Origin of the sequence: Lactobacillus juensis, from assembly GCF_036246285.1 — a bacterium.
GTDB lineage: Bacteria > Bacillota > Bacilli > Lactobacillales > Lactobacillaceae > Lactobacillus > Lactobacillus juensis.
In genome coordinates this window covers 173015-230685 of sequence record NZ_BTTS01000003.1, presented here as the reverse complement: position 1 = coordinate 230685, position 57671 = coordinate 173015, and the positions used below count along the sequence as shown (strand labels likewise).

Here is a 57671-nt window from a genome sequence, read left to right as displayed (position 1 = left end):
AATTAAAGGAAAACGGACATTTTTTTCATCCTTTTTAATAACTGTCAGCTGACCATTCTTTTCAAAGATGCAGTTCTTCACTTTATCAACTGAATAAATGCCTTGACTGCGCAGTTTAAACATTAATTCATTTGCTGAAAGCCCAGCAGACAAGCAATTGCGGGATAAAACCTGACCATCTTTAATTATCTGAATTGGTTTACCATCAATTAAGCTGCGGATAAAGTTGCTGTGTTCTCTGGCAAATTTTAGGATAAAGACCACTAAAGTCCAGACAATCAAAACCAGCAGAAACTGTAATACGGAAATATTGGCATTATAAATAACGCCTCCAATAATACCACCCAAAACATAGTTTTGCAGTTGATCCAGAGCCGTTGTGGGAGCAATATTGCTCTTGCCAAACACATTTATTTGAAAAATTAAAGTTAACACACCTAATACGAATTTAATAAAAAGCTGCGTATAATTCATTATTATTTTCCTCCTAATTCTTTACGTCGACCGTGTGGTTAATCACGTGGGCCTGCTTTAAAGAATATGAATTGTTATCGTCATTTAGTTCCAGTTGATAGTCAATGTCTTTGGAATCAACTCTGACAATTAGACCGTTTTGCAAAGTTGTAGAACTGACCATGACGTCCGAAACCGGAACCTTATGATCTTTAGCAACTGATTTAATAAAAGGCGCAATCTGCTCGGATTGGGATTTTACCACATTGGTTTGCACGTATTTTTCGTATTGAGTTCCCATAAATAAAAGCAAAAACAAAAGTGCAATAATGCCCAGGTCTCGGTAGCGTGTATCGAATCTATGCCTGAGATAAAGAACTGTAAAAGCAATCATCGTTAAAGCCGCAACCGCAATCAGTACATAGAGAATGGTTTTACTTGTATTTTGATTTTGCTCAATATATTTAAGTGTGTAAAAAGTCATGACATAATTACCTCTATAAAAAACAATTTATTCTATTTTACTGTAGTCAATACTTTTTAAGAAATTTAATATTAACTAACTTAATTATTACCAAATATAGCTAAAACATTTAATTCCTCCCATAAGCTTACTTCAACTGTGTTTATAAGCCCACCTATTATCAGTATAACAAAAAAGTAGTTAGAACCTGTCTAACTACTGCTTATTAATATTCAATTTATTTCTAGTTTTGAGAAGCACCTGTTGCTGCATCAGACTCAGTTTCTGCTTCAGCCTCTTCTTTTGCCGCTTCAGCTTTAGTTGACGCACCTGTCTTAGCATCAGGTTCTGAATTGCGTCTATATGTCGCACCGGTTGTCGCATCCGGGTCAACGACCAATTTTTGTCCTGTAGTTTCACAGAAATATTTTACTAATGGATAGAGATCTTGTACCCATTCATAAATACCGGCATAATTGCCCTCATCATCTTCAACGCGTTTATAATAATGCAAAACCAGTTCTTTAAGATTTCCAGTAGGTACTGGCATATATACAGTATCATGCCCACCCTCTTTAGTGCGCAGTGCATGAACAACTTTTTTAGCTTCCGGAATTACATCACGCACATCTGGATGAACTTCACCCATTGTGTTCCCTACTTGCGCAGGAACTCTTTTGGCCTTCATCTTCACATTAGGATCAACCGGACGATTGTACCATAAGAACTGGTTATTATCATCCACAAAGGTTAGTTCTCCAATCGTGTTGCGGAGCATCCAATTTATTTGGTTAACTGTTAATAACCCACTATCAAGCTTGACATAATCATCTCCTGTAGCAGCGTGAGTTTTTTCTGCAGCTTTGTCAAGCCAATCCGGGTCATTTTTATCAAGTCCTTCTACTGTATAACGGCTTTCGCCTTTTGCATCAAAATCTTCTTTTAAATACTCACTAGCATCCATATCTTTTAGCCATTTGGGTTCAGCCATTTTGGTTCTCCTTAATGTTCATCTAATATAATAAATTAATTGTAACATGGAAGCTTTTAATTTAAGGCATTAATTTAAATTTATTTTCATTTTTGGGATTTGTTTTTCTTTCCATTATAATGAGCTAAAATAGAGACTAGTTGATAACGATTAAAGGAGAAAAATATGAAAACAGGCACCAAAATTATTACGCTGGATAATGGCTATCATTTATGGACAAACACTCAGGGTCAAGGCAAAATTCATTTACTGGCTCTACATGGAGGTCCCGGAGGAAATCATGAATACTGGGAAGATACTGCCGATCAATTAAAAAAGCAGGGCTTGGACGTGCAAGTAACGATGTATGATCAGCTTGGTTCCCTTTATTCTGATCAGCCCGATTATTCTGATCCGGAAATTGCTAAAAAATATCTAACATACGAATACTTCCTGGATGAAGTTGACGAAGTACGTGAAAAACTGGGTTTAGACAATTTTTATTTGATTGGTCAAAGCTGGGGCGGACTTCTGGTACAAGAATATGCCGTAAAATATGGTCAGCACCTGAAAGGAGCAATTATTTCCTCAATGGTGGATGACATTGACGATTATGTTAAAGCAGTGAACCGTCGCCGCCAAGAAGTTTTGCCCCAAACTGAAATTGACTTCATGCATGAATGCGAAAACAATAACGATTATGGCAATGACCGCTACCAAGAAGATGTCAACATTCTTAACATTAACTTTGTTGACCGCAAACAGCCGTCTAAGTTATATCACCTAAAGGATATTGGGGGTTCTGCTGTATACGAAGCCTTCCAGGGTGACAATGAATTCGTAATCACTGGCAAACTAAAAGACTGGCACTTTAGAGATCAACTCAAAAATATTAAAGTACCAACTTTGTTAACCTTTGGCGAAAACGAAACAATGCCAATCGCTACGGCTAAAATTATGCAAAAAGAGATCCCTAATTCCCGTTTAGTTACAACTCCTGATGGTGGCCATCATCATATGGTTGATAACCCTGATGTTTATTACAAGCACTTAGCAGACTTTATCCGTCAAGTTGAAGCAGGGAATTTTAAAGGAGAATAACAAGTCCGAATATTTTTATGTAAGTAAAAGTACCCGAAAAACAAGCACGCAACTGCTTGTTTTTTTGTTCACTTAAAAAAAGCTTACGTACTAATTATTTTTTGTAAGCATAGTGACTTTTTCACTATATTTTAATCCTATATAAAATAACAGTTAACAGGAATAAACCTTTTTTAAAAAATAACAATAAAATATTTTGCTTCACTTATGAATTGACAACAATAAAAAAACTATATGAAAAATGAAATAGTATACTTTTTACATATTTAATTTTTAAGTTTTCCGTGATTAAAGCAATGCCTATAAAGGTATATATTTTTTTATTAAAGTTTAAATTTACAAATTTAAAAGGAATATATTTTTCGTCTAGACCAATTCATGTTATTATAAACTTGATGTATATTTAGAATATGGAATAAATAACTTGGAGAAAATAAAATGAACTTATTAATAGTCATCATTTTAATTTTGGGTGGCTGTTCGTACATTTTTGATTTAATTTGGACTCTTTATCTGACATTTAGCAATAATGTAAAGCAAGATAATTACGGTGACCGCTGTCGAGATTTCGATACTATGTTCTTGTTAATCCCAGCAATGAATGAATTTCAATCCTTACGAAAAAACATTCCTTATTTAATGGAATTACAAAAACAATGTGAGAGTTTTATCAAACTAAAGCTGGTCTTTATCGATGATGATTCTAGTGATGGTACCACTACTTTATTACAAAAATATGCTTATCATCCTAATGTCATAGTTGTACACCGCGTAAAACCTAATGCTCAACAAGGTAAGGGGCCAGCCTTACAGGATACAGCCAAACGCATTGCCAAAATGAATTTTCCTGAAGAAAAAACCATAATTGGCGTCATAGATGCTGATAGCCACTTAGATGCAAATTACTTACGGCAAGTCGTATATGCTTTTAACCATTCTAATTGTGATTTGCTCCAAACAAGAGTAAATATTTATAATCTGGAGCATAATATCGCAGCAATGCAAAATTTTGAATTCACTATTTATAATTCTCTTTTACAAATGGCAAGAACTGATTGGGGTTCATCTTTAGCTTCCGGCAATGGTCAATTCATGACCTTAAAAATGACCAATAACGTTGGCTGGTCATCATCATTATTGGAAGATTGCGAATTCTCCTTAAAAGGCTTATTAAAGGGTTACCGAGGTACTTTCTTAAATACCGTTAGCATTGGACAAGAGGGCGTTACAAAATATAAGAAGCTGATCAAGCAACGTACTCGCTGGTGCCAAGGCGGTTTTCAATGTTTAGGCAAATATAGCAAAAAGATTATTGAATCTAAATCTATTCCTTCAATGGTTAAAACTTTTGTATTACTCTTCCTGCTTATTCCAGTATTTTCAATGATCACAACACCAGCTTCCGCAATTTCACTCATAGTTTTACTGCTGTATGTCAAAACGAATGCCTTAATTAGTTTTTCAATTATTGCAAGTTTGCTAATAATAGAATATTTGACAAATACATTGTTAATACTAAAGCAATGGCGCGAAGCTAAGCTTGATGAGCCTTTGAAAATTTCTTATTTGCTAAAAATATTGTTTTTGATTGATTTTTACAGATGGTCGTTAGCCATAGTTCCATATAAAGCTTTGGGACGAATTTTAGTTGGCAATCAGTCTTGGTCAAAAACTTCTCATGATTAACATGGCAAAAAAACGGAATTAGTTTATATTTTTAAATTCTTACATTCAAAAAGACTAATAAATTTGAGTTTTGACAACCCAATCTATTAGTCTTTTGCTTTCTGCAAATTTTATGTAATTAGCCTCAGTTAATTGTCTTACTGTTCTCTATTTTCAATGACTCTTCTAAATTGCAGCCAGCTCTCACTAAGATTGGAAGTCAGTGAGCCAGCTGCCTTATCTGGAGGGCAATCAGCATGCTTTTCAAGTAAATCGGTCACCTTTTCTTTTAATGCAGGAAATTTTTCCCAGTCACTGCTTTTAGCTGACCATGCTATATGTTCAAACGGACTCATATGCTTTTCAGCAAGCAATCTTTTACCCAGATTTGAGCCATTTCTGTTTTTCATTTTAGAGCGGTCATGATAAGAAATCCTGGCACATTCTGAAGCCGATTGCAGAAGCACTGGCTCAAGCCTTTCCCATGATAACAGATCATTTTCTTCAACCTCGATAAAGGGAACATGCAATACTCTATTTTTCAGCGTTCCATACTTGGGACTTGCTTCAAGAACCGCTTTTATCAAAATTGCTGTAGCTTCCATTTCCGGCTGGACGCCAGCAGCGATTCGCAAATCCAGAAAATTTTGCCAGTAAGTTGACGTTACCAGAGTTTCATGCCACATCCATGGTTCAATCAATCTGTTGCAGTCTTGTTTATGAGCATCATTCCATGAAGCTGGAACTGCATCATTTTTATATGCTTCATCATACTTGTCAGCAAATTTTTCCCAGTCACTAGCTTCTGCATCGTAAGGGACTTCTTCTTCATTCATTAGCTGTCTAAACATACCCAGAACGGCTTCATCTCGGCAGTGCAGCCAATTTGCAGTAGATCTTTTTGCCCTTTTCGAATCAGCAAATGGACCTGTCATACCCTTGTGATTAATAGTCCAGAGTGGAATCACTGGTTGCTTCATTACTGGCTTGACGGTAGTCTTTATGCTTCTGGCTCTGGAAGAGGCACTGTTTCTGCTGAAAACCCTGTGAGTATTCCATTCGGGAAGAATAAATCTGGGAAACCTGACAATCATAGTTGTGACTCTGTCTGGTGTAATTAAGTTTTCATTCTCAGAAAACTCTCTGTTGATTGAATCTTTTACAATTACAGCAGAATAGCCTCTAAGAACTGGATCCTTATACCTTGCGCAGATGGTCTTGGCACCATTTTGGGACCAAGGCATTTTGCTCTTCTTCCACAATCACTGAAGACCAATCTGGTTTAACTTCACGACTATTATCATGCACTGTAGTCATTTATATATCTCCTCATTAATTTATTAAGTCACAGACTATAATCATTATTAATCTATCTACGACTTTAAACAAATGACCTGCATATATAACCAAAAAAGAATTTTTAGTTTCCCAACCTGCCTATAAATTCTTACTTTTTACTATTTTTTCCCAAATTTTTGATGCTAAGGCTTGCCATCATGCTTGATTTCAGGTGCCAGTAAAAAAATGCTAATTACTGTAACTAACAAAAGTTCAATGGCTGAAACTCCAATGCCTGATCTTGAACCTATTTTTTTAGCAACTAGGCCGCCTAAAAGATAGCCTAAAGAGTTTACTCCAATCAGCACTGTTTTATAGATACTCGTTACTCGTCCAAGGTATTTTTGTTCAACTTGCTGTTGCCTATTCGTGATGATACTAATATTAATAATTGATTCAATTATAGAAACAAATGCAATGGCCAGAACCATTGTTGGTACATTTTGATCCAGCGCAAAAAGGGCACGAAAAAGAGCACCTGCAAAAATTAGCAATACAAACAATAGATTAAACTTAATGTGCCTATTCAACCAATTGACCACCAAAGTACCAATTAAGGCACTGACAGCTGCAATCGCTGAAATTATTCCAATATTTTGAGAGGAAAGTTTTAATTGCGTACGTAATATTATGAGGCTGTCATTATCAAAATTAGCTGACACAATATTAACTAGTGCAGCTAATATTAACGGATACAAAACAGAACTAAGATTAAGGGTATATTGCAGACCTTCCTTTATATCTGTCTTTACCGTTTTAAGTGCAGATTTAAGAGCTGTAAAGCCGGTAAAAGCAGTAGATTTAGTTTTCAGGCTGATCCTTTTTTCCAGTAAAAGGCTAATAAGGTAGAAAACTGCACAAATAACAATTAAAAGACTATGCGAAATATATTGATATAATATTCCGCCTACAATAGGCAATGCAAAATTAGCTGCATATTGTATGCCATAAATCAGACTGTTTAATTCTGAAAAATCCTTCTTTTCTACTAAAAAAGAAACAAAAGTAATTTCTGACACCGTATTAATTGTGTTTGTCACGCTGACGACAAGTGATACCGCATAAATAATTAAAATCATGCAATTCACTGTTAACTGGAATGCAAATGATGCAGAAAGAACCAAGTAGCTGATTAATCTAATCAAATCACTAAAAATGAGAATCTTTTTAACATCCAATTTATCCGTTAAAGCACCTGCCGGAAGACCTAAAACCAAAATTGGCAATGTTTCAATAATAGAAATTATTGATAAGTGAATACCATTTTTAGTAATATCAAGAACCATCAACGGCAATGCAAATGACATTAAAGAGCTGCCCAAGTTATCGGTGATCACTGACAAAAGGTATAGTTTGTTGTTGTTACTTTTTAGTATGTTTTGCATTTGAACAAATAGTAACCCTTCTTTATTAGTGTCAATTTCTTAAAGTATTAAAAGTAGTATGTACTGAGTAACCAAAAGTCAATGTCATTTCTTTAAGGCATGAGCTAGATATTCTCTCGGACTCAGTCATTCAGTTTTTCCTTAATTCTTTCTTTGTTATAGTAACGTAATATATTGCGCAATTACTTTATTAAAGAAATTATATTTGGCTTTCAATTTTTTAGCGTAATAGACTGCTTATCTTTATCGAAGTCTATTGCAAACTCTGTAAATAGCTCATCTGGGTTTATTTCTTTCAGCACTTTTCTAGGAATAATAGCCGCCCTAGAATTGCCTTATTTCTTTAATTTGACTGACTTTTTCATTTTAAATTGCTCTTTCCTTAACCCAATTAATTATGCTCTAATCACTATTAATCTAACAATCATCTAAAACAAGGTAAACCAATTTTTCAAAGTCATGTTTGTTCTAATCATCATTGATCTAACAATCATCTAAAACTAGTGCATTGGACCAATCGCCACCAAGACTGTTCTAATCATCATTGATCTAACAATCATCTAAAACAGCATCATTACGTTCTCTCAAAGCTTCAATGTTCTAATCATCATTGATCTAACAATCATCTAAAACCGGCTGACATTAATGAAGCTTTAAAATGTGGTTCTAATCATCATTGATCTAACAATCATCTAAAACGGAGTTAGATACGTCATGGGTGCTGCATCAGTTCTAATCATCATTGATCTAACAATCATCTAAAACGTCCATGAAGTCGTTTCTGGTTTCTGATTTGTTCTAATCATCATTGATCTAACAATCATCTAAAACGGAGATAAACTCGGTTAATAAAGTTTCATCGTTCTAATCATCATTGATCTAACAATCATCTAAAACGTGTAACACCTTAAATCTTTCTATAATTAAGTTCTAATCATCATTGATCTAACAATCATCTAAAACCATTTTTATAATTATCTAACATTTTTATTTGTTCTAATCATCATTGATCTAACAATCATCTAAAACAAGCCTTTGACGATAAGGACAAAGTAGAAAGTTCTAATCATCATTGATCTAACAATCATCTAAAACATACACCGCCCCAATTTCTGTAAAGCCGTTGTTCTAATCATCATTGATCTAACAATCATCTAAAACTAACAACAATTGGCCATATGTCATGGTCATGTTCTAATCATCATTGATCTAACAATCATCTAAAACACATGCCAGTTAATACAAAATCAAATACCGGTTCTAATCATCATTGATCTAACAATCATCTAAAACGAGTTGTAACTTTGAAAAAGTACGTTGTCGGTTCTAATCATCATTGATCTAACAATCATCTAAAACCAAGCGGTCGATTAAGTGGCTATAACGGAGGTTCTAATCATCATTGATCTAACAATCATCTAAAACTAATACATCTTTTAATTCATCTTTACTGTAGTTCTAATCATCATTGATCTAACAATCATCTAAAACTATACATTGTTCGACCGTCACTCTCCAGTTGTTCTAATCATCATTGATCTAACAATCATCTAAAACAACTATTGTGATAAGAAACTTTGGGATAACGTTCTAATCATCATTGATCTAACAATCATCTAAAACGGCCAAGCAGTTGCAGTGGCACTTATATACGTTCTAATCATCATTGATCTAACAATCATCTAAAACTGTTTGCATTGTCCTAAAAAATAGCGTAATGTTCTAATCATCATTGATCTAACAATCATCTAAAACTTTAAGTTTGCCACGATTATTGACTGATAAGTTCTAATCATCATTGATCTAACAATCATCTAAAACTTAACGTTGTAACAAGTGAACAAGTCGGCAGTTCTAATCATCATTGATCTAACAATCATCTAAAACTGCCACCTTGTGCGTTGGCTTGTCAACCACGTTCTAATCATCATTGATCTAACAATCATCTAAAACAACTCTTATAGTTAACGTTACTTAATACATGTTCTAATCATCATTGATCTAACAATCATCTAAAACTGATAACCTTGTCAACCTTAACACCGTTGCGTTCTAATCATCATTGATCTAACAATCATCTAAAACGTTTAATCTGACCAGCAGTAGAGTTTACTTGTTCTAATCATCATTGATCTAACAATCATCTAAAACATTCGTCTGATGTCAAAGAATGGTGGCATGGTTCTAATCATCATTGATCTAACAATCATCTAAAACTCGTAAATTACTCGAGCTCTTAATGTTTCAGTTCTAATCATCATTGATCTAACAATCATCTAAAACAGGATATCGCAGCATTTCCTAATACTTCCAGTTCTAATCATCATTGATCTAACAATCATCTAAAACTTAGGTCATAATTTTCTTCTTCATTATAGTGTTCTAATCATCATTGATCTAACAATCATCTAAAACAATGTCACTAAAACATTCAATATTATTATTGTTCTAATCATCATTGATCTAACAATCATCTAAAACTAGCACAAATGCACATGAACATTACATAAGGTTCTAATCATCATTGATCTAACAATCATCTAAAACTTTTGGGTAAAAGCTTTCTTAAAAGCTGGCCGTTCTAATCATCATTGATCTAACAATCATCTAAAACTACTCATAGGTTAGTTCACCTCGCTGGTTAGTTCTAATCATCATTGATCTAACAATCATCTAAAACGTTTTGTTGACACGGTTTTCTTGTTTTCTAGTTCTAATCATCATTGATCTAACAATCATCTAAAACTTCTTGGTGGCGATAACTTCAGTTAAAAATGTTCTAATCATCATTGATCTAACAATCATCTAAAACTATGGATCGATCGCAATTATTTTTTCTGGCGTTCTAATCATCATTGATCTAACAATCATCTAAAACTTCTACAAGCTTAATTAAAGAGCTAGAAAAGTTCTAATCATCATTGATCTAACAATCATCTAAAACCTTTGACGGACATGAAATAACTGACAAAGAGTTCTAATCATCATTGATCTAACAATCATCTAAAACTTCTTGGTGGCGATAACTTCAGTTAAAAATGTTCTAATCATCATTGATCTAACAATCATCTAAAACTATGGATCGATCGCAATTATTTTTTCTGGCGTTCTAATCATCATTGATCTAACAATCATCTAAAACGTTCACTAGCACAAAATGCTAGGAATAGCAGTTCTAATCATCATTGATCTAACAATCATCTAAAACTGTGGAACCCTGTTATTGCTACAATATCTCGTTCTAATCATCATTGATCTAACAATCATCTAAAACCACCTATTCAGGATAGGTTTTTTAATGCTGGTTCTAATCATCATTGATCTAACAATCATCTAAAACTATGTGTTGCTTGTTGCGTAACGATATATTGTTCTAATCATCATTGATCTAACAATCATCTAAAACTAAGTTATAGTTATTTTTGGAAAACAGAAAGTTCTAATCATCATTGATCTAACAATCATCTAAAACTAACTTGCTGTTCAGCAATTAATCTGCCCTGTTCTAATCATCATTGATCTAACAATCATCTAAAACAGCTAAGTACGGCTTTAAAGTCTTCTTTGGGTTCTAATCATCATTGATCTAACAATCATCTAAAACTTAATGGTTACTATAATAACCATAAAAATAGGTTCTAATCATCATTGATCTAACAATCATCTAAAACCTTTTTTGAGAGCGTCAACTTTTTTATTAAGTTCTAATCATCATTGATCTAACAATCATCTAAAACAGGACTATCCTTCTGGTCAACGTGTTGATGGTTCTAATCATCATTGATCTAACAATCATCTAAAACCCAAATTAGTAAAAGTTCTGCGAATTGTTAGTTCTAATCATCATTGATCTAACAATCATCTAAAACCATTGGTATCATCTGTTTCCTCAGAAGTTTGTTCTAATCATCATTGATCTAACAATCATCTAAAACGCATCATCAATCACTTCAGTCATATAATTTGTTCTAATCATCATTGATCTAACAATCATCTAAAACGAATACAAATCCAGGAAAATAAGGAAATTGGTTCTAATCATCATTGATCTAACAATCATCTAAAACCAGTTTTTAAAATGCTATCTATTAGCATTTGTTCTAATCATCATTGATCTAACAATCATCTAAAACCACCAACTAGCAGGCTTTTAAGTCTTTCCTGTTCTAATCATCATTGATCTAACAATCATCTAAAACTGCCGATTTACCTTATGGGATAACAAATAAGTTCTAATCATCATTGATCTAACAATCATCTAAAACTAGCAATGGATGATACACAGGACGAAAGAAGTTCTAATCATCATTGATCTAACAATCATCTAAAACATAACAATAATAATGTGTATTAAATTTAGCGTTCTAATCATCATTGATCTAACAATCATCTAAAACAGAATTGTAATCGTTCTGGATACTGTCCAGGTTCTAATCATCATTGATCTAACAATCATCTAAAACTGATCGCTTTGACGTTAAGTTAATTGATGAGTTCTAATCATCATTGATCTAACAATCATCTAAAACTCATAATCAATACATTTCTTAAATCTAGAAGTTCTAATCATCATTGATCTAACAATCATCTAAAACTGCTTATAGCAGCTTCCGCAACTCTTATTTGTTCTAATCATCATTGATCTAACAATCATCTAAAACAAGACTATCCTTCAGGTCAGCGTGTTGATGGTTCTAATCATCATTGATCTAACAATCATCTAAAACTGTTTTCACGCTTTCATTAATTAGCTAATAGTTCTAATCATCATTGATCTAACAATCATCTAAAACTGTTAAACCGTTGTAAAGACGCAATACAGAGTTCTAATCATCATTGATCTAACAATCATCTAAAACCATTAATAAATAAGCCATACAGCTTAATTAGTTCTAATCATCATTGATCTAACAATCATCTAAAACTACTAGTGCATGAAGCTATTAGATCATTGCGTTCTAATCATCATTGATCTAACAATCATCTAAAACACATCAAAGGTGAGATTGATACAGAGCAGTGTTCTAATCATCATTGATCTAACAATCATCTAAAACTTGGACTAACTGGCTATTCACCACTTAAAGGTTCTAATCATCATTGATCTAACAATCATCTAAAACTTTTGATTGTATGGAATTTTGTCATTGTCAGTTCTAATCATCATTGATCTAACAATCATCTAAAACGCTTACCTTGAATGTATTCTAATTTTGAACGTTCTAATCATCATTGATCTAACAATCATCTAAAACTTTGGCAAAGTATGTATGCTCAGTTGCTATGTTCTAATCATCATTGATCTAACAATCATCTAAAACCAATGGCTTGTTATCCCAAAGCTTCTTGTCGTTCTAATCATCATTGATCTAACAATCATCTAAAACCGATGTTTTATAATCTGATTTTAATATTGCTAGTACCAATCGATTAGATCTTTATCAATATAATAAAAAGGTATGTCTTTAGATATTGCCAAATTTTCTCTTGTTGTGAATTCAATTACAACCAAAATTAAATTCATTTCTGTAACAAGACTAGCTAACTCTTGCCACTCCTGTTCTTCCAAGTAATGAGCTACATTACAAATAACAGGAACTGATTTTAAATTACACGCTTGGTGAATTTTTAAAACTGTTTCTATTATACCATATGGACTAAGCAACATTGATTTATCTATATGAATTTCTGTAAATTTAAGTAATTTTTTTAAGTCTTCATCAAAATTAATTGCTAAAGGTAAATCTTCAAGTAAAAGTGAATCCTGCAAGGTTGATTCTAAATCATAAAAAGACTTAATCATTTTATTACGATTTTCTTCATCTAAATTTTTTAGATAACTACTTACAATATGAGGCATATATTTTTTAGTGATATCTCCACTAAGTAGTGGGTCGCCAATAAAATCAAAAGTTTTACTTACTTCAAGGGGACTATAATCATCTTCTGAACAAATTAACATCTTGTTTTTTCCTTGAAAGCCTTGAATTATATCACGGTATACAATTGGGCTTTGTAAACCAATGACTTTTATTCCAGGATCATTAAATTCCCATTTTTTATGAGTTGAATAAGTTAAAATCATAAAATTACCGTCCTATCTGATGTATTACGCACATCATCAATTGGTTTGCCAAGTAAAAAATGCATGTCATTATATTGCTTTTCCGTAACCATTAATGACTGGACTAGACCTCCTCGAGGTAAAAACTTCCTAATACGGTTTTCCAAAAACTTAGCGGTTTGTCTAGTAACACAGACTCGAACATATACTGAAAATTGCACCATTAAAAAACCTTCATTAATCAGCTTTTTATGAAATTGGCGATATTCTTTTCGTTCTTCTGCCGTTTCTGTTGGTAAATCAAACATTATCATTAAGCGCATTATTCGGTACCTCATTGGTCAAACTCATCTCCATTTCTGGCAATTCCTTACTATCCCCACTTAGAAATTTTAGACATTCTCGCACATAAACTGTAATAGCATTTGTCAAAAGCGTCTTTTTACCATTAAACTTTATTTCTAAACTTAAAAGTTCAACTAAACCATACTTAATATCTGGCGTTAGTTCCTTAATCTTTTCGTGGGCTTTAACCCAATAATCAACAAATGGTCGAAAGGGTTCCATTAAATCCGAGGCTAAATTAAATTGGTTTTCCTGTGAACAGTGATGAATGCCAAAATATGTCAGATAGCCATTCATTACAATTTCACGGTTAAAACTAGAAAGCAAAATAGCATAACCATAATCTAGTGCTGCATTGACTGCACTGGTATCACGTCTGACAAAATTTTTATCAAATAAAAGCATAAAGTATTTACGCGCTGCAATTGCCTCCCGATTACTTTCATCATTAATTTCCAGCTGATCTAGTTCATTTTGAACATCATCTTTATCCAAATGATAATTTTCTAAAACTGCAATCTGATTTTTTGATCTTTTGACTAACAATCTTTGTCCACAGTAATTCTTTTAAATGATCATCCCAATTAAATTGTTGCGTTAATTTAGCCATATTCCTTGTTCCCGGATAATAAACAGCAGTTTCGACTACTGGATTTCCTTTTTCATCAACAAATATAACTTTGGTTTGGTTCTGAGCCAACTTACTAATGAGGGCACTTGTAATCACTGCCTGTGTGGTTGAAACGAGCAATAAATTAACATCTTCAATTGGTATTTGGTTTATGCCATCACGAGTTTGTACAATCATCATTTGCATCGAATATGTCAATTTGGCGTGCTGTGTGATGATTACTGATCTCCATCCCATATTTCCTCCTTGTATTTTTAAAAATAAATGTTATACTATAGTTGTTGGTTAGCTACCAACGATCTAATCATTATTGATCTAACAACCAGATTTAAAATCAAACGATGTACTTTTGTACAAGTTTCAACGCGGTATTATTACCGTCCTGCCTCAGCTCTATAGCGGAGGTTTTTTTTATGCACAAAAATAGGGAATCGGATTATTGCGCTTCCCTATTTTTGTTTACAAATCAGCTATCTTAACCCGTTTTTCAAAAAGTCCAGTTGGTGACTGGAAAATTAATACTGCATTAGATGACAAAGTTATACCAGATGATGACTGCATTTTACCAAATGGGGTTTTAATTCCAATATTTTTTAGATCCGGCGTTACTAAATTATCGTGTAAGCCATTCAGAATATTGGTTAAAGTGATTTTTTTATCATTAACTGCCAAATCAAGGAACTTTGCTCTACCCAGATGCAAACTATTTCTAAACTTGTTCACATCAAATAATGGTAAATACTGATTAACTTTTTGCAAAATCTCATCATATGCTTTTACTAGTAATTGGTCTTGATCTTCGCCTTTTTTCAAGTTATCGGTCACTATTCGCATAGTTTCCTGAGAAAGAGTTAGTTGCTTAGCATTTGTTTCATATTTTGCAGAATATAACATAAATTTTTTGTCACCGTCTAAGACAACTTGTTTAAAAGGCACATGATCCTTTACTACTCTAAAGCCTTTAACACCACGCTTAGGCTTACCTTTGTTATCAAACATGATCTGAGGCTCAAGTACTTTGTGGAGCTCTTCTTGATAGTTTCCTTGTTCTTTAGCCTGTTTTAGGCTTGCAAGAGCGCGCATTGGAATCCCAATAACTTTATAGATAGATTCTTTTGCTTTCTCAATTTTGACAATTACCATATATGCATCAGTGTTACCGCTATAGCCACCGTAAATTTTAGGATCAAGTCCATTACCTTTAGGAATCAGCTTTCTAGTCTTCTTGCGATCGCGATTTCCCCGAGGATAAATAGTCATGTTGAACATACTACTATTTTCAGTCGTAGTTTCTCTTGAAACCAGCATGTACTTATAATTGTATGCTTTACGTAATTTATCAAAAATATCTGGATGCTTATAAAAGACTATTCGATCACTATTATTTTCTTTAATTTCTTCTGGAGCTTTACGCTCAGAATTATCCTTTCGCAATAATGGCCACATAAATGTGAAGCCCTTGAAGTGTTTAATCAAATCCTTCTGCAAGTCCGGATCTTGACTGAACTTTTTATACTTGCCATAAACAAAATATGGACGATACTTAGGATAAACCTGGTACAAAAAGTTGCCACAAATAATTGAAAGGTAGGCATCAATGGCATGGTGATAATCATTGACGTCACGACTCTTATACAAGTTTAGCCGTTGACGCAGAGCGGAGTTATCTCCAGCTTTAACAGTAATAATTTCTGCGTCTGGATATTTATTTTGCAAAATAACTGAGACTAATTTAACTATTTGACTAGTTTCTACCAATTGTCTGTTAATAAAACCAGACTTTTGAAATTTATTTAACCTATCTGGGTCGAGTAATAAGTTACCCAACTTATGTTTATTTATGATGCCAGACTTTTGCCAGTGTTTCCACATTTCACCAACCGTCATTTTCAAGTCTGAAACATAATTATTGGCAAAGCGCTTATAAGGCACATCATCTGATTTTTCTGCATTTAAGGGAGTAGCAGTTAAAACTCTATTATCAAAAGAATCATCTTTAATAAATGATTGTGGCAAAATATGATCAATCTGATAATTTGTCGTCACTTCATCAATATTTATTTTCTTACCAGTGTATGCGTCACGACCTGTCTGCATAAAATACAAGAAGTACTTATCTTTAAGCAATTTACGGCTGGTCATTGCTTCCTTTAAGCTATCAGTTAGTTTCTGATCTACTAATTGGTCAGCGGTTTCTTGATATGCCTTGAGTAGTTTAGTACCACGAATATGCGACAATTGGGGATTTTTATCTGGATCACGTGTAAATTCAATTGCGAATTGTGCGGGTTTCTTACCACCTGCTGCTTTTACAACATCAGCTACTACTTTGACGACCTGCCTTATAGCTTTTTTGTTAGCTGGAGAAGTATAGGCGTCAGCCAAAATCTCTTCAATACCATTTTCCTGAGTAACATCCTGGTTTTCTTTAGCAATTGCATCTTTAAAATCTGGTTCTGTCACAATTTGCATAAAATTCTTTTGACTAGTCCATAGTTTATCCATAATGTTATGGCCTTTTGTGTCATGCAATTCTATTAGCAATTTGCGCGATAATCTTCCCCAGCCTTGCAAGCGCCAAGTTGAAATAGCTTTAAACTGTTCAGGTGTTAACCATTTAAATTCAGCATGCAACTTATCTTGAAAGATCTTTTTATCTTCAAAAATAGATGAATACTCAATTATTTTTTCAAAGTCTTTTTGATATTGTGGATCTGCTAATTCCTTATCAAACACATGTAAGCTTTTGAGGTGATAATAACTCGCAAGACTTGAATTAAATTTAGTTGGATCCGCCAGCCCCTTAATTTCTACAGTTGGCAAATGCCAATTATTTTTTAAATAATTGATTAATTGATCACTTTTAACGTTTTTATTCTCTTTGAAAAGATCGTTAAAAATTCGTTGCTTGAGGCCTATACTGATTTTCCTATCATTAACCTTAATATTATTAAGCTCATTTAAAACTTCAAATCTTTGATAAAGCAAACTATTAGCAGGCAAAACATCTTCACCTAAAAGATAAGTATCTTTAATAGTCATGCGCTTAATAAACTTGTTGGCAGATTCTTGCCGGTCTACTTTTTGTTCAAAATTCCAGGGTGTGATCTGGCCATCTTCTTTTCTGACCATCCAGGCAAAGCTCTTACCGGAAGTTTTTTCCTGTTCATCAGCTGTAATCATCGGACCTACATAATAAGGTACTCTGAATCTAACCAGTTCATCTAACTTGTAAGGTGCTTGTTTACGGTGATCTTCTACTGGGTTTTCTGTAGCTAAGAATGGATAATATTTGCTTTGATTAGCAATAATCTTATCCAGTTCGATTTGATGCAGCTGAAACGGAATTACACCATTACTGTTTGTTCGCTGCTTAGGCATGAAGTTATCCGTTGCTATTTCTTGCGCAATTTTGCGAGCCAGCTCAGAATCATTCAGATTATTTTTAATAGTTTTATAAAAATCTTCTTTAGTTAAAGTTCCATCCTGCTTAAATTCTGTTTTAGCTTCCAGCAAATGGCCATGTCTGTTATTAACGTATAAATCATAGGCTAAAAGCAATTTTTTAGCTATACTGCGATCCTGCAAAGTGTCGACATAAGCTTTTAACAACCTATAATCTTGATGATGTTTGTCATACTTGGCCACCATTGACTGTGATAAACTCTTGTTTTCATCTACTATTGTGCTCAATGTAATTGCACTAAACAGCTTTTTAATTTCGGCAATAATAGTCTGATCAGTTTCATCAAGATCTGGCAGCAACGCATCAAGCTTATCATCTGCATCTCCATCAGTCAGCTTGAATTCCCATTGCGCCTTGTCACTTTTATCGATTTCTTTGCCTAAGATAGATTCAAATTGAGTTTTGTAGCCCATGATGGCGTTAGCAATCTGCTTGGCTACATTTTTTTCTTCCTTAGCAGTTGAATCAGTTAATAACTTGGCAATTTTTTTGACCTTGTCCATCTTATAAACGGTCTTTTCTGCATCTTTACCACGTATAACAGCCTCAATCTCGGCAGCGTTTGCGACATTTAATTCAATGGGATCTTGATCTTCAACTATCTTTTCCGCAAAAGCATTGTTAATATTTGTTAAAATGGGTGCTACTTCAATTTTGGAAGCTTCAAAATCTTTAACAGAAGTATCTTGTAAAAAATTACCACGATACTTAACAATGTGGTGTATTGCCAAAAATATTTCACGTAAATCAAACTGACGGTCTTGCGTCATCAGTGCGTCACGCAAATGATAGATCGTAGGATATTTTTGATAAAATGCCTGATCTTCCTTAGCTGTTGGAAACACAATTGCATGATACTTTTTGCGATCTTTATCCAGCGGTGAAACCCATGATTGATGCAGGCGCACAAAAAATCCCGGATCTACCTTAGCCATCGGTTCCGCAAATATTTCTTCCAGCAATCTTAAGCGCCACTTTCTGCGCTTGAGCCGTCTTCTAGTAGTTCTAAATCCCCGTCGGTCAGCAGCAGTATGTCCTTCTTCAAATAAATGTGAGCCAATTGCTGTTTTTCCTCTGAGCTTTAATAAATTATTTTTCTTATCAGTCACGGCCCAGCCGCAAGAGTTGGTCCCGATATCGAGACCTAAAATATAATCTTCATTAATCTTGCTCATGATTTTTCCCCTTCTAAGTATTCATTACTATAAGAATACCCCATATAACAGTAGAATTCACTATCTTTTTCATATAATAAAAAAATGATGATCTTTGTGACCATCATTTTTACTAAATAAACTAGAACTATTTATTTGCTTTTTCTTTAATTGTTTCTGCAGATGCTTGTAATTTCTTTTCTTCTTCATCTGTTAGTGTCAATTCAACGGTTTGGACAATACCATCACGACCAACAATAGCTGGGTAAGATAAGTAAGTACCATATTTTTCCTGGTAATTTGAAACTGGCATTTCAGTATGAGCATCGCTTTCAATAGTTTCTACCAAACGAGTCACAGCAGCTGAAATACCATAGTTAGTATATTGCTTACCCTTATATACTGTTTGACCACCAAATTTAATTTCATCGTTTAAGTCTTCTAGCTTAAGGTGTTTTGCTTCAGCTACTTCAGTAATTGGTTTTTCCAAAACTTTAACAGTTGACCAAGCAGTAAATTGTGAATTACCGTGTTCACCCAAGTTAAAACCTTCAACTGAACGAGGATCTACATTCATCCGTTCACCAACAGCACGCTTCATACGGGCTGTGTCTAATAGAGTACCGGTACCAATGACGTGCTTGCGCGGTAAACCTGTTAGCTCTTGATACATATTAGTAATTGCATCAACTGGATTGGTAATGGCAACCAAAATACCATTGAAACCGCTCTTCTTGATTGAATCCGCAATGTCTCCAATTCGCTCACGGTTATAATTCAATTCTGCAAAACGCTCGCCGCCTGCTTCCAACTCAATATTTCCAAAAGCACTAATGACAATGTCTGCATCCTTGAGGGCGGAATAATCATTGATCGTAATAGTAGTGTGATGCTTCAAATTTGCCATCGCGTCTTGAAAATCAAGCTGATCTGCTCTAACCTTTGCTTCATTAACATCAATCATAACGAGGTCATCTACTAAACCTGTTAATATTAACTGCTGCGCTACCGTACTGCCAACGTGACCGTCACCGATAACTCCTATTTTATTACTCATAATTTTCCCTCCTACTTGTTTTTCAAAATTATGTAATATCTATTATATACAAAATAACGATAAAAATAAAATTATTTTTAAAAAAATATTAGGTTTTTTACTGGTATTGCTAAATATAAATTAAAACTCACCTATTTTTAAATTTTTGCCTCTAAGAGAGCGTATACTAAAGAGAGGAGGTACATTATGAGACAAATTAAAATTGGCAACACTAACTTTACCGGGTCAGCTATTGCACTCGGGATTATGCGTATGAATAAACTGACGGTTGATGAAGCTGTTAAAGCATTGGAAACTGCACACGAAGCAGGAATTAATTATATTGATTCAGCTGATATTTACGGTCACGGCAAATCTGAGGAAATTTTCGGAGCTGCTTTTCAAAAGTCATCATTAACTCGCGACGATTTTTACATTCAATCAAAGACTGGAATTTATGAAAATCCTAAGTTAGATTACAAGACTACTAGGTATGATTTTTCTAAGAAATATCTGATTAATGCCGTAGATGGCATTCTTTCTCGCATGAGAATTGATTACTTAGACAGTTTGCTCCTGCACAGACCGGACGCTCTGATGGATCCTGCAGAAATTGCTGCTGCCTTTGATGAATTACAAAGAGACGGTAAAGTGCGTCACTTTGGAGTTTCCAACTTTAACCCGATGCAAGTTGATTTACTGCAGAGTGGCGTTAGTCAAAGACTGTTGATTAATCAACTGCAATTAAGCGTCATGCACACTGGTCCAATTGATTTCAATATTCACACTAATATGACGGATGAGCGCAGTATTGATCATGACCGTGGCGTTTTAGATTACTCACGCTTGCACAACATGACCGTTCAGGCATGGTCGCCTTTCCAATACGGTCAAATTGAAGGCAATTTCATTGGTAATCCAAAGTTTCCAGAGGTTAATGATGCCTTGCAAAAAGTAGCTGATCAAAAAGGTGTTTCTAAAAATGCTGTTGCTGCTGCCTGGATTTTAAGGCATCCGGCAAATACACAAGTTATTATCGGTACAATGACACCAGCTCATATCATCGACAGTGCCAAGGGAGCAGATATTTCACTTACTGCTCAGGAATGGTATGATATTTATCTTGCTGCAGGTAATGATTTGCCTTAAAAATTAGCTGATAACACCAAAATCCTAGCGCAATTTTGCGTTAGGATTTTTTTGGTTAAATTTAATCTGTTACTTTGGCTTTTCTGCTATAACTATTAGGTATATTGAGCTTTTTACGATATTTAGCAATCACTCGCCGACTTAAAGTTACATCATGCGCCGCAAAAATTTCTACTAATTGCTGATCACTTAAGGGAGCACGGACATCTTCTTTTTTTATGATCTGTTGCAAGTCGTATTCTATACGCGCTTGAGATAAATCCGTTGTTACTTTACGTGGGAAAAGCATCTTCAAACTGAAAACCTTATTTTGGCACTGAACGTATTTATCTTTAATCGCCCTGCTAATTGTACTTGGTGCCAGACCCAAAGCCTGAGCGGTTTCTTTTAAACCAAGTGGCTTTAATTTCTGCTTTTGCATTGTAGTTAAAAAACCATGTTGAAACTGGCCCACATATTCACCCAATCTCATGATAGTTTTCTGACGCTCCACTATCGCATTTTTCATTTCAAGAAAACGCTGCTTTTGCTCCGAAAAATACTTACTTTCATTAGACTGATCTTTTAATTCACGATATGATTTTTCATCAAAAACCATTTCTGGTATTTGCGCTTGAAAGTTTTCTACCGTTATACGTCCATCTGTTACCTTGTAAATCAAATCGGGTAACAAATATTGAACATTACTGTCGACTACGTAATCGCTGGCTGGAGTCGGGTTCAGTGTTTGGATGCTGGCCAATGCATCATTTAATTCGGATATTGAAAACCTAGAGTTAGACCATTTTTTAGGATCGGCCAGCATTTCCAACTGATTATTAAGTAAAATTTCAAGGGCTACAGGATTAAAGTTGTCTTTTTGTTTTGCCTGAAGCGCCAGACATTCGGCCAGATTCGCAGCCCCGATCCCACACGGATCAAGACTTTGAAGCAGACTTTTTGCCCTTAATAATTTTGCAAGCGTAAACTCAGTTTGTTCCGCAATTTTAGCCAAATCAATTCTTAAGTAGCCATCTTCATCAAGATGGTAAATCAAAGCTTTGACCGCACTTTTTTCCCAACTGTGCCAGTCGCTTAAATCCACTTGCATCAATAAATGATCTATTAAATTCTCTGTTTCAGGCGAACGCAGCCATTCTAAATTCTGCATCTCGCCTTTAGGTTCTTTCAAAGTCACAAAGGGATTACTAGCACTCATTTCCTTCATGGCATTTATTAAGTCATGAGTACTGTAGGAAAGAACGGTTAAATTCTGCTTTAATTTTGGTGACAAAAAAAGCCGTGTCACTAACTGCTCTTTTGGCTTTAATACCATTTTTTGCAATCGTGTCATCGGCTTTTCCTCCTCTTACTTAAGAATGACTGTCTATTTAATTATACTACACCTATCAGTCCTAAAAAGATTGATAATACAAATATGCCTAGCATTACCCAATTAATGTTTACCCTTTTGGTGTTTCTATTTATGACCTTCTTCTAGAATGTTACATTAACCAAAAAACCTGATCAAAATGATCAGGCTTACACAAAAATCTTGAATAATAGTTGCATTCAACGCAAAAGTATTATATTGTCAAAGTGGTCAAACTTTGTAAGAAGGGTACTATTTATTTAGTCACCCTTTTTATTTTGCGCTGTTTTTTTATTATAGAGGGCTTTACCAGCTTTAACATCTTCCCAAGTCCCAATTTTGGTTCCTTCTGAGTAATAACCGTCTAGCACACCTATTTGTTGGAAAACAGTCTGCTTATAAGCAACTTTAGCATTATATTCGGTAATATCAACATCTGCTAAAGATTTATGCAGAGCAGTCAATGGATCCATGTCCTTACCACCGGAGGTAAATAAAGTACCGTGAGAATTTAAAATGAATCCATTTCTTAAAGCTTTAGCACCTAATTTCTTTATTTCAGCGGAAACATATTCTGCCAGTTCTTCAGTACACATTGGATGCCAATTTAAAGTGCGAATTTCTTTTAACTTCTGAGTTGCTTCGGTTACATTTGGCATATTTAAGCCACTAGTACCCCAGAACATACATTGATCGGCATGTGAGTGAAAAACACACTTAATTTCAGGATTGGCATCATATATTGCTTCATGCATATTAATTTCTCTGGTAACTTTACCAGTGCCAGAAATCACTTTGCGTGTATGAGGCTCAATGACAAGGATCTGATCTGCATTCAAGTAACCCATATAAGCTTCTGACATCATCGTTGGTGTCATCACATAAAAGAATTTTCCAGTTTCGTCTTGAACCTTAATGCTGATATTGCCACCAACAATGTTAGTGTCTCTGCGTTCCATTACTTCACGGACAACTTTTGCTAAATCATTCCGTTCATATTCAAATGGAATTCTTCCTGCAGGATATTTCATAAATTATTTTTCCTCCTCATTTTATTTTTAGTGGACATACTTTTTTTGGTAAAAAGGGTATCACTTCCCTTCTTATTAATTAGTAATCCTAAAATAATAACGAAGACATTTATCCAATAAGTTTTAGAAATAATTGCATAACTGAATAAACCAAATGTCAAAAAACTTAAACAAGTCCAAAAGACTTTTTTGTTCATTAATTTATCCATTATTCAGTCCTACTTTAATTTGCTGTATTTCAAGGCTGGAATTGGATCTTTCTTAAATGAACGATACAATAACCAGAAAAGAGCAAGAAGTGCAACTAAGCCGATAATTGCCCAAATATTACCTTTTCCTGCCCATGCCATGACAAATCTTAATTCTGGAGCTTCAATTGAACTCCATGATACTTGTGATCCTGCAGGTACTTTAATAGAAGTGCTGGATTTGGCTAATTTTGTAAAGATATTAGCAAAGTATGAAGCACCGTAGAGAAAAACAGGTTCATAGATTACACCTAAAACAAGCATTCTCAAAAGATTGCCACCAGTGAGAAGCAATCCACCTACACCTATACAGTAATTGATGACACCTGCAATTGGGAGAATAGTATTACCAGGTAAAATGGCTGCATAAACAATTGATACTGGGATCATCAAAACCATAGTTACCCACAATTCAGTACTCTGTCCTAAAATAGGCCAATCTAGTCCGATTGAGAATGTTCTACCTTTAACGTGCTTTTTCATAAAGTCACTCATAGTAGAACCAAATGGAGTTAAGGCATCCATGAAAAATTTTGCCATAACTGGGAAAATAGCCATAACAGCACCTACAGTTACGGAAAGATTGAGTGCGTCACCTATGCTGTAACGACCAGCTAATGCGAGAACTAATCCAATAATTGCTCCCATTGTCACCGGTTCACTAAATACACCAATTTTACGTTTTAATGAAGAAGCATCCCACTCACGATTAAAAATCGGGATATAATCCATTAATTTATTAATAGGAGACATAATAATTGCCGTAAACGCTTCAATGTGGGTTACAGTAACACCCTCATAGCCAAGCATATTGGCAATTTCTTTACTCCACATATCACCTAATTTCAAACAAATTACAACTTGGATAGCACCACAGATGAAACCCCAGATTAAACTGCCAGAAATTTGATAAACCATATAGCCAGTTAGGGCGATACCCCATACATTCCACATATCTGCATTCATTGTATCTGTCATTTTAGCCAATAGCATGACCAGATTAACTACAATTTCTACTGCAAAAAACAGAAAAGCTAATGTCCAACTCCAGGTAATAGCTGCAGCGCCAGTCCAGCCAAAGTCAACTGCTGGCAGATTAATACCAGTATATTTAGCCAATGCTTTAGCCGCTGGACTAACAGTTTCAGTCAACTGATTTATGGCCATTGACATTCCAATAAATCCGGTACCTAAATAAAGACCTGAAAGTATTGCTTTAGATGGCTTCATCCCAAAGATTAATCCCAAAATTATAATTAAAATTGGAATCAAAACCTGAGCACCAACTCCCAAAATTCCTTGAACTATACCGTTCCAATCCATTTAACTCACCTCTATTTATGGATTATTCTGCCTGTTTGACAATATCCGCCACTTTTTGATTGGCTTCTTCCTGCCCCATTCCAGTTAACCAGGGCAAGCCCACCATTCCTACAACATTATTAGCATCAAGCACTTCCTGCAGTTCAGCATCAGCTTGTGCTATACCAACATAAACAATGACACTACTGTCATTTTCAATTGTTGTTTTGGCCTCACCAATCGGCTCAGGTGTTGCCTTTGCCAATTGATCTAAACCATTTTCTGCTAAATAATCATTAATTTTATTCGCTACTTGGGGACTGGTGGCAACACCCGTTCCACAACAAACCAAAATTGTTTTCATTTTATTACCTCTTTAAACTTATTTTTGACAATTTGAAGCATATCTATAGTGTTTTCTGTTTCCATGTAATGTTTAACAAAATCCTTATCTTGGAATGCAGATATTATTTGAGCTAACAGTTCAGGTTGTTTTGACCCGTTTTTAAGGCCTAAGAATAAGAAATCTTTAGCTTCCATGTCTGCATCATCTCCCATTTGTTTAAGTTTTAATGGTTTAATGGTACGACCAATATAAATAAATGGGTTTTCAACATATTGGGGATCAACATGTGGTAAGGCTAATGAAATCTGTGGAAATTTAAGTCCAGTTGGATATGAAAGCTCCCTCTTTTCCAAATTTGATATATATCCAATTCTGGCGAAATCAAGTTTAATTGCACGAGAACCAACTAAATCAAAAAGTTGTTCTTCTGTTTCAACTGAAATATTTAAATCAATTAATTTTTGATAAAACACTACAAGACCTCCTTTCACTTTGAATACGTTTTCAATATAATACTAAGTTTGAACAATGTCAACCTTAATTTAACAAAGATTAACAAACTTGAACTTTATATGTTATAAAATGTTTGATATACTACTAAAGTCATGATAAAATCGGTAAAAAGAAGTGATTATTTGAGTTTACAAGAAAAAAGGTTAACAGAGATAAACATTCTGTTACGTAAAACTGGTTTTATGACGACAGTAGACATTGCTAAAAATTTAAATGTTTCTTCTATGACTGTAAGACGTGACCTAAAGCGTCTAGAAGAGCAAGGAAAAATTACGAGAATTTATGGCGGCGCTCAGAGTAACTATCAAACCGAGTCAACAACAAATGAAAAATTACAAAAAAATATTTCCGAAAAAAAAGAGATTGCCAAATTATTAGCAAAGCAAATAACTAATAATTCAACAATTTTTTTAGGGGCTGGTACAACTTTATTGATGTCTGTTCCTTTATTACTTTCGAAAAATCTTACTTTTGTAACCAATAGTTTACCTGCATTTAACGAAATTAATAAAAGTAAATGTCGCTTATTTTTGACAGGTGGAGAACTGCATAGGAACACTGAAGAATTTTTAGGTGAAAAAGCTGAAAATATCTTTGAGGGCCTGAATTTTGACTATGCATTGTGTTCAACTAACGGAATCAGTGAGAATAGTGTAACTACTAGTACAATACCTGAAGGAAATATTCAAAACATAGCAATTGCTCATGCAAAAAAGTCTTTCATAGTGGCGGATCATACCAAACTGAATCATTCTGATATCATCACGTTTCGTGATCTCGATAAATTTGATCTTCTGGTGACGGATCCAAGAGTTTCTCCTGATGATGTTAAAAAATACTCAAAATATATCAAAATCATTCATTAACTTATAGATTAGGAATAAAAATGGAAATTACAGTTACAGTCAATCCTTCAGTAGATCGTTTATACGAGTTAAAGAAACTCAAAGTAGGACAGTTAAATAGAGTTCAGTTGATCAAAAAAATGGTTGGCGGCAAAGGCATAAATGCTGCCAGAGTCTCTGCCAACCTTGGAGCCAAAACAGTAGCTACAGGATTTTTGGCTGGTTCAAATGGCAAATATATTTTAGAACAAGCTAAAAATGACCAGTATAAATGTAACTTTATTGAAACTAACGGTAATACAAGAAATTGTTACACTATAATTCAAAATAACGGGGAAAAAACAGAAATAAATGAATATGGAGACCATATTCCACTACAATATTTCAACCAGTTGCTAGAAACTATAGAACAATTAATTACTAAAAATAAAGTTGCGGCAATTTCTCTAAATGGTAGTCTCCCTCCTAGTGAGATTCATAATTTTTATCCCCAAATAATCGCCAAAATTCGTGATCTTAACCCAGACGTTAAAATTGTGCTGGATACTTCTGGCAATTCTCTAGCTGAAGTTTTAAACAGCGACAACTTACCAGATTTCATAAAGCCCAACGAAACTGAAGTTGCAGAATTATTAGCTTTTCCTGTTACTAAAGACTACAGCATACTTAAAAAAGAGATATTAACAAGCAAACTGATAAAAATCCCAAATATAATTGTTTCTTTAGGAGAAAAGGGAGCACTTTTTAAGCATGAACACGATTTTTATAGTATTAAATTAAAACCAGTAAAAGTAGTTAACACAGAAGGGTCAGGAGATTCACTTGTTGGTGGCCTTTTATATGCCTTAGGCAAAAACTATGATTTTGAAGAAGCCATTAAGTGGGCAATTGCATCTGGAACTGCTAACGCAATGGAAACCAAAACTGGTTTTGTTCAGCTCAGCAAAGTTCTCGAAGTTATCAAGACTATTAAAATTGAACGAATTACTGATTAACACACTTTTTACCTACTTTACCGAATTATCACTAACAATAAAATTAAATTAAGCCTTGACTTTAATTTCTTATTTTTTTATAATTCGATTATCGAAGTTGGAGGTAAGGATAATGATTGAGTTTAGTCAAAAAGAAAATCAACTGAATAATCGTTATTATCTTAGCTACTATAGATAAGAGTTTGGGTTCATCTAGGTGAATTCAAACTAAACACAAGTTTGAATTTATCTATGATGGCTAAGGCTCTTTTAGTTTGGTTAGCCACATAGCTTTCTAAGTGGCTGACCACATTCAATCGTTTTTGGCAATGAAAATTTTTGTGTACCCGCTTAGAAGTAAGTGGGTATTTTTTATGGAGGCAGAAAAATGCATTTTAAGAAATTGATCACAGGAATTAGTATTGTCGGATTAATGGCATTGGGAGGCTGCAGCAGCAAAAAAGCTGGCAAGGCGCCTGAGGTTAAACATGTTGGTGTCTTACAAGTAGTGCAGCACCCTTCTTTAGATAAGGCGTACAAAGGCTTTAAAAAGGGACTAAAAGAAAGTGGTTTTGTTGAGGGTAAAAATCTTAAAATTGACTACCAGAATGCGCAAAACAATCAAGACAATCTGAAAAGTATGAGTGAAAAACTGGTTAATGAAAAATCAGATTTGATTTTGGGCATTGCCACTCCGGCTGCACAGAGCGTTGCTAATGCGACCCAAAAAATACCAACTGTTGTTACTGCTGTAACTGACTTGAAAGCGGCTAAGTTAGTTGATTCAGATGCTAAACCTGGCAGAAACATTACGGGAACAACAGATATGGTTTCAATTAAACGCCAGATCAAACTGCTCCTGTCAATTGTTCCGAAAGCTAAAACTATCGGTATCATGTACAACGCTGGTGAATCGAACTCTAAAATACAGGCCGATTTAGCTACAGCTGCACTGAAAAAAGCAGGAGTGAAAGTTTTAATTAAAACGGCAAATACGACTAACGATGTCCAGCAAGTAACTGAAACGCTTGCGTCTAAAGTTGACGGTATTTTCGTTCCTACCGATAATACTTTCGATTCAGCTGCTTCTGTAGTTGGAAAAGTAGTCAAAGAAAAGAAAGTTCCCCTGGTAGCAAGTTCCGTTGATCAAGTTAGAACAGGTGGTTTGGCCTCAATCGGAATTGATTACGAACTATTAGGAGAACAAACTGGCAAAATGGCTGCAAAAATCTTATCTGGAAAAGCTAAGCCAGCTAACATGCCGGTTGAAAGAGCACATGATATGAAATTAGTTGTTAATAAGAGCATGGCAAAAGCACTGGGAATTGATCCTAAATCAATCAAAGCACCTAAATAATTTTAAGTTGGTATAAAAAGGCCACTGAACAGTGAAATAAATAGCAAAAGCGAAAAGCTTTTCTGCTTATTTCAAACAGGTGACCTTTTTATTTAGCTTTTGCTTTAAGTGGTCATAAATATTATTATTTTTACAAGCTAAATTTATTATTTCTTGACTTTTTCTTCTTTGTTTTTTATAATCTTCTCATTAAGGTTGGAGGTAAAGTTTTATGAAATGTAATCTAATACGAGTCTCACAACTGAATAACCGTTATTACTTTAGCTATTTTAGATAAGGTTTGGGTTCATCTAGATGAATTCAAACCAGACTCAAGTTTTGAATTTATCTATGATGGCTAAAGTCCTTTAATTGCGGTTAGCCACATGGCTTCTAAGTGGCTAATCACAAATGATTATTACTAATAATTCTTGTATATCCACTTAGAAATAAGTGGATATTTTTTACGGTCAGCAGGATTACGGAGGAACGAAAATGCGAATCAAGAAAATTATTATGGGAATGGCTTTAACTAGTCTGTTGCTGCTTAGTGGCTGCAACAACAAGAAATCTGGAAGTACAGCAACTGTCAAACATGTGGGTATATTGCAAGTGGTGCAGCATCCCTCATTAGATGAGGCTAACAAAGGTTTCAAAGAAGGCTTAAAAGAAAATGGCTACGTTGAAGGCAAGAATCTAAAAATTGATTATCAAAATGCCCAAAATAGCCAAGACAATCTGAAAAGTATGAGTGAAAAACTAGTTAATGAAAAATCAGATTTAATTTTAGGAATTGCTACACCGGCAGCGCAAAGCGTAGCTAATGCAACCCAAGATATTCCTATTGTAGTAACTGCAGTGACTGATCTAAAAGCTGCTAAATTAGTAAATTCAGATGCAAAACCTGGCAGAAATGTCACCGGAACTACTGACATGGTTTCAATTGATAAACAAATAAAATTGTTATTATCAATAGTGCCTAAAGCTAAAACAATTGGCATCATGTACAATGCCGGTGAGGCCAATTCTAAAATTCAAGCGGATCTAGCTGTCAAAGCACTTAAAAAAGCCGGCGTTAAAGTTTTAATTAAGACAGCCAACACTACTAATGATGTCCAGCAAGTCACTGAAACTTTAGCTGGAAAAGTACAAGGAATTTACGTACCAACAGACAACACATTTGCTTCTGCTTCCTCAATTATTGGTAAAGTTGTTAAGGAAAAGAAAATCCCACTGGTAGCCGGTTCAACTGACCAGGTTAAAACTGGAGGCTTGGCTTCTATTGGAATAGATTATGAGGCGCTTGGTAAACAAACCGGTAAAATGGCTGCTAAGATTTTAGACGGTAAAGCTAAACCTAAAGATATGCCTGTTGAAAGGGCAACTGATTTGAAATTGGTGGTTAACAAGAAAATGGCAAAGGCACTTGGAATTGATCCTGCTTCAATTAAAGCACCTAAGTAAATTAAAGAAAGGCAGCGTGAATCAATAGTTATGTTGAATACATTTTGGGAGTTATTACTTTCATCTACTTCTCAAGGATTACTTTGGTCATTAATGGCAATCGGTGTTTACTTAACTTTTCGGATATTAGATCTAGCCGACATGACAGCTGAAGGCAGCTTTCCATTAGGGGGAGCCGTTGCAACGATGTGCATTATTAAGGGAATTAATCCTATTTTAGCAACTATTGCCGCATTTGTTGGTGGTTTGATTGCTGGCTTAGTTACTGGTATTTTGAACACCAAATTGCGTATTCCTTCCTTACTAGCAGGAATTATTACAATGACTGGCTTGTACTCCATTACTTCCAGAGTAATGCAAAACGCTGCTAATGTTTCATTACTGGGCAAAGATACGGTTTTTACAATTGCGCAAAATTGGGGATTAAGTCGTAACAATGCAGTAATTGCGATGGGATTAATAATTGCACTTTTGGTTATACTATTATTAGTTATTTTTTTCAAAACTGAAATTGGCCTGGCTATGAGAGCTACAGGCGACAATCCTCAAATGAGTGCCGCAAATGGTATCAAAACTCAAGGAATGAAAATTTTAGGCTATATGATTTCTAACGGATGCATTGCCCTGTCAGGTGGACTTTTAGCACAAAATAACGGCTTTGCCGATCTTAACTCTGGTGTTGGTACTCTGGTTATTGGGCTGGCTTCAATTATTATTGCAGAAGTACTTATCAGGAATCTGCCAATTGGCGGTCGTTTACTTACTTTAGTTGTAGGTGCTATCATTTATAGACTGATTTTAGCCCTGGTATTCCAGATGAATGTAGAACCATCTGATGCAAAATTAGCTTCAGCTTTAGTTTTAGTTGTGTGCTTAACTTTGCCGAATTTCCACTTGCCACGCAATCTTAAAGGAGGAAAGCAAAATGCCAGAAGTACTAAAAATTAAAAATTTGCATCAAACTTTTGAACAAGGAACTGTCAATGAAAACCGTGTTTTACGTGGTATTGACCTTAATTTAGAATCCGGGGATTTTGTGACTATCATTGGTAGTAACGGAGCTGGTAAGTCTACCCTGCTCAATAGTATTGCTGGAACGCTGCCTATTCAAGAGGGTCAGATTATTTTAAAAGGTACAGATATTACAAAAATGCCTGTTACTAAGCGAGCAAAAAATATTAGTCGTGTATTTCAAGATCCTAAAATGGGAACAGCGGTCAGATTAACAGTTGAAGAAAATTTGGCTTTAGCCATGAAACGAGGCCAACGACGCGGTTTTCGTCCTGGCGTTAAAAAACAAGATAGAAAATTTTTCAAAAAGCAGTTAGCACAACTTAATTTAAATTTGGAAAATCGTCTGGAAACTGAAATTGGACTTCTTTCCGGTGGTCAAAGACAAGCCATTACTCTTTTAATGGCGACTTTGCAGAGACCAGACTTGATTTTACTGGATGAACATACTGCGGCTCTTGATCCGCAAACCTCGATAACAGTCATGCAATTAACTGAAAAGTTAATATCTGAACAGTATTTAACAGCTTTTATGGTTACCCACAACATGGAAGATGCTATTCGATACGGTAATCGATTAATTATGTTGCATCAAGGTCGCGTGGCAATCGATTTGGCAGGTGAAGATAAACAAAACTTGACGGTGCCTAAACTGATGGAGCTATTCCAAAAGCATGTTGGTTCCGAACTTGAAGATGACGCTATCTTGCTGGCATAAGAGTAAAATATTACTTTAAAAAATATTAAATGAGTCCCGAAAGTGATCTAACCTTTCGAGACTCATTTCTTATATTATTTTGAATTTTTTATTTACACTTGCACCTTCAAAGTGGCACTGCCATGATCATTTTTCCCTGCATTCAGTAGTTCAACGCTTTGATAATCTTTAGTATTCATAACGATGACAACAGTAGAGCAATCATAACCTGCTTTTTTAATTTCATTTAAGTCGAAATGCAATAGCTTTTGACCTTTCTTAAACTTATCTCCTTGTTTGACAAAACTTTCAAAATATTCGCCATTTAGTTTAACTGTATCAATTCCAATATGGATCATTACTTGTACGCCATTGTCTGAAGTTAAGCCAATTGCATGTTTAGTATTAAATAGCATAGTAACTTCACCATCAAATGGTGCATAAACATCTCCTGAACTAGGTTCAATAACAAAGCCATCACCCATTGAACCATCAGCAAATGCTGGATCATGAGCTTGGGCTAAGTCTTCAATTTCTCCAGAAATTGGATTCAAAATACTTTCATTTGAGACAGATTGAGCAGAATTCACATTAGATGTCTTTTGTTCTGTACTATTCTCGTCAATACCTAAAACCATTGTAACAACACAACCTACAATAAAGCAGGCTAGTAATCCTATACAATATGGAATAAAAGTTTTACCTACGAAAGCTGGTAAAGTAGTTAAACCACCAAACACAAACGCAAATGCTTTAGCTTTCATTCCACCTATAATCGCGCCACCAACTGCTCCTCCTGCAACGGCTCCAACTAAAGGCTTCTTATAACGGATTCCAATACCATAAATCGCAGGTTCTGTTATGCCGGCAAAGAAAATTGATAAAAGCGCTGAGATAGAATAAGCTTTCATTTTTTTGTCTTTTGTTCTGACAAAAGTACCAAGTGTAGCTCCTGCCATACCAAAGTTGGCAGCACAAGTTAATGGCACAATATAATCATAACCTAAACTGCTAATATTATTAATCATTACTGGATTAACTGCCCACTGTAAGCCGAATATAACAAAAATATTCCACACGCCACCTATCAGGGCTCCTGCAACCCAACCGTTAAGGTTCATTAACCAATTAATAACATTTGAAATCCCTTCTCCTACGTATACGCCAAACGGTCCAAAAATTCCTGCAGTTAACGGTACCATAACAAATAAAGATATTAGTGGAACAAATAATAACTGTAAATTAGTTGGTATCCAACTTCTTAGCCATTTTTCCAAGTATGATAAACACCAGGTTGCCAAGATAGCTGGCACAACTGTTGAAGTATAAGTCATTAACACTAAAGGTATACCAAAGAAATGGACAACTGTACCATTACCTGTACTACCCATTAGTTTCATAAACTCAGGCATTATTAAAGCACCCATAATGGCTGCAGCCACAAATTTATCACACTTAAACTTTTCAGCAGCTGTAACTGCAAGCATTATCGGTAAGAAATAAAAGACAGCCGTTGAAGCCACTGTCAAAATATGATAAGTAGAAGAAGATGTAGATAACCAGTTTAATTGTGTTGCAAGTAAAACTAACCCTCTAAAAACACCAGACCCGGCAAATAACGGTAGTAATGGGGTAAAAATCCCTCCAATAACATCCATTAATTTTAGAAACCAGTTGGTATTCTCTTCTTTAGCTGTATGCTCATTTTCGCTACTTGTTAAATCCGTGTTTTCAATTAACTGATCATAAATCTGAGGTACCGCTGGCCCAATAACAACTTGAAACTGGCCAGCTTTTTCTACAACGCTAATGACTCCATCTAAAGATTCAATTTTCGTTTTATTTTTATGAGCTATTTCATTATTTGCTAAGCGCATCCTAAGTCGTGTAGCACAGTGGGTGATATTTGAAATATTATCCTGACCCCCAACTAACGATAAGATTTTTTTGCCAAGATTTTCGGACATTTTTCTCACCTTCCCTTACAATGATTGGTCCTCAAAATGTTCTTTGCCATCAAATTCTTTGGAGTGCTCCAATTCATCAAACTTTTGTTCATCATCACTTTCGATTGCTGCTAATTCTTCTACCCGTCTTTCATGACGACCACCAATATATTTGGCTTCTAACCAATTTTTAACGATCATTTTGGCTAGCTCTGGACCAACCACACGGGAGCCAAATGCTAATACATTTGTGTTATTGTGCATTCGCGAAAGTTTAGCAGAATAACAATCACTGCATACGCAGGCACGAATACCTTTTACTTTGTTGGCTGCTAATGAAATACCTACACCAGTACCACAAATTACAATTCCCAGATCATAGTCTCCGCTAGCCACGGCTTTACCAACCTTTTGCCCGTAAATAGGATAATCAGTTCTCTCATTACTCTTAGTCCCAAAATCATAAACTTCATAGCCCAAACTTTTAACATATTCCATAATTGTTGGCTTCAATTCCAAACCGACATGATCTGATCCAAAAGCTATTTTTATTTTCTTTGCAACCATTTTTACTGATTTTCCTTTCTGATTTGAGCAATTGTTTCCTGATAAGAAACTGATTTGTTAAATAGTGCTGAAGTTCCGAGAATAAAATTATCAACGCCTTTTCTATGCAGTTGATTAATTTTTTCTCGTGAAACTGCTCCGTCAATTCCTAAGACAAACTCATACTTTTCTTTTGCTGCGATAAACTGATCCAGCTTTGGCATTACAAAATCTTGAAATGGCTGTCCAGCAAATCCTGGATGAACAGTCATTACTAAAACATAATCTACGTTAGGTAAAAGCTCCTGAACTGTCATAAAAGATGTTCCCGTATTTACTGCAATTCCAGCTTTTTTACCCATAGCGTGAATATCATCAATTGTCCTCGCAGGTTGTTTTTCAGCATCTGGACAAAAATAAATAATGTCTGCTCCCAAATCACTAAAGAATTTAATGTAAGAACGGGGATTTTCAATCATCAAATGAGCATCCATAGGCTTTTTCGTCAAGGAACGGATTGTTTGATAATCTTCTGGTCCTAATGCAAAATTCGGAACATATCTACCATCCATTACATCCATGTGATACATATCGACTCCAGCGTTATTCAGCTTTTCAACTTCTTGTTTTAAATTACTAAAATCTGCGCACATCATTGACGGGCTTAGTATTAAAGACATTTTCTCCTCCTTCTTGAGTAATCGTTTACTCATACAACATACTGATATTATTGCACTTAAATTTTATTTTGTAAACGTTTTTCTAAATAATACACTATAAATAGAGCAATCGTTTAACTATAAAAAGAACTTAATTTTTTCTTTTAATGATATAATTAGGCAATAAATGAAGGAGTAAGTAATGAAGCAATATTCAATTAAAGACATTGCAAAATTATGTAATGTTTCAACTGCAACAGTTTCACGGGTAATTAATAATAATGGCAGGTTTTCTGAAAAAACCAGGCAAAAGGTTTTAGATGCTATTAAGCAAACCGGCTATAAAATCGATAACAATGCCCGTAGTTTGCGTACGAATATTACATTCACTATCGGAATCCTGGTTCCAGACATTAAAAATCCATTCTTTGCCGACTTGGTTCAAAAAATTGAAGAATTACTTTTTTTCGAAAACTATTCCACTATTATTTGTAATACTGATAAAAATGAAAAAAAAGAAAAAGCATACTTACGTATGCTTGAAAACAAAAAGGTTGATGGCATTATTGTAATATCTGGATCTTATCAACATGGCTTTAAATTTCAAAGTTCTCTAAAAGAAATTCCCTACATTTGTATTGATCGTGAACCAGAAAATTTTCATAATACAGTTTTTATTTCCTCTAATCACTATCAAGGCGCCCTGGATGCAACTAATTATTTGTTTCAAAAAGGAGCAGAATCTCCTGTGGTCGTAGTCAAAAAGGTTAGTAGCTCAGTTAAATCTAGAATTGACGGTTTTAAAGAAAGTTTGAAAAATCATTCTCTTAAATTCGTCAAGTCGCGCCATGAGCTTAAGTTGCAAAGTCAATCTTCATTCGCCAAATTTTTGCAAAAAAACCACAAAACTGACAGTTTATTTGCGGTCGATGACGGGATTGCAATAGAATTACTTAAATATCTTAAAAATCTTGGTTACCAAGTTCCACAACAAATTCAAGTTGTAGGTTTCGACGATGTGCCTGCTGCCAATCTGGTTACACCAAAATTAACGACTATCCAGCAAAATACCAGAAAAATTGCACAAACAGCTGTTACCAGCATGATGCATGCCATCAATAAACAAAATGAAAAAGGAAGTCAATTTCTAATTCCAACTAAATTAATAATTAGAGAAACCACAAAATAGCTAAGTAAAAACTTAGCTATTTTTGTTTAAAAGTGTTGTGCTATTTTATTGTTATAACGACATTTACGCCAAAATATTTTCACTATCTATTTACAAGTTAACTACGCTAGTCACTTCTCCTCCGGAAATAATTGTTTTAGCATCGTTCAAAGCAATTTCAATACTGTTTTTAACAGCTAATTTTGTGAAGAAAGCAATATGCGGAGTAATTAATACCTGTGGCATTGCTTTTAGTTCTTTATAATCTTCCGGCAGTGAATTCAGCATATTCTTTTTATCATAAAAATCTGTTTCATTGGCTAGAGTATCTAAAGCTGCAGCAGAAACTTGTCCATTTTTAAGAGCCGCAATTAAAGCTTGTGTGTCAACCAAGCCCCCACGAGCTACGTTAATCAAAATAGGCTTTTTCTTCATTTTATCAAAAGCAGTTTTGTCAATCATGTTTTCAGTACTTGCTAATAATGGCGTATGCAAAGAAATAATATCGGATTCAGCAAGAATCGTATCAAAGTCGGTATAAGTGAGGTAAGGTTCCAGAGATGCGTCATAAACCGGATCACAAGCCAAAACTTTAGCGCCCAATGCGCTGTATAGATGTGCACTGGCTCCACCAATATGACCGGCGCCAATTATACCGACAGTGCAATTAAAAATTTCAGTACTAATTGTACTTTTATCATAAGTAAAATCACCATGGTCCATTCTGTCTTGATAAATCCCAATTTTACGCAGTAAATACATTGCATCAGTTACACCGAGTTCGGCAATGGCCCTTGGTGAATACGCTGCAACATTTGTAATTTTAATACCATTCTTTTTTGCGGCTGCTAAATCTTGGTTATCAACTCCAACCTGCCGCACGGATAATTGCTTAATACCATATTCCTTAAATTTTTCGTAGACACTGGCTCCGACTGGAAGATTTCCTTCAGAACTCACTCCGTCAAAACCTTGTGCTAAATCAGCATTATCTGCAGACAAGTCATCGTGGACGATTTTTATTTCAACTTGATTTTTTTGTGCCCAGTTTTCAATAATGCTTTCTTCCATCTTAATTACACCATAACAAATAATTTTCACTTTTTATCTCTCCTATTCTTGCTTATAAAAAATTGGTAATCTTTGTTTTTAAGTTTGAAAAGTCGGATTAATTCTAATTCACGGTATCGCCAATACCACAAGCCGTAACTTTTTCATATTCAAGCCCATGAATGCAGGCTGGAGGCATATTGACACCACGTTGTCCTATTACTAACCCCGCAGCTGCTGCCAGCAAGTCACAAACTTTAGAAATTACGGGTACGCCACGCAAACCAGTAATTGTAACCATAGGTTCTCCCAACTTAATAAATTGATTAAAAAGCGTAGTATCTTAATTATAAAGGTTTAGTTATACAGTGCGAAAGTAAATTTTTAAAATTGCCAACAAAAAAATGTACTGCTATCCGAAATAACAATACATTTTTATATTACTGATTAATTATTCAACTTTTACAATTTCATTTACAAATTCATCATACGTTTTACTGGCAGTTAACTTAGAAACTTTATTATCATTAATGATAACCTCAGATAGTTCATCAAAAACTTTACGGAATTTCTTCTCATCCTTCTTGCTAGAAGCCAACGTAATAATTAAATAAACTAACTGATTTCCCCATTTTATTCCCTTAGGGTTAATATAAATAAACCACTGACTCTTCTCGGCATCATAATCAATAGGGTGCGGAATTGCAACTGATCCAAAAGCTGTACTAGAAAGCTTTTCTCTTTCTAAAATCTTTTTTTCAAAATCCTGACCAACAATTTTTTCTTTAATAAATTGCGTAGAAATACAGTGAATGATTTCTGAAGCACTCCGACTGCTACTTTCTCTGACAAAATTATTTTTAGATGTAAATTTTGCCAGACCACGTTTTAATTCTTGAGATAAATTTGCATCCTTAATCTGCTTAATTGCTTTTTGAATTTTATTAATGTCATTAGGTAACAGAAAACTAGAGATTTGCACAAAATTATGATTTTTTATAATTTGTTTTGAGTCTGCTACAATTACCAGTTGCGTTTCATCTAAAATATCGGATTCATCGGTAATAGTATTAAGTAAAGCCATATCGTTATTAAATTTTTGATCAATAATGTCTACAGTATCTTTAGCATTACCATGATATTCCGGCATAAACAACTGACCGATAACTTTATTTTCATTCCTGATCTGCTCGGTAACGATATTACCTACATGCAAAGCAATAAAAGCAATTTCTTCTTCACTAACTGAAATACCTAACACATTATTTATTTCATATGCTATTAAAGTAGCACATTCATATATTGTAGGTGAAGAGTTTTTTATATTTTTTGCCAAGGGATTATGAATTGTATCATTATTTTTAAAACGATCTATTAAACGTAATAAATGTGGCAAAAATCTTTTCTTAAATAATTCTTCGTCGAGATCTAAGTCATAGGTTTTTCTCACAAACAACACGATTCTCTTAAATAACTTATTAATTTGTGACTTTTCGGGTACTTCAATCTTATGATTCCCTATTAATAATTCCGACATATTTACCAGTTGCTTAACATCATATGCGGATAAGCAATAGTCAGTTTTATTATTAATCTCTTCTACAAGTCGATGTACTAAAACATTATCAATTTTATTAACATCCGGCTTTTCTATTGTTTCATCAGAACGATCAATCATAATTACCAGGTGTAATAAGAAATTGCTAAAATTAAAAGAATCTAATTTTGTCTTAGTTTCAGTAATACTTTGACTTAAAATTCTGCTGATTAAATGAACTTTAACATCAGGAAAATATTCTTGAATTGCTTTTTCATTTAGCAGCGTCCCGTTCAATTCATGATATATGATTGATGACAATATTTTCCTTTTATTTTCTTCTTTTCCTTCAACATGATAAAAATCACCAGAACGAACTAATTTCAGATCAAAATTGGAAAACTCATTGCTTAAATTTTTTAATTCTTTTCTTAGCTCCACATCATTAATATAAAGTTGACCAGACAAATCATAAATATTGATTGGTTCTTCCGCCATAATCAATTTTCGTATTAGCCACGAGCTTCTTTGATTGACGGTTATAGGTAAGCTGCTATTTTTTACCTGAGTTTCATTGGAACCTTTAAATTTATAGCCTTTTGGTCCACTTTCAATTTCAATATTGTTTTGACGTAGCTGAGCTATTCTATTTTTCACCGTTCTTTCCGAAATTGCCAGTTTCATTGCAAGAGTTTTCGCAGTGATCCAAGATTCATTATTTTGTCGTAAAAAATCTAATAAATCTCTGTTGCCACCCATCATTTATCTCCTCACCTATTCAAGATTAGAGTGTACTGAACGTAATTGACTTGCTGTAACCAAATTAGTATGAAGAGCTCTTAATACCAAGCTGTCAAACAATAGTAAAGAAGATTGTTCATACAAACTTCCCATAGGCTGAATTGAAGAGCCAGCTGTATCCTTGTCTTGGGCCTCAATTAATACAGTCACATCACTTTTTTGATTAAGCGGTGCCTTTTTATTAGCTGTAAAAACTATAATTTTTGCTTTTGCTTTTTTAGCACTTTCTTCTTGCGAAATTAGAGTTGATGATTTACCAGTAGCAGAATTAAAAATTAATAAATCATCTTTGCCAATCGCCGGTGCTGTTATCTCAGTGACTAGATGTACTCTAAGGCCAAACTGCGTTAACCGATTTGCAAGAGCATTTATCATTAAGCCACTTCTGCCTTCACCCGAAAGAAAAATACTTTTGGCATTCAAAAACATTCTTAAAATTTGGTCAGCCTTTTTATTTGTGAGATCACAATTTATATTGCTAAGTTCACTAATAATTTGATCAAATTCGTCAATCATTTCTGACATCCTTTGCTAGTCGCTGTCCCACTTTACCAGAAGGATGATTTAATAAAAAGGCTTTTTTGGTAAAATTTTCATCTTTCATTAGTATTGTGGCTATAACATCAAATAGAGAAATTACAGCCAAAGTACTGGTGGTAGCCAGCATATTAAACTCATCGAGTTCTTTTTCAACTTTGACTTTTACAACCAAATCTGCATTTTTTGCCAAAATCGAATCAACATTTTCAGTTACAGTGACAATCTTTGCCTGTTTTTCTTTAACATTTTGGACAAAACTAGTTAATTCTTTAGTAGAACCACCTTTTGATATAAAGATGACAGTATCGCCTTTTTTCACTTGTCCTAAGCCACCATGAACAGCATCTGACGGATTAAGATAAAAAGCTGAGATACCTGCAACATTTAATGTGTGGGTTGCTTTGCGGGCTGCCATTGCTGAAGTACCACAACCAGTGAGAAAAACATTATTAGTATTTTTTTCTATGATTTTTAGTAAATGAGTAAAATCTTCTTCACTAATGCTTTGACCAAGCTTAATAATTTCTTCGCCTTCAGCTTGGAAAAGTGCCGAATAATTATTCATCTGTTTCACCTAGAATTGTGATTTCAATTTTTCTTTTTCTTGCTCTAGTTTGGTCAAAATCTGCAAAAAAGATCTGACCAACTGAACCTAAAAGTAGTTTATGCTGCTTAACTCCCAAGGTAACGCTTGACCCAAGTAAATCTGATCTCAAATGACCATCTGTATTTAACATCGTCCATTTAACTGCCGGATAATTAGGATCAGTCTTTTTCATTCCATAAGCAATATGCTTTGGACCAGGACTAAGATAAGGATAATTCTCTGACTGCTGACGAGGAATTATCTTGTCTAATACATTAGTTAGATCAACTTGCAGGAAATCATCATCATAGTAATTTTTGTCATGCATATACTCGTCAAAGTAGACAGAACATGTTGTATGCGTTGTTTGCACTAAGCAAATGCCATTAGCAATATTACTTTTGCTAACAGCGTCCTTTACTTGCTCCGTAATCATATGATAGGAAGGTCTGCCTTGAACTGTTTCTAGCTCTAATTCATCAAAATAGAAACTCATGATTCAATAGCTGCCTTTACTTTGTCCCATACTTGATCTGTACCAATGCCTGTCAAAAGAGCTACGCCATTAATTACCTTGTCTTTAATTTCATCAGGAACTATCGTAGTTGAAATAACAATATCATAATTACCATTTTGAATGTTCTCAACTTCTTGACTAACAGCAGATTGCTTAATTTCAACGTCATTTTCGAAGCCATTCTCTTTTAGCCAGTCATTAACTTTTGCGTGGACAATGGTTGAAGTAGCATGTCCAGCACCACACATAATTAACATTTTTTTCATGATTATTCACCTTTCTCTGCACTTGGACCAGCATTAAATTTCTTAATTACATTTAAGTAGTATAGAAGGCCAAGTAAAACAACTATCAAAACACCCAAACCAATAACACCGAAGTTTTGCGTCATCCAAACGAAAATTGAATTTGTCCATAATCCAGACAGTTCGAACGAAAACGCACCTTTCGTATTAATACTGTAATTGGCCAACTTGAAACTCTTCATTACTAATGGAGAAAGCCAAGTAGACAAATACAGCATTGGTACCGAATAGATGACTGCTCCTATCAAACTTCTGATAATATTGCCTTTAAAAGCACCAACTAATAGAGTAAATACATAAACATAAAGTGTTAAATCTCCTAGAGGCAAAACTTTATTACCAGGTAAAATTGTGGCTAAGAACAGTGAGATTGGAATCATTAAAACACTAATAGCGATCACAGCTGGATGACCAACAGTTAAAGCAGCATCCATACCAATGTTTACTTTTTTACCGTGTAAATGCTTTTTAGTAAACTCTTGGGTTGCTGAAGAAATTGGGGTTAAACTTTCCATGAACATTGAAATCATTTTTGGCATGATCTTCAAAGTTGCGCCCATTTCAACTCCAAGTTGCAAAATACCTGAAACATCAAAGCCAGCTAGTAGTCCGATACCAACTCCTACAATAAAGCCAATAACTAATGGATCACCTAAAACGCCAAACCGTTTTTGAATTTTTTCTGGACTTGCATCTAATTTGCTAAATCCTGGAATTTTATCAAATAACCAGTTTAACGGTACAGCTAAAATTGTGGCTGAAAGAGCCATTGTATGGGTTACAGCAATACCAGGCAAATTGAAAAACTTTTCCGTAATTGGCTGCATCAAGTCTGCTAAAAACAATTCCAGTAGAAAGCCACCAGCTAAAGCAATTATGCCGTATACATAATTACCTGAAACTGCCCATACCAGCAAACCAATAAATGTTGGTTGCCATAAATTCCAAATATCAACATTTAGTGTTCTCGTTAAACCAATCCACACTAAAACCAGATTTATTAAAATAGTTAGTGGAATTGCCAAAACACCTAAAGAACTTGAAAAGGCAAGTGGACCTCCGACTCCACAACCAACATCCATAATACTTAACGACAAATGATATCTTGCAACCATCAATTTAATTGCAGGTTGCAAGTTAGTAGCCATCATGTTAACTACCATGTTCATTCCAATAAAACCAGCACTTAAGGTCAAGCCAGAAATCAGTGCTTTAGATGGTTTTAAACCGACAATGAGACCCAAAATAATGATAATAATTGGTATACCAACTGTTGAGCCTAAGTTTAAGAACCAATGTATGGCCTGTACAAACATTTTTTACCACTCCTTTAATTCAATCCGTATTTCTTCAATATTTGATCTGCTTGATCAATTTCAGATGCTGACATCAACTCTTTAATAGCCGTTTTATTTTGGCAGAAAGTCATTAAATTGCTTAATAACTGCGCCTGTTCATGCGGCTTGCTCATTGCAATCATAAAAACAATGTTAACTTTGACATTGACAGATTTATTCACCATGCTTTTAAATTGAACGGGTTTTTTTAAAGTTGCTAGAGCTATCTGTGAAGTATTGACATATGCCGAATCCGTGTGAGGGATTGCTACTCCAAATCCCTCTTCAAGTTCTAACCCAGTTGGAAAGTCGGTTTCCCGTTTTAAAACATGTTCCAAATAACTATCTTTAATTACATCCCTTTCTTTCAGTGCTTTAGCCATTTTGGTAATTATTTCTGTGCTATCTCGTGCATCAACATCTAGCTTGATTATTCTTTTATCGAAGAACATTCCTTCATCCGCCTTTCTTTATGTCACAATATTAAGCGCTTTATTTAATAAAGGAAAAAGCAATTTTGCACCTCAAGGTGAAAATAAAAAGAGCATAGCTTTCACTCTTACGGGGCAAAAATTATTTTGCAATAAAAGGGCACACTGGTTATAAGTTATATTAAGGAGGAAATAAAATGGTCAAAGTAGCCGTATCTTTACATAGTGGTCCTAAAATCAATCTAGCAAAAACATTAACTTTATTAGAAAAAGGAGGAGCTGATTATTTTCATATTGATGTAATGGATGGTACTTTTGTTTCTGAAATTGATTTTGGCGAAAATCTGGTTAAGGAAATAAGCGATTACTCTTCAGTCCCACTTGATATTCATATGATGGTAAATAACCCAGAGAAATTAATTAACCACTATTGTTGTAAAACTACGAAAGTAATTGGCATACATGTAGAATCAACACAGCATATTCATCGTGCTCTATCATTAATTAAACATGCAGGCAAAAAAAGCGAAGTTATTATTAATCCTGGTACCCCTGTCAATGCCATAACTCCTGTTCTCGATTTCGTTGATCAAGTTATGGTCATGTCAGTTGATCCTGGAACAAGTGGTGCCAAATTTATCCCTAATACTATTAACAAAGTTAAAGAACTGGATAATCTGAGACAAATTAATCATTATCATTATCGAATTGAAGCCGATGGCAGCATTAGCAACCAAAATATTAATGAACTTAAAAAAGCAGGACTTGATATTGCAGTTTCAGGTTCTTACATTTTTAAAGGCGATTTTAAAAAACAAATTCAAACATTAAAAAATATATAAAAAAGCCATTTCCTTAATGGAAATGGTCTTTTTATCCCTTCGACAAGATATTGAGAAATTAAGCGTTTTTTATTTAAAATCTATTTAGCTATTTCATATTTTCTTCTTTAAGTCTTTCACCAACTGCTCCTGACGGATGGTTACCTAAAAACTCTTTTTTATTGAATTTTTCTTTGTTTATCAAAGCTACAGCAATTCCATCAAATAATGAAATAACTGCTAAAGTACTTGATGTTGCTAACATATTAAATTGATCAGCTTCAGATTCAACTTTCACCTTAACAATTAGATTGGAATTACTTGCTATTACTGATGATTCATTCTCCGTAACTGCGACCATGTAAGCTTGCTTATCTTTAATGTTTTTAATAAACGACGTTAATTCTTTGGTGTTTCCGCCCTTAGAAATAAAAATTACTATGTCGTTAGCACTTACAGCACCTAATTCACCGTGAACAGCATCAGATGGATTAAGATAAAAAGCCTTTTGATTAATCACATTCAAAGTATGAACGGCCTTCTTGGCTGCCATAGCAGAAGTACCACACCCTGTTATAAAAATGTTGCCTTTACATTTAACCAATAGGTCACAAAGTTCGGTAACTTTTTGATAGTCAAGAGTATTACTTATGTGTTCTAATTCTTTACTTTCTTTAATTATTACATCTTTTATCGTATTATTCACTATGTTTTGCACCACTCTTATTTAAAAAACCAGTTTTTGTGTCAGAAACTTCTGAATGGAGTTAAGATCACTTTTGCTAATAAAATCTATAAACTTTTCATCCCTAAAAAGTCCCATCAGCTGTCTTAACATATTTAATTGTTGCTCACCCTCAAACAAGGCTAAGTTAAAAACAAATTTACATGAAACCTGTTTTGTTGCATCCGACATCAACCCAAAATTTACGGGCTGTTTAAGTCGTAAAAAACTAATACCGCTTTCTTTAACAAATTTTTGATTTCCATGTGGAATAGCTATACCCATACCATTTTTTAACTCGAGCCCAGTAGGATATTCTTTCTCTCTATCGATACAAGCATCAACATATTGTGGCAGTATCATTTTTTCGTTAATAAACTGCTGACCAGTAACCTTGATAGCATCTTGATAAGAATTTAATGATTCATTTTTAGCTTCCGAAACTAAAATTCTGTTTTTCATAACTCCTCCAATATTAGCTAAGAATGGCTTCTTTTATTTTCTCTAATACTTCTTCTTCTCCAATTCCTGTCAATAAACCAGAACCTACAATGACCGGAGTTTTAATACCTGGACGATCAAGTTTAGTGGACGAAACAATTAGGTCTTTATCATTGCAGAAATCATCAGAACAAGTCATCAAAGAAGCTTTTTCTAAATCTGCAGAAATATGTTGTTCGTCTAAATAATCTTTTAATCCAGCCAACATAATTGATGAAGAAGCAATACCATTTCCACAAACTACTAAAACTTTTTTCATTTTTATTTCTCCTCTAAATTCAAATTATTAAGCAACCTTAGCTCGTTCTACTTTTTTAAGCCAGTAACCTACAAGTACTACAAGCACTGCTATTAAAATAAAGCCGATTATGCCAATGCGAGAAGCTAAAGCAAATAATCCAGTAAATGGGTTAGCTGATGGATCAATAGATGAGTACATTACGCCACTCTTAGCACCAGCACCAAATTTTTGAAAGACTTGGTTTGTAGCTGGAGTCATCCAAGAGGCGATGTATAATCCTCCACCGAATAAAATAATGGATGAAAGCCATGTGCGGATTATATTACCCTTAAATACAGGAACCATTGCTGCTACATAAAATACTAATGATGATAAGTCTCCCATAGGTAATACTTTATTTCCTGGTAGTAAAACTGCCAAAATAACTAAAGCAGGGATCAGTAACAATGCTGGTGCTATAACTGATGGGTCACCAACTATTAGAGCAGTGTCCATGCCAACTGTAATTTGTCTGTCAGGAAACTTCTTAACCATCTTTTTACGTACAGCATTGGACATTGGTACTAAACCTTCCATCATTATTGAAGTCATTTTCGGCAACAAGAGCATAATAGCAGCTAAATACATGCCTAGTTGAACACTATCAATAATTGCATGATAAGGATCATTCCAATTGTATCCAGCTAATCCCAGAAATAAACCAATTATGAAACCAACCATTGTTGGGTCACCGAAAATTCCGAATTTCTTTTGAATGCTTTTTGCCGTTACATTCCAATTTCTAACACCTGGTATATGATTAAACAACCAGTTAAATGGATATGCAAAGAACAGATAAGTATTTGCAACTGGATGAGATATTGACACACCTTCAGGCAAATCATAAAAGTCGTGATTATTTTTCGCACCCAAGTCTGCTCCAATTAGAGCAATCATATGGAAAATTGCTGCTGTTAATAATCCATCAAAAAAACTGCCAGTAAAAGCATACATAATGGCACCCATAGATGCATTTTGATGCAAATTAAAAACATCAACATTTACACAATCCGTTAGCCTCAGTATCAGCATAATTATATTAACGCCTACACATAGTGGGATTACTACTGCACCAACAGGTGAACCAAATCCCATGACCGCCGTTGCTGCACCACCAACGTCAACTGCTGACAGTGAAGAACCTGTTTTTTGAGAAAGACCGGTAATGGCAGGCTGCATTTTATCAAGCATAAAGGAAACAACCATGCTTAATGCAATGAAACCAATACCCACTTTCATGGCAGCTTGTGTCGCTTCCGACCAGCTTCTACCCAACGCTTTCATCAAAAATAGGAAAATTACGGGAATAAATATAAAATTACCAATATCATTGATAAATTGTGTTATCATCGCCATATTTATTACCTCTAGCTTTCTCTTTCAAAGCCCATGTTCCACGCGACAAAATCCGGCTTTTTAAGAAAGCGATCATCATCTGCCCTAGCTTCAAGTAAATTTACCTTAGAATTTTCGCGTGCCTTATCAAAGTCAAAAGGTTCATCTAACCAAGCATCAAGAACCATCTCCATATAAGGAAGGCCATTAACTCTGACCCCTAAACCAATAATTTGTGCGTTTTGGCTCAGTCTTGCTCTTCTAGCTGAATAAGGATTGGTTACTGCCGTAGCCCGAATTCCCCAGTGCTTATTTGCCTGCATTGTGAAACCGATACCAGTTCCACAAATATAAATACCTAATCTACACTTATCTCTTTGTATAAATTCAGCCATTTCATCAGCTAATTTGGCATAAGTATGAATACCATCTTCTTTCTTTTTCACAGGATCAAAGACAACTTCATAGCCTTTTTGTTCAATCAAGTATTTTTTGATCTCTTCTTTTCTTTCGAATCCAACATTGTCACACGCAATCGCTATCTTTTTGTTCAAAATAATTCCTCCTTTAATATATTTACATTTCCAACTAAAACCAATTATATAATTGGTTTTAGTTGTAGTCAATAGTAATTTTTAACTAAATGCCAATAAAAGCCAATTTGCTGTACAGAATATTCATTTAACTAAGTCTTGGTGTAAAATAAATGGAAACTACATTTTTATTAGGAAATGGTGAATGAAATGGCAATTATGGAAGAAAGACGAAAGAAAATTCTTGAAGAGGTGCTAAAAAATGGAACCGTTACAGTTCATGATTTGTCTCAAAAATTTAACGTGTCATATGAAACTATCAGAAAAGATCTGAATTATTTAGCAGAAAAAGACCAACTTGTAAAAAGTCACGGTGGGGCAATTTCAAATCAGAATTCTATTGAAAATCCTTTTACATTAAAAAGAGAAGAAAACATTGATAGGAAACAAAGTATTGCCAAAAAGGCTTTAAGTTTAATACCAAATGGAGCTAGTATTATTTTAGGTACTGGGAGTACAGTTTATGAGTTAGCAAAATTGCTAGTCTTAAGAAACAATTTAAAAATAATTACTGATTTAATACCTGCAGTCAGTTATTTGCAATCTTCAAATAATGAAATATATTTCTTGGGTGGAAAGCTGCGTCCAAAAAGCTCTTCAGTTTACGGGAGTTGGACAGAAGAAGCGCTTGACCAAATTAATGTTGATATTTCTTTCATCGGTAGTGACGGATTTCATGGCTTTTTTGGGCCAACTACACCTTCATATTCTGATTCTGCAATTGAAAGAAAAATGATTTTGCATAGTGAAAAGAGTTATATTTTAGCAGATTCAACAAAATTCGAAAGAAAAAGTCTTTATGAAATTACTGATTGGAAAAATGTTACAGGAGTGATCACTAATAATGACTTAAAAGAGCGATTTATAAAAAGACTAAGTAAACATACGAAAGTTATTTTAGATAGTTTCAGAGATGAATAAGCATTTTTCGAAGAACAGAATGTAAATTAGATTTTGTATATTAAAAAAGACCGTTTTACGCAAACAAAACGGTCTTTTGTGTTACTTTTGATGTCTGCTAAATTGCTACATGTTACGCTTTTCGTTAAATCAAACGAAAGGCGTGGCAAAATTGAATAATAATAACTTTCTCAGCCGTAATCAAATATTATTACCTTTAATCAATTTTTTGACGAATTTTAGCAGCATCTTGGTTGGAATTGGCGGTTCACTAATTATCCGTGAATATTCAGATAATATCATTATTAACGGCTTAATTTCGAGTATCAGTTCGTTAGCACTTATTGTGAGTGTTTTATTTATCGGTTCCAAGCTCGATAACACTGACAAGAGGCGCATGCTTATCCAGATGTACATTTTACTAAGTTTATTTTTATTACTACCCTTTACTTTCCCGCAAAAATACTTTGTACCTTTATACATTATGGTTGACCTTTGTATAACAATGTTTAGCTTAGTAGAAGGGTTATCTTTCACTGGGAATTTAAAGTCACTTTTGACTGATAATGCACTGGAGCGAACTATTAACCTTAATTCCATTGCCGGACTTATTGGTAATATTGCCAGTGTGGCAGTGATGGCAGTTTTAATTTTTACTACCCGCAACTATTTGTCTTTTCTCTTAGTAGCAAGTGGCGGCTTTTTTATAAATATCTTTCTCTCTGTTGCTTTACACCAAAGGCACTTTACTAAAAGCCAAAATGGTTTTAAAACCTTAACTCATCTCATGACAGTTTGGCACAACATAACTGCTAGCAAAGGCTTACGCGCCTCAATTATTGTCGCCATCTTCACTAGTGCTCTCCAAGCAGTATTTAACGGGTTGCTGATCTATTTCTGGAAAGCGATTGATCCTAATTACAGTCACGTTTACTGGCTACTAATTGCAGTAGTCAGCGGACTTTTCTTAGGTGCTATTCTTATTCGCTTTGATAATACATTTTGGCTACTTAGTACTTTAGTATTTATTACCACCCTGGCTTTAGGAATTTTCTTTTTAAACCAAACAATCGTTACTATGAGCGGTATTACCGTACTAATATATGGCGAAACTTTACCAATCGCTAATTGGTGCAATAAAACCAGAATTAAAAGAACCGGTAAAGAGGTCCAGTCTTCGCAATCAAGTTTTTTGCAGTTGGGGAGTGCTCTCTTGAATATCTTTTTTACTGTCGGAGTATCTGCAATTGCCAATGCTTGCCACCAACCAGCTCTTACTTTACTTGCTGCTGGAATTGCCCTTTTACTTGTTTTTATACTTCTAGGCAATAATGTGCAGCGGTACCGCTTAGAAGAGATTAATTAAAAGCATTGAAGTGAAGGTATAAAAAACCACCTCTATTTCTAGAGATGGCTTTTTTCGTTATTAGTGGCGCCCAATAGCGATGATGCACTTAATTAAATTATAATTGTTTAATTTGTTCTTCTATATTTAAAACCTCTAGTACATCCGTGGCACATTCTGCACCTTTATTGCCCGATTTACCACCGGCACGATCCGTAGCTTGTGCCACCGTATCAGTCATTAACACGCCAAACATCACTGGTACTGTGCCATTTGCTGATGCTGCTGCCAGCTGCGACGTAGTGCCTTCACAAACATAGGTAAAGTGAGCAGTTTCGCCCCGAATTACTGCTCCGAGTGCAATGATGCCATCGACTTTGCCACTCTTTGCCAAGCAGTTGACGGTACGAGCAATTTCGAAGGCTCCAGGTACTCTCACAATCACAATATTTTCATCTTTCACGCCCGATTTTTTTAATTGTGACACTGCTCCAGAAAGCAAACGGTCTGTGACCACACCATTAAACTGAGCAACAACAATCCCAATCTTTTTATCTTGTCCTTGAGCAATGTTTCCGTTAATTTCTTTCATAATTAATCCACCTCATTTAAAATATGATTCATTTCATGTTTTTTAGTTGCCAAATATTTTTTATTTTCTTCAGTCATGCCCACTTCAACTGGAATGCGTTCAGTAACTTTAATGCCATAGTTTTCTAATTGCGCTACTTTATCCGGGTTATTAGTCATTAATTTAACTTCGTTAACGCCCTTTTGTCTTAAAATTTCAGCAGCGACATTGTAGCGACGAGCATCAACCGGCAAGCCTAGATGCTGGTTAGCTTCTACCGTATTCATACCCTCATCTTGCAATTTATAGGCTCGTAACTTGTTTTCCAGACCAATTCCCCGACCTTCTTGACGCAAGTATAAAACCGCTCCTGAACCATTTTCTTCAATTTTAGTTAGTGCTTCTGCAAGTTGAGCGCCACAATCACAACGCTTAGAACCAAACACATCTCCCGTTAAGCATTCACTGTGAAGCCGCAATAAAAGGGGCTCACCTTTTTTAATTTCGCCTTTGCTAATTAACAAAGTAGGTTGCTTTTCGGGATGCTTGGTATCTCTAAACCCTTCAAGCTGGAAATGACCGTACTTGGTAGGAAAATCGACCTTAGTAAAAGATTCAATCCTCAAATCTTTGTTTTCCTGATTTTTACGGTACTCAATTAACTCCTCAATGGTCAAATAAGGAATGCCTAGTCCTTCTGCTAAAGCTTTCAAATCTTTACGTCTGGCCATCGTCCCATCTTTTTTAATACACTCACAGATAAAGCCAACAGGAGCAACGCCAGCTAGTCTTGCCAAATCTAAGGCTGCTTCCGTATGACCAGTCCGCTCCAGCACGCCACCTTCTTTAGCTACTAACGGAAAAACATGTCCAGGATGGTAAAAATCAGCCCATTGGCTATTAGGATCTGCCAATTTTTTAATAGTCTTTGCCCGATCAAAAGCTGAAATTCCTGTTGTGGTCTCAGTGGAATCAACACTAAGAGTAAAAGCTGTGCCAAAAGTATCATTCGAACCAGTTTCAATTGGTTTCAACTGCAAACGATCGGCATAAGCTTTGCTCATCGGCACGCATAATAATCCGCGAGCCTTAGTGATCATCATGTTAACCGCCTGTGGCGTGACTTTTTCTGCTAAACCAATCATATCCCCTTCAGACTCGCGTTGCGGTGAATCAGCCACAATTACCAATCCACCATTTAGCATGTGCTGCAATACTTTCCGTATTTTTTCATTCAATTTTTCTGTCATTTTTTTCCTCCATCAAAATTCCTTTTTCCATGCCTGAATTTGCTTTACTGCATAGCGACCAATCATATCTACTTCAATATTTGCTTTATCGCCTACCTGGTAGTGAGCCAAAGTAGTATTTTGGATGGTATAAGGTATTAAACTTACCCCAAAATGATCATTTGCTGCCATCGTGACAGTTAAACTGATGCCATCAATAGCAATTGATCCTTTTTCAACAATAAAGGGATCATACTTATGTGGCACTGCGAATTCCAATTCAATAGAATTTTCGTTTTCAACTCGTTTTACCAGCTCAGCTGTAGTATCAATGTGTCCTGCAACAATATGGCCATCAAGTTTGCCGTTCAGTGATAGTGAGGGTTCCAAATTAACTAAACTGCCTTTTTGCAAATTGCCTAGATTGGTTCTTTTCATTGTTTCTGGCATTACATCAACTGCAAAGTCATTATCGCTCCAATCGGTAACAGTCAAACAAATACCATTAACAGCGATACTTGCTCCTAATGGCAAATCTTTTTGCATCAATTTTGGCGCACAAATACCTAGTCTTGCATGTTGCTCACTAATTTCCAAACGGGTAATCGTACCTGTTGTTTGAATTATTCCTGTAAACATTCTTTTCTCCTCACGCGAATTCTTACATCTTGGTTTAAACTTTTAACATCCAATAATTGGTAGTGACTTATTTCTGTTAAAGCCTGTCCGAACACGGCTGGAAGGGCAGTGCCACCCAAAACGATAGGTGCAACATATGCCACAATTTCATCTACTAAATCTGCTGCTACAAACTGAGCTTGTATATTGCTGCCGCCCTCAACTAACAGCGATTGAATTTCATGTTCAGCTAGCAGCTGTACTACTTTTGCAGGTGTCCATTTGCTAGCAGTATAGCAACACACATTTTCTCTAACCTTTTGAGTTAAATTTGTTTCACTCAGTAACCAAATTTGACCGCGAGTCTTAAACATTTGACTGGTAAAGTCCAACCGATTGGCATCCTTAGTTAACACAATCCTAATAGGTGGATGTGGTAAGTTTTTTATTCTGACAGTTAACAGCGGATTGTCGATGCGTAATGTGTTTGCACCAATTAAAATGGCTTGATTTTGCAGGCGCAATTTTTGTACATCCACTTGAGCCGCATCCCCAGTCAACAGTGTTCTCCTTTTGCCCGCAGCATTAATTTTGCCATCAATAGACATCGCATATTTAAGTGTCACAAAAGGTCTCTTTTGTTGATAAAAAAAGTTATACGCAACATTTAAATTTTCAGTGCCACCAATGACTTCAGTCTGAACGCCATGACTTTCTAAATATTTAATGCCCTTACCTGCTACAATTTGATGAGGATCAACCTGACCGATAACTACTCTTTTGATTCCAGCTTCGGCTACTTTTTTGCAACAAGGTGGCTGTTTGCCATAATGACTGCAAGGCTCTAAAGTGACATACAAAGTTGCTCCTTGCGCCTCTTTAGGATCGGCTAAGTGCGACAGCGTATTCACTTCCGCATGTTCTCTGCCAAATTGATGGTGGTAGCCAGTTGCTAAAACCTGATCATCTTTAACTAAAACCGCACCAACTAAGGGATTTGTCCAAGTCATCCCTTCTGCTTTCACAGCTTCTTGGGCTGCCATTTGCATATAATCCTTATCCTGCACTAATTTCACTTCCTAAGCATTAAAAAACCTCGTTGATTCCATCAACGAGGCTTATTTTATATTCATCAAATAAGATTTCAGCGAAGTTTAATAACGACGCGAGTTTTCTGTTTAATCTTGTTTGTTCTTCTCCCATCCAGACTTTAACTGTCGGTACTAGACTTGCACTAGTTCCACCGCAAAACGCGGGTCACGGACTTCAATTATCAATTGTCACCGTCGGTAAGGAATTACACCCTGCCCCGAAGAAACCGTATTCAACTATTTTTAGTATAATATAGTTATGCCCTATCGGCAATAGCAATTTATTGTTTTATATAATTATATACATGATAAGCTTAAACTTAATCAAAATTATTCCTTAAAACTTCCAATCAGACAAATGGAGAGGGATATTATTGTTTTTACCAAAATATTTTCTAAAAGCAGTGCCAAATGACAAATGATCTTTAAGATGATTGCGATAAGCGTCTCTAATACTAAAAATTACTGTCACTGCTAAATTAGTAGTCACAATTATCAGTATGCCAATAAATATATATAAAAGGTATAGCATTTTGGGTCTCCCTGTTTTTAACTGTATTACTTTTCTAATACACTACTACCTGATGGCAACATTGTCAATACCCTTTTTAAGAAAAATAAATAGACTAACAATCAAATTGATTACTAGTCTATTTTAATTTAATATGTAAAACTTACATTTTATTAATACATATATTTCTCTATGGCTGTTTTCGGATCCATTCCTGCACGAATTTTTAGTTCTAATTCAATTGCCACATCAGCCATGATCACCTGGGGATCAATGACATTATAGGGATGATCTGGCGCTTTTTCCTGAGCTAGCGACAATTCTGTGCAGCCTAGTAGAATTACATTACAACCATATTGCTCATGCATTGTGCGTAATATGCGGTGGTAAAGTTCACCATTCACCACGCCTTTTTCCTTAATGTTGGAATAAATCAGCTCAGTAACCATTGGTTGAATCTCAGGACCACCCAGCTCTACTTCACGACCTACCTGCTTAATTTCGTCTTCGTACAGATGGTCATAAATTGACCCTTCGGTAGCAATTAGACCTATCTTTTTCTCTTCTGGATAATCAGTTATAAATTTATGCACGGCAATGCGCATCATATGCAAAAAAGGAATGTCTGTTAGCTTTACCAGATCATCATAACAATAGTGAGCTGTATTACACGGCATTACAAAAAAATCCGGTTTTAGCTGGGCTTGTTGGAGCACATCCTCACGCAAAGCAGTGAAAAAATTAGGTTTGCTATGATCTTTGATATAAGCCGTGCGATCAGGAACTTGGGCATCATTAACCAAAATATAATTTAAATAGTCCTGATCTTTAGTAATTTTGATGCGGTGATTAATCATGCGAACAAAGCTCTCTGTTGCAATAGTACCCATACCGCCAATAATACTAAAAAAATGTTTCATTAATACCTGCGTTTCTAACTTCTAAAGTGTTCTTTTTGTCCTTCAAGTTCATCAATTGCTTGTTGTGCAACTGTAATATCAGAGGGATAAGGTGTATCTACGCCGCGCACTTTTTGAAAACCGTCCTCACCTTTACCACAGATTAGAACAATATCTCCTTTATTTGACATATTAATAGCATCATATATGGCCTTTTTACGATCCAGTTCTATTGTCACATCAACTTTAGAATGATCAATGCCGGCATCAATCTCCTGGGCAATTTCTTTTGGATCTTCAAATCCCGGATCATCAGTAGTCAAATAGGCTTTATCAGCATAGGCATTTAAACTGTGGCTAAAACCAGGACGGCGAGAAATTCCTTTATCGCCAGGAGCTCCTACAACCACAATAATTTTGGGATTATTAAATTCGCGCTGCATAAAGCCCATAAGTGCCATCATGGAAGCTTCGTTATGTGCATAATCTACAACCACTACACCATGGTCTTTGGTCACTTCTGTCTGCATCCGTCCCGGAACAGTTACTTGACCAATTCCTTTAGCAGCATCGTCATGATCCATTCCGGCCAGTCCGGCTCCAATTACTGCAGCCGTACCGTTTGATTCGTTAAAATCACCCAGCATTTTTAACTGGTAATCACCGGCTATTTTAAGTTGCTTAGCTTTATCACTAACACATAATACCTGGAATTTAGTCTGAGCCATATCAAGTTCCTCGGTTGCAAAACGAAAATCAATGGTCTGTTTTAAGTTAGGATTAGTAAATTTTTCAGCAGCAAATAAGTAGATACTGTCTGGATCAGTAGTAGTCGTAGCAGCAGCATAAACTTCGTCAAAGTGGTCAGTCTGAGCGTTAATAATACACTTGCGCGCATTAACTAATAATTGCAGTTTGCAATGCAAATAATCAGCAAAGTTAGGATGCTCATTAGGGCCAATATGGTCAGGCGTAATGTTTAAGAAAAAGCCTAAGTCATAAGTTAGTCCAAACACCCTGTTTTTCTTATATGCCTGGCTGGAAACTTCCATCACCATGTGCGTCATGCCGTTATCCACAGCTGTTCGCATGTCACGGAACAAGTCAAGGGATTCTGGTGTGGTTAAGCTGGATTTAAAAGTATCATCTTTTTTCTGGCCTACAACTGTGTTGACAGAAGAAATCAGTGCAGTTTTACCACCATTGACTTGATCCAGCATTCCTTTTAGAAAATAAGCAGTAGTGGTTTTACCTTTAGTACCAGTAATAGCAATTAAATATAAATCATCTTGAGGAAAGCGGAAAAAGGCTGCAGATAATAGAGCCATTGCCTTAGAAACATTGCGCACAATCAGTGCATGCATTCCCTTGCCTTCTGGATATGGTTGCTCTGCTACATAACAGTTGGCACCATTTGCTTTGGCCATTGACAAAAATGTAGGACGAAACCCAGCACCTTTACAAAAGAACAGTGTATTGGTTTGAACATCCCGTGAATCATATGACACATATTCCATTTTTGACGGGACGGTGTCCTGAACAGCACTCGATTTAAGCAGATGGTGCTCTTTTAAAATTAAAATACAGGTATTTAAAGAAATACTCATGCTATACTCCTCTATTTATTATCTCAGTCAAAATTATACCACAGCTATGCTGGAGTTTTTTCACTCTTTAGGTTCAAAGGCAGACAAATAATGAAACGGGTCCAATCTTTATCAGATTCACAACGAATCTTGCCGTGATGAAGATCAACAATGCTTTTGGTAATTGACAGACCTAATCCAGTACCACCTGTTTTAGTATTGCGAGAACCTTCAACTCTGTAAAACCGTTCAAATATTTTCTTTAGCGACTCTTCAGGAATTTGGGCACCATTATTTTCTACCCGCAGTTCTACTTCATTGTTGTTAACCAAATTGGCAATTAAATTAATTTGCGTTGCCCCTGTACCATATTTAAGTGCGTTAGTGATGAGATTATTGTATACACGTACCAGCTTTTCTGCATCAGCTTGAATTGTTAAATCTTTGGGTCTTGCTTCTATGTTAAATACTATCCCTTTTTCCTGACCCTCAAATTCAAAACCTGCTGCCACCTGCTCTAACATAGAAAAAATATGTAAAGAGGACAAGTTTAGTTTGGTACTAGTTGATTTTAACGTTGTATACTCAAGCAGATCATGAGCTAATGACTTCATTTGTTCTGCTTTCATATATGCGATATTAAGATATTTTTGTTGATCTGCTGGATCCGACACCCCCGATTTAAGCAAACCTAAATAACCGATAACAGAGGTTAAAGGCGTTCTGATATCATGAGAAACATTACTAATTAGTTCATCTTTAGACTTTTCAATCGCCTTTTCTTCATTAATTGCGGTGACCGTACTATCCACTAATGAGTTAATCGAATCAATTACTTTCTGCAGGTCTGTTTTAACCTTAAAAGAAATTGTATGATCAAAATGTCCTTTGGCAATATAATGCAAT

Annotated in this window: 52 protein-coding genes, 1 pseudogene, 1 CRISPR repeat array and 1 riboswitch (2 of these 55 running past the window's edge); of the genes and pseudogenes, 13 read left to right on the top strand and 40 right to left on the bottom strand. The window is 35.0% G+C overall.

Annotation, left to right across the window (positions count from 1 at the left end):
* The 3 genes from AAA926_RS08945 to AAA926_RS08935 all read right to left on the bottom strand — a co-directional run.
* Positions 1 to 474, bottom strand: the 5' portion of a protein-coding gene (locus tag AAA926_RS08945) for a DUF421 domain-containing protein (protein ID WP_338212338.1). The gene continues 162 nt to the left of window position 1, outside the view; only the first 474 of its 636 coding nucleotides appear in the window; the start codon lies at positions 472 to 474; the stop codon falls past the left edge of the window.
* 13 nt (positions 475 to 487) lie between these two features.
* A complete protein-coding gene (locus tag AAA926_RS08940) occupies positions 488 to 937 on the bottom strand; it encodes a DUF3290 domain-containing protein (protein WP_045927550.1) in 450 nt (149 codons plus the stop codon).
* Between the two features lie 223 nt (positions 938 to 1160).
* Positions 1161 to 1907 (bottom strand): PAS domain-containing protein, encoded by a 747-nt coding sequence (locus AAA926_RS08935; RefSeq protein WP_338212337.1) that lies wholly within the window; start codon positions 1905 to 1907, stop codon positions 1161 to 1163.
* A gap of 165 nt (positions 1908 to 2072) precedes the next feature.
* On the opposite strand from AAA926_RS08935, the gene AAA926_RS08930 reads away from it, so the two are divergent.
* The gene (locus AAA926_RS08930) at positions 2073 to 2987 is read left to right on the top strand and encodes a proline-specific peptidase family protein (RefSeq protein WP_338212336.1); all 915 of its coding nucleotides are present in this window, start codon (positions 2073 to 2075) and stop codon (positions 2985 to 2987) included.
* Between the two features lie 438 nt (positions 2988 to 3425).
* Positions 3426 to 4673 (top strand): glycosyltransferase family 2 protein, encoded by a 1248-nt coding sequence (locus AAA926_RS08925; RefSeq protein WP_338212335.1) that lies wholly within the window; start codon positions 3426 to 3428, stop codon positions 4671 to 4673.
* A 137-nt stretch (positions 4674 to 4810) separates the two neighbouring features.
* Here the strand turns inward: AAA926_RS08925 and AAA926_RS08920 are convergent, their stop codons facing one another.
* The 7 genes and pseudogenes from AAA926_RS08920 to AAA926_RS08890 form a co-directional block, all read right to left on the bottom strand.
* Complete coding sequence (locus tag AAA926_RS08920; protein WP_198180445.1) at positions 4811 to 5896, bottom strand: FAD-dependent thymidylate synthase; 1086 nt, start codon at positions 5894 to 5896, stop codon at positions 4811 to 4813.
* Positions 5897 to 6133: 237 nt separating this feature from the next.
* Complete coding sequence (locus AAA926_RS08915) at positions 6134 to 7375, bottom strand: MFS transporter (RefSeq protein ID WP_198215927.1); 1242 nt, start codon at positions 7373 to 7375, stop codon at positions 6134 to 6136.
* 399 nt (positions 7376 to 7774) lie between these two features.
* Positions 7775 to 12762: direct repeats of the CRISPR family, unit length 36 nt; unit sequence GTTCTAATCATCATTGATCTAACAATCATCTAAAAC.
* 29 nt (positions 12763 to 12791) lie between these two features.
* On the bottom strand, positions 12792 to 13460 hold the full coding sequence (csn2, locus tag AAA926_RS08910; RefSeq protein WP_338212334.1) for a type II-A CRISPR-associated protein Csn2: 669 nt from the start codon (positions 13458 to 13460) through the stop codon (positions 12792 to 12794).
* Positions 13457 to 13762, bottom strand: coding sequence for a CRISPR-associated endonuclease Cas2 (gene cas2, locus AAA926_RS08905; RefSeq protein WP_034978821.1), 306 nt, complete (start codon positions 13760 to 13762; stop codon positions 13457 to 13459). The genes csn2 and cas2 overlap by 4 nt, the downstream gene beginning before the upstream one ends.
* Positions 13740 to 14652, bottom strand: a pseudogene (cas1, locus tag AAA926_RS08900) (type II CRISPR-associated endonuclease Cas1). The gene cas2 and the pseudogene cas1 overlap by 23 nt, the downstream one beginning before the upstream one ends.
* 222 nt (positions 14653 to 14874) lie before the next feature.
* Positions 14875 to 19056, bottom strand: a complete 4182-nt coding sequence (cas9, locus tag AAA926_RS08895; protein WP_338212333.1) for a type II CRISPR RNA-guided endonuclease Cas9 — start codon at positions 19054 to 19056, stop codon at positions 14875 to 14877.
* 127 nt (positions 19057 to 19183) lie between these two features.
* Positions 19184 to 20092 (bottom strand): L-lactate dehydrogenase, encoded by a 909-nt coding sequence (locus tag AAA926_RS08890; RefSeq protein WP_198180424.1) that lies wholly within the window; start codon positions 20090 to 20092, stop codon positions 19184 to 19186.
* Between the two features lie 186 nt (positions 20093 to 20278).
* On the opposite strand from AAA926_RS08890, the gene AAA926_RS08885 reads away from it, so the two are divergent.
* A complete protein-coding gene (locus AAA926_RS08885) occupies positions 20279 to 21220 on the top strand; it encodes an aldo/keto reductase (RefSeq protein ID WP_198180422.1) in 942 nt (313 codons plus the stop codon).
* A gap of 61 nt (positions 21221 to 21281) precedes the next feature.
* On the opposite strand, the gene rpoN is transcribed toward AAA926_RS08885, so the two are convergent.
* The 5 genes from rpoN to AAA926_RS08860 all read right to left on the bottom strand — a co-directional run bounded on the left by rpoN (position 21282) and on the right by AAA926_RS08860 (position 25971).
* The gene (gene rpoN / locus AAA926_RS08880; protein ID WP_198180420.1) at positions 21282 to 22553 is read right to left on the bottom strand and encodes an RNA polymerase factor sigma-54; all 1272 of its coding nucleotides are present in this window, start codon (positions 22551 to 22553) and stop codon (positions 21282 to 21284) included.
* 278 nt (positions 22554 to 22831) lie between these two features.
* Positions 22832 to 23602: a class II aldolase/adducin family protein gene (locus AAA926_RS08875; protein ID WP_174794905.1), complete on the bottom strand. Its 771-nt coding sequence runs from the start codon at positions 23600 to 23602 to the stop codon at positions 22832 to 22834.
* A gap of 218 nt (positions 23603 to 23820) precedes the next feature.
* Positions 23821 to 25173: a PTS galactitol transporter subunit IIC gene (locus tag AAA926_RS08870; RefSeq protein ID WP_198180418.1), complete on the bottom strand. Its 1353-nt coding sequence runs from the start codon at positions 25171 to 25173 to the stop codon at positions 23821 to 23823.
* A gap of 22 nt (positions 25174 to 25195) precedes the next feature.
* The gene (locus AAA926_RS08865) at positions 25196 to 25516 is read right to left on the bottom strand and encodes a PTS sugar transporter subunit IIB (RefSeq protein WP_198180416.1); all 321 of its coding nucleotides are present in this window, start codon (positions 25514 to 25516) and stop codon (positions 25196 to 25198) included.
* Positions 25513 to 25971 carry a PTS sugar transporter subunit IIA gene (locus tag AAA926_RS08860; protein ID WP_198180414.1) on the bottom strand — a complete coding sequence of 153 codons (459 nt, stop codon included), beginning with the start codon at positions 25969 to 25971 and terminating at the stop codon, positions 25513 to 25515. Before AAA926_RS08860 ends, AAA926_RS08865 begins: the two co-directional genes overlap by 4 nt.
* 162 nt (positions 25972 to 26133) lie before the next feature.
* On the opposite strand from AAA926_RS08860, the gene AAA926_RS08855 reads away from it, so the two are divergent.
* The 6 genes from AAA926_RS08855 (at position 26134) to AAA926_RS08830 (ending at position 32359) form a co-directional block, all read left to right on the top strand.
* The gene (locus AAA926_RS08855) at positions 26134 to 26877 is read left to right on the top strand and encodes a DeoR/GlpR family DNA-binding transcription regulator (protein WP_232347636.1); all 744 of its coding nucleotides are present in this window, start codon (positions 26134 to 26136) and stop codon (positions 26875 to 26877) included.
* Between the two features lie 20 nt (positions 26878 to 26897).
* The gene (locus AAA926_RS08850; RefSeq protein WP_198180410.1) at positions 26898 to 27851 is read left to right on the top strand and encodes a 1-phosphofructokinase family hexose kinase; all 954 of its coding nucleotides are present in this window, start codon (positions 26898 to 26900) and stop codon (positions 27849 to 27851) included.
* Between the two features lie 412 nt (positions 27852 to 28263).
* The gene (locus AAA926_RS08845; RefSeq protein ID WP_370466837.1) at positions 28264 to 29187 is read left to right on the top strand and encodes an ABC transporter substrate binding protein; all 924 of its coding nucleotides are present in this window, start codon (positions 28264 to 28266) and stop codon (positions 29185 to 29187) included.
* A gap of 474 nt (positions 29188 to 29661) precedes the next feature.
* The gene (locus AAA926_RS08840) at positions 29662 to 30630 is read left to right on the top strand and encodes an ABC transporter substrate-binding protein (protein WP_198180407.1); all 969 of its coding nucleotides are present in this window, start codon (positions 29662 to 29664) and stop codon (positions 30628 to 30630) included.
* Positions 30631 to 30663: 33 nt separating this feature from the next.
* On the top strand, positions 30664 to 31578 hold the full coding sequence (locus tag AAA926_RS08835) for an ABC transporter permease (RefSeq protein ID WP_370466836.1): 915 nt from the start codon (positions 30664 to 30666) through the stop codon (positions 31576 to 31578).
* Positions 31556 to 32359, top strand: coding sequence for an ABC transporter ATP-binding protein (locus tag AAA926_RS08830; protein WP_338207176.1), 804 nt, complete (start codon positions 31556 to 31558; stop codon positions 32357 to 32359). Before AAA926_RS08835 ends, AAA926_RS08830 begins: the two co-directional genes overlap by 23 nt.
* Positions 32360 to 32451: 92 nt before the next feature.
* On the opposite strand, the gene AAA926_RS08825 is transcribed toward AAA926_RS08830, so the two are convergent.
* Genes AAA926_RS08825 through AAA926_RS08815 form a run of 3 tightly spaced genes read right to left on the bottom strand, consistent with a single transcriptional unit; the run spans position 32452 to position 35510 of the window.
* Positions 32452 to 34305 carry a beta-glucoside-specific PTS transporter subunit IIABC gene (locus AAA926_RS08825; RefSeq protein WP_338207175.1) on the bottom strand — a complete coding sequence of 618 codons (1854 nt, stop codon included), beginning with the start codon at positions 34303 to 34305 and terminating at the stop codon, positions 32452 to 32454.
* Between the two features lie 15 nt (positions 34306 to 34320).
* Entirely contained in the window at positions 34321 to 34836 is a 516-nt protein-coding gene (gene rpiB, locus AAA926_RS08820; RefSeq protein ID WP_338207193.1) for a ribose 5-phosphate isomerase B, read from the bottom strand.
* Positions 34837 to 34853: 17 nt separating this feature from the next.
* The gene (locus tag AAA926_RS08815; protein WP_338207174.1) at positions 34854 to 35510 is read right to left on the bottom strand and encodes a ribulose-phosphate 3-epimerase; all 657 of its coding nucleotides are present in this window, start codon (positions 35508 to 35510) and stop codon (positions 34854 to 34856) included.
* Positions 35511 to 35691: 181 nt separating this feature from the next.
* On the opposite strand from AAA926_RS08815, the gene AAA926_RS08810 reads away from it, so the two are divergent.
* Positions 35692 to 36678 (top strand): LacI family DNA-binding transcriptional regulator, encoded by a 987-nt coding sequence (locus AAA926_RS08810; protein WP_198180397.1) that lies wholly within the window; start codon positions 35692 to 35694, stop codon positions 36676 to 36678.
* Between the two features lie 90 nt (positions 36679 to 36768).
* Here the strand turns inward: AAA926_RS08810 and AAA926_RS08805 are convergent, their stop codons facing one another.
* From AAA926_RS08805 to AAA926_RS08765, 9 genes are all read right to left on the bottom strand, one after another.
* Positions 36769 to 37758, bottom strand: a complete 990-nt coding sequence (locus tag AAA926_RS08805; protein ID WP_338207173.1) for a D-2-hydroxyacid dehydrogenase — start codon at positions 37756 to 37758, stop codon at positions 36769 to 36771.
* Between the two features lie 73 nt (positions 37759 to 37831).
* On the bottom strand, positions 37832 to 38008 hold the full coding sequence (locus AAA926_RS08800; RefSeq protein ID WP_198180395.1) for a hypothetical protein: 177 nt from the start codon (positions 38006 to 38008) through the stop codon (positions 37832 to 37834).
* A 150-nt stretch (positions 38009 to 38158) separates the two neighbouring features.
* On the bottom strand, positions 38159 to 40006 hold the full coding sequence (locus AAA926_RS08795) for a BglG family transcription antiterminator (protein WP_232347635.1): 1848 nt from the start codon (positions 40004 to 40006) through the stop codon (positions 38159 to 38161).
* A 12-nt stretch (positions 40007 to 40018) separates the two neighbouring features.
* On the bottom strand, positions 40019 to 40561 hold the full coding sequence (gene hxlB / locus AAA926_RS08790) for a 6-phospho-3-hexuloisomerase (RefSeq protein ID WP_338212332.1): 543 nt from the start codon (positions 40559 to 40561) through the stop codon (positions 40019 to 40021).
* Positions 40554 to 41150, bottom strand: coding sequence for a KpsF/GutQ family sugar-phosphate isomerase (locus AAA926_RS08785; RefSeq protein WP_198180391.1), 597 nt, complete (start codon positions 41148 to 41150; stop codon positions 40554 to 40556). The genes hxlB and AAA926_RS08785 overlap by 8 nt, the downstream gene beginning before the upstream one ends.
* Positions 41143 to 41667, bottom strand: a complete 525-nt coding sequence (locus AAA926_RS08780) for a YjbQ family protein (protein WP_198180389.1) — start codon at positions 41665 to 41667, stop codon at positions 41143 to 41145. The genes AAA926_RS08785 and AAA926_RS08780 overlap by 8 nt, the downstream gene beginning before the upstream one ends.
* A complete protein-coding gene (locus tag AAA926_RS08775) occupies positions 41664 to 41954 on the bottom strand; it encodes a PTS sugar transporter subunit IIB (RefSeq protein WP_034978874.1) in 291 nt (96 codons plus the stop codon). Before AAA926_RS08775 ends, AAA926_RS08780 begins: the two co-directional genes overlap by 4 nt.
* Positions 41955 to 41956: 2 nt before the next feature.
* Positions 41957 to 43309 (bottom strand): PTS galactitol transporter subunit IIC, encoded by a 1353-nt coding sequence (locus AAA926_RS08770; RefSeq protein ID WP_198180387.1) that lies wholly within the window; start codon positions 43307 to 43309, stop codon positions 41957 to 41959.
* 14 nt (positions 43310 to 43323) lie between these two features.
* The gene (locus tag AAA926_RS08765) at positions 43324 to 43782 is read right to left on the bottom strand and encodes a PTS sugar transporter subunit IIA (RefSeq protein ID WP_198180385.1); all 459 of its coding nucleotides are present in this window, start codon (positions 43780 to 43782) and stop codon (positions 43324 to 43326) included.
* Positions 43783 to 43958: 176 nt separating this feature from the next.
* Here AAA926_RS08765 and rpe point away from each other — a divergent pair, with 176 nt between their 5' ends.
* Entirely contained in the window at positions 43959 to 44603 is a 645-nt protein-coding gene (rpe, locus tag AAA926_RS08760) for a ribulose-phosphate 3-epimerase (protein WP_198180384.1), read from the top strand.
* A gap of 88 nt (positions 44604 to 44691) precedes the next feature.
* Here the strand turns inward: rpe and AAA926_RS08755 are convergent, their stop codons facing one another.
* From AAA926_RS08755 to AAA926_RS08735, 5 genes are read right to left on the bottom strand one after another with little or no spacing between them, the layout of a single operon-like run.
* Positions 44692 to 45288, bottom strand: coding sequence for an SIS domain-containing protein (locus AAA926_RS08755; protein ID WP_338207172.1), 597 nt, complete (start codon positions 45286 to 45288; stop codon positions 44692 to 44694).
* A gap of 21 nt (positions 45289 to 45309) precedes the next feature.
* Positions 45310 to 45768, bottom strand: coding sequence for a PTS sugar transporter subunit IIA (locus tag AAA926_RS08750; protein ID WP_198180382.1), 459 nt, complete (start codon positions 45766 to 45768; stop codon positions 45310 to 45312).
* Between the two features lie 13 nt (positions 45769 to 45781).
* Positions 45782 to 46066 carry a PTS sugar transporter subunit IIB gene (locus tag AAA926_RS08745; protein WP_045927493.1) on the bottom strand — a complete coding sequence of 95 codons (285 nt, stop codon included), beginning with the start codon at positions 46064 to 46066 and terminating at the stop codon, positions 45782 to 45784.
* A gap of 27 nt (positions 46067 to 46093) precedes the next feature.
* Positions 46094 to 47443 (bottom strand): PTS galactitol transporter subunit IIC, encoded by a 1350-nt coding sequence (locus AAA926_RS08740; RefSeq protein WP_198180380.1) that lies wholly within the window; start codon positions 47441 to 47443, stop codon positions 46094 to 46096.
* 11 nt (positions 47444 to 47454) lie between these two features.
* On the bottom strand, positions 47455 to 47976 hold the full coding sequence (locus tag AAA926_RS08735) for an RpiB/LacA/LacB family sugar-phosphate isomerase (RefSeq protein ID WP_198180378.1): 522 nt from the start codon (positions 47974 to 47976) through the stop codon (positions 47455 to 47457).
* A 189-nt stretch (positions 47977 to 48165) separates the two neighbouring features.
* Here AAA926_RS08735 and AAA926_RS08730 point away from each other — a divergent pair, with 189 nt between their 5' ends.
* Positions 48166 to 48936 carry a DeoR/GlpR family DNA-binding transcription regulator gene (locus AAA926_RS08730; RefSeq protein WP_198180376.1) on the top strand — a complete coding sequence of 257 codons (771 nt, stop codon included), beginning with the start codon at positions 48166 to 48168 and terminating at the stop codon, positions 48934 to 48936.
* A gap of 151 nt (positions 48937 to 49087) precedes the next feature.
* Complete coding sequence (locus AAA926_RS08725; RefSeq protein WP_198180374.1) at positions 49088 to 50281, top strand: MFS transporter; 1194 nt, start codon at positions 49088 to 49090, stop codon at positions 50279 to 50281.
* Positions 50282 to 50378: 97 nt separating this feature from the next.
* Here the strand turns inward: AAA926_RS08725 and ribH are convergent, their stop codons facing one another.
* From ribH to AAA926_RS08685, 8 genes are all read right to left on the bottom strand, one after another.
* Positions 50379 to 50852 carry a 6,7-dimethyl-8-ribityllumazine synthase gene (gene ribH, locus AAA926_RS08720; protein WP_034978883.1) on the bottom strand — a complete coding sequence of 158 codons (474 nt, stop codon included), beginning with the start codon at positions 50850 to 50852 and terminating at the stop codon, positions 50379 to 50381.
* Positions 50853 to 50854: 2 nt separating this feature from the next.
* Positions 50855 to 52081: a GTP cyclohydrolase II gene (ribA, locus tag AAA926_RS08715; protein WP_338212331.1), complete on the bottom strand. Its 1227-nt coding sequence runs from the start codon at positions 52079 to 52081 to the stop codon at positions 50855 to 50857.
* Between the two features lie 12 nt (positions 52082 to 52093).
* Complete coding sequence (gene ribE / locus AAA926_RS08710; RefSeq protein ID WP_198180372.1) at positions 52094 to 52699, bottom strand: riboflavin synthase; 606 nt, start codon at positions 52697 to 52699, stop codon at positions 52094 to 52096.
* Complete coding sequence (gene ribD, locus AAA926_RS08705; RefSeq protein WP_338207171.1) at positions 52684 to 53745, bottom strand: bifunctional diaminohydroxyphosphoribosylaminopyrimidine deaminase/5-amino-6-(5-phosphoribosylamino)uracil reductase RibD; 1062 nt, start codon at positions 53743 to 53745, stop codon at positions 52684 to 52686. Before ribD ends, ribE begins: the two co-directional genes overlap by 16 nt.
* 120 nt (positions 53746 to 53865) lie before the next feature.
* Positions 53866 to 53999, bottom strand: a riboswitch (FMN riboswitch).
* Positions 54000 to 54106: 107 nt separating this feature from the next.
* Entirely contained in the window at positions 54107 to 54301 is a 195-nt protein-coding gene (locus tag AAA926_RS08700; RefSeq protein WP_198180370.1) for a hypothetical protein, read from the bottom strand.
* A gap of 152 nt (positions 54302 to 54453) precedes the next feature.
* The gene (locus AAA926_RS08695; RefSeq protein WP_198180368.1) at positions 54454 to 55200 is read right to left on the bottom strand and encodes an aspartate/glutamate racemase family protein; all 747 of its coding nucleotides are present in this window, start codon (positions 55198 to 55200) and stop codon (positions 54454 to 54456) included.
* Positions 55201 to 55214: 14 nt separating this feature from the next.
* A complete protein-coding gene (locus tag AAA926_RS08690) occupies positions 55215 to 56786 on the bottom strand; it encodes a UDP-N-acetylmuramoyl-L-alanyl-D-glutamate--2,6-diaminopimelate ligase (RefSeq protein ID WP_198180366.1) in 1572 nt (523 codons plus the stop codon).
* Positions 56787 to 56830: 44 nt separating this feature from the next.
* Positions 56831 to 57671: the 3' portion of a sensor histidine kinase gene (locus AAA926_RS08685; RefSeq protein WP_198180364.1), read on the bottom strand. The gene runs 314 nt beyond the window's last position; only the last 841 of its 1155 coding nucleotides appear in the window; its start codon lies beyond the right edge, outside the window — the gene reads right to left on this strand; the stop codon is at positions 56831 to 56833.

What these genes read in the sequence shown, in the direction of transcription:
- AAA926_RS08940 (WP_045927550.1), bottom strand. Translation starts at nt 937, where the DNA reads ATGACTTTTTACACACTTAAATATATTGAGCAAAATCAAAATACAAGT.
- AAA926_RS08935 (WP_338212337.1), bottom strand. Translation starts at nt 1,907, where the DNA reads ATGGCTGAACCCAAATGGCTAAAAGATATGGATGCTAGTGAGTATTTA.
- AAA926_RS08930 (WP_338212336.1), top strand. Translation starts at nt 2,073, where the DNA reads ATGAAAACAGGCACCAAAATTATTACGCTGGATAATGGCTATCATTTA.
- AAA926_RS08925 (WP_338212335.1), top strand. Translation starts at nt 3,426, where the DNA reads ATGAACTTATTAATAGTCATCATTTTAATTTTGGGTGGCTGTTCGTAC.
- AAA926_RS08920 (WP_198180445.1), bottom strand. Translation starts at nt 5,896, where the DNA reads ATGCCTTGGTCCCAAAATGGTGCCAAGACCATCTGCGCAAGGTATAAG.
- AAA926_RS08915 (WP_198215927.1), bottom strand. Translation starts at nt 7,375, where the DNA reads ATGCAAAACATACTAAAAAGTAACAACAACAAACTATACCTTTTGTCA.
- csn2 (WP_338212334.1), bottom strand. Translation starts at nt 13,460, where the DNA reads ATGATTTTAACTTATTCAACTCATAAAAAATGGGAATTTAATGATCCT.
- cas2 (WP_034978821.1), bottom strand. Translation starts at nt 13,762, where the DNA reads ATGCGCTTAATGATAATGTTTGATTTACCAACAGAAACGGCAGAAGAA.
- cas9 (WP_338212333.1), bottom strand. Translation starts at nt 19,056, where the DNA reads ATGAGCAAGATTAATGAAGATTATATTTTAGGTCTCGATATCGGGACC.
- AAA926_RS08890 (WP_198180424.1), bottom strand. Translation starts at nt 20,092, where the DNA reads ATGAGTAATAAAATAGGAGTTATCGGTGACGGTCACGTTGGCAGTACG.
- AAA926_RS08885 (WP_198180422.1), top strand. Translation starts at nt 20,279, where the DNA reads ATGAGACAAATTAAAATTGGCAACACTAACTTTACCGGGTCAGCTATT.
- rpoN (WP_198180420.1), bottom strand. Translation starts at nt 22,553, where the DNA reads ATGACACGATTGCAAAAAATGGTATTAAAGCCAAAAGAGCAGTTAGTG.
- AAA926_RS08875 (WP_174794905.1), bottom strand. Translation starts at nt 23,602, where the DNA reads ATGAAATATCCTGCAGGAAGAATTCCATTTGAATATGAACGGAATGAT.
- AAA926_RS08870 (WP_198180418.1), bottom strand. Translation starts at nt 25,173, where the DNA reads ATGGATTGGAACGGTATAGTTCAAGGAATTTTGGGAGTTGGTGCTCAG.
- AAA926_RS08865 (WP_198180416.1), bottom strand. Translation starts at nt 25,516, where the DNA reads ATGAAAACAATTTTGGTTTGTTGTGGAACGGGTGTTGCCACCAGTCCC.
- AAA926_RS08850 (WP_198180410.1), top strand. Translation starts at nt 26,898, where the DNA reads ATGGAAATTACAGTTACAGTCAATCCTTCAGTAGATCGTTTATACGAG.
- AAA926_RS08845 (WP_370466837.1), top strand. Translation starts at nt 28,264, where the DNA reads ATGGCATTGGGAGGCTGCAGCAGCAAAAAAGCTGGCAAGGCGCCTGAG.
- AAA926_RS08840 (WP_198180407.1), top strand. Translation starts at nt 29,662, where the DNA reads ATGCGAATCAAGAAAATTATTATGGGAATGGCTTTAACTAGTCTGTTG.
- AAA926_RS08830 (WP_338207176.1), top strand. Translation starts at nt 31,556, where the DNA reads ATGCCAGAAGTACTAAAAATTAAAAATTTGCATCAAACTTTTGAACAA.
- AAA926_RS08825 (WP_338207175.1), bottom strand. Translation starts at nt 34,305, where the DNA reads ATGTCCGAAAATCTTGGCAAAAAAATCTTATCGTTAGTTGGGGGTCAG.
- AAA926_RS08815 (WP_338207174.1), bottom strand. Translation starts at nt 35,510, where the DNA reads ATGTCTTTAATACTAAGCCCGTCAATGATGTGCGCAGATTTTAGTAAT.
- AAA926_RS08810 (WP_198180397.1), top strand. Translation starts at nt 35,692, where the DNA reads ATGAAGCAATATTCAATTAAAGACATTGCAAAATTATGTAATGTTTCA.
- AAA926_RS08800 (WP_198180395.1), bottom strand. Translation starts at nt 38,008, where the DNA reads ATGGTTACAATTACTGGTTTGCGTGGCGTACCCGTAATTTCTAAAGTT.
- AAA926_RS08795 (WP_232347635.1), bottom strand. Translation starts at nt 40,006, where the DNA reads ATGATGGGTGGCAACAGAGATTTATTAGATTTTTTACGACAAAATAAT.
- hxlB (WP_338212332.1), bottom strand. Translation starts at nt 40,561, where the DNA reads ATGATTGACGAATTTGATCAAATTATTAGTGAACTTAGCAATATAAAT.
- AAA926_RS08785 (WP_198180391.1), bottom strand. Translation starts at nt 41,150, where the DNA reads ATGAATAATTATTCGGCACTTTTCCAAGCTGAAGGCGAAGAAATTATT.
- AAA926_RS08780 (WP_198180389.1), bottom strand. Translation starts at nt 41,667, where the DNA reads ATGAGTTTCTATTTTGATGAATTAGAGCTAGAAACAGTTCAAGGCAGA.
- AAA926_RS08775 (WP_034978874.1), bottom strand. Translation starts at nt 41,954, where the DNA reads ATGAAAAAAATGTTAATTATGTGTGGTGCTGGACATGCTACTTCAACC.
- AAA926_RS08770 (WP_198180387.1), bottom strand. Translation starts at nt 43,309, where the DNA reads ATGTTTGTACAGGCCATACATTGGTTCTTAAACTTAGGCTCAACAGTT.
- AAA926_RS08765 (WP_198180385.1), bottom strand. Translation starts at nt 43,782, where the DNA reads ATGTTCTTCGATAAAAGAATAATCAAGCTAGATGTTGATGCACGAGAT.
- rpe (WP_198180384.1), top strand. Translation starts at nt 43,959, where the DNA reads ATGGTCAAAGTAGCCGTATCTTTACATAGTGGTCCTAAAATCAATCTA.
- AAA926_RS08750 (WP_198180382.1), bottom strand. Translation starts at nt 45,768, where the DNA reads ATGAAAAACAGAATTTTAGTTTCGGAAGCTAAAAATGAATCATTAAAT.
- AAA926_RS08745 (WP_045927493.1), bottom strand. Translation starts at nt 46,066, where the DNA reads ATGAAAAAAGTTTTAGTAGTTTGTGGAAATGGTATTGCTTCTTCATCA.
- AAA926_RS08740 (WP_198180380.1), bottom strand. Translation starts at nt 47,443, where the DNA reads ATGGCGATGATAACACAATTTATCAATGATATTGGTAATTTTATATTT.
- AAA926_RS08730 (WP_198180376.1), top strand. Translation starts at nt 48,166, where the DNA reads ATGGCAATTATGGAAGAAAGACGAAAGAAAATTCTTGAAGAGGTGCTA.
- ribH (WP_034978883.1), bottom strand. Translation starts at nt 50,852, where the DNA reads ATGAAAGAAATTAACGGAAACATTGCTCAAGGACAAGATAAAAAGATT.
- ribA (WP_338212331.1), bottom strand. Translation starts at nt 52,081, where the DNA reads ATGACAGAAAAATTGAATGAAAAAATACGGAAAGTATTGCAGCACATG.
- ribE (WP_198180372.1), bottom strand. Translation starts at nt 52,699, where the DNA reads ATGTTTACAGGAATAATTCAAACAACAGGTACGATTACCCGTTTGGAA.
- AAA926_RS08700 (WP_198180370.1), bottom strand. Translation starts at nt 54,301, where the DNA reads ATGCTATACCTTTTATATATATTTATTGGCATACTGATAATTGTGACT.
- AAA926_RS08695 (WP_198180368.1), bottom strand. Translation starts at nt 55,200, where the DNA reads ATGAAACATTTTTTTAGTATTATTGGCGGTATGGGTACTATTGCAACA.
- AAA926_RS08690 (WP_198180366.1), bottom strand. Translation starts at nt 56,786, where the DNA reads ATGAGTATTTCTTTAAATACCTGTATTTTAATTTTAAAAGAGCACCAT.